Genomic DNA, 45367 nt, shown 5'->3' with positions numbered 1-45367 from the left:
GCGGCATCATCACGGCCCTGAAGGCCGCCGGTCTCTCCACCCTTCCCCCGGTCACCGGCCAGGACGCCGAACTCGCCGGAGTCCAGCGCATCGTCGCGGGCGAGCAGTTCATGAGCGTCTACAAGCCGTACGTCCAGGAAGGCCCGATCGCGGCCGAGATGGCCGTCGCGCTGGCCAAGGGTGAGAAGCTGGACTCGATCGCGAAGTCCAAGGTCGACAGCCCGACCACCAAGGGCGTCCCGTCGGTGATCCTCCCGGTCGTGTCGCTGACCAAGGACAACATCAAGGACACCGTCATCAAGGACGGCATCTACAAGGTCGACGAGATCTGCACCTCGAACTACAAGGCCGCCTGCGACACGCTCGGCCTGAAGTAGTCCCCCGCCGGAACCCCGCGCACACGCTGTGCGCGGGCCCCGGCCCCCGAAGCCCCTCCGGCGCCCCGCCCTCCTTCTCAGCCCCCGCTATCGGGCGGGGCGCCGGACGGAACGCTTCTCCTCCTCGTTCTCTTCTGCTCAAACCTCCGCGCCCCCCTCCTCGGGCGCGGCATCCCCGCCGGTCAGGCGGCGAAGGAGATGGTTCACGTGTCCGCTACGCCCGTGCTGGCGTTGCGCGGGGTCTCCAAGCGGTTCGGTGCCGTTCAGGCGCTCACCGACGTAGAGCTTGAGGTCCACGCCGGTGAGGTGGTCGCCCTGGTGGGCGACAACGGAGCCGGAAAGTCCACGCTGGTCAAGACGATCGCGGGTGTGCACCCCATCGATGACGGCGTCATCGAGTGGGAGGGCCGCGGCGTACAGATCAACAAGCCGCACGACGCCCAGGCGCTCGGCATCGCGACCGTCTACCAGGACCTCGCGCTCTGCGACAACATCGACGTCGTCGGCAACCTCTACCTCGGCCGGGAGCTGCGCAAGCGCGGCATCCTCGACGAGGTCGAGATGGAGCGCCGCTCGCGCGAGCTGCTCACCACGCTCTCGATCCGCATCCCCAGCGTCCGCATCCCGATCGCGTCGCTCTCCGGCGGCCAGCGCCAGACCGTCGCCATCGCCCGCTCGATGCTCGGCGAGCCCAAGCTCGTCATCCTCGACGAGCCGACCGCGGCCCTCGGTGTCGAGCAGACCGCGCAGGTCCTCGACCTGGTCGAGCGGCTGCGCGAGCGTGGTCACGCCGTCATCCTCATCAGCCACAACATGGCCGATGTGAAGGCCGTCGCGGACAAGGTCGCCGTGCTGCGCCTGGGCCGCAACAACGGCGTCTTCGACGTCAAGACCACCTCGCAGGAAGAGATCATCTCCGCCATCACCGGCGCCACGGACAACGCCGTGACCCGCCGTGCGGCGCGCAACGCGGAGGTTCAGAAGTGAGCACCGACAAGACCTCCCCCGTGGACAAGGCCGAGGCGGCGGACCCGACCGCCCCCATCCACCTCGACAAGCCGCACGAGGCCCCCGTGGACGCCCCGCCGGCCGCGGGCGAGGCGGTCACCGCCGTCGACCCGCGCCTGCTCGTGCGCGAGCAGGGCTTCGCGGGCTACGTGTCCGAGTTCAAGCGCAAGATGAAGGCGGGCGACCTCGGGTCGCTGCCGGTCGTCGTCGGCCTGATCGTCATCATGGCGATCTTCCAGAGCCTGAACTCGAACTTCCTGACCGCCGGCAACCTCTCCGACATCTCGGTCGCCATGGTCGGCACCGGCATGATCGCCACCGGCATCGTCTTCGTGCTGCTGCTCGGCGAGATCGACCTCTCGGTCGGCTCGGTCAGCGGTGTCGCGGGCGCCACCTTCGCGGTGCTCAACGTCACCCACGGCATGGCCGAGTGGCTGGCCCTGGTCCTGGCCGTCCTCACCGGCACGGTCGCCGGCGCCATCCACGGCTTCGTGTTCGCCAGGATCGGCGTCCCCGCGTTCGCCGTGACCCTGGCCGGTCTGCTCTTCTGGAACGGCTTCATGCTCCAGATCCTGGGCAGCAACGGCACGATCAACCTGGACTCCGAGGGCCTGGTCGCCAAGCTGACCAGCTACTACTTCACCGATGTGGCGGCCGCCTACGGCCTGGCCGTGGTCGCGGTGGCGGCCTTCTTCCTCACCTCGCTCCTGGACAGCCGGCGCCGCGAGGCCGCCGGGGTGCCCTCGCGCCCGCTCAGCGAGATCGTGCTGCGCACGGTCCTGCTCGCCGTCCCGGCCGTCGGCGCCGCCGCCGTCTACAACCAGTACAAGGGCCTCCCGCTCGCGGTGGTGCTCTTCCTGGCGGTCCTGGTCCTCACCGACTTCGTGCTCCGGCGCACCGCGTACGGCCGCAAGGTCTTCGCGCTCGGCGGTTCCATCGAGGCCTCGCGCCGCGCCGGTATCAACGTCGTGATGATCCGCACCTCGATCTACGCGATCTCCGGCACCTTCGCGGCCATCGGCGGCCTCTTCCTCGCCTCGAAGATCACCGCGGCCAACCAGGGCGCGGGCAGCGGCGAGCTCCTGATGAACGCCATCGCGGCGGCCGTCATCGGCGGCACCAGCCTCTTCGGCGGCCGCGGCCGCACCTGGAACGCGCTGCTCGGTGTGCTGGTGATCACGTCGATCCAGTACGGCCTGGCCCTTCAGGGCATCGCCTCGCCGATCCAGTACATGATCACGGGTGGCGTACTGCTCGCGACCGTCGTGATCGACGCGGTGACCCGCAAGACCCAGAAGTCCGCCGGTCGCGCCTGACGGCGCCCCGCATCCCCTCCCGTCCCCTGCGGGGCAAGGGGGGAGACCACCGACGGACCACGGCTGTGCCCGGCGCCCCTCGCGGCGCCGGGCACAGCCGTGCGCGGGCGCGGATGTCAGCCATTCGAGTGGCGTCGAACGCACCGCCCGATGACCGCCGTCGCGGACGGAACATTAGACTCGGCCAAATCGGCATGCTCGACCAGCACGGATGCAAGGAGGCACGGGTGCCGCTGCTTACCCGTATCAGGGGACCGCGCGATCTCGACCGGCTCAGCCCGGAGCAGCTGGACCAGCTGGCCGCTGAGATCCGGACCTTTCTCGTGGACGCGGTCTCCAAGACCGGCGGGCACCTCGGCCCCAACCTGGGTGTCGTGGAGCTCACCATCGCTCTGCACCGCGTCTTCGAGTCGCCCAAGGACAAGGTCCTGTGGGACACCGGCCACCAGAGCTATGTGCACAAGCTGCTCACCGGCCGCCAGGACTTCTCCAAGCTGAAGATGAAGGGCGGCCTCTCCGGCTACCCCTCGCAGGCCGAGTCCGAGCACGACGTCATCGAGAACAGCCACGCCTCCACCGTGCTGGGCTGGGCCGACGGCCTGGCCAAGGCGAACGAGGTCCTCAAGCGGGACGACCACGTCGTCGCGGTCATCGGCGACGGCGCGCTCACCGGCGGTATGGCCTGGGAGGCGCTGAACAACATCGCCGCCGCCAAGGACCGCCCGCTGGTCATCGTCGTCAACGACAACGAGCGCTCCTACGCGCCGACCATCGGCGGCCTCGCCAACCACCTGGCGACCCTGCGCACCACCGACGGCTACGAGCGGTTCCTGGCCAAGGGCAAGGACCTCCTGGAGCGCACCCCGGTCGTCGGCAGGCCGCTCTACGAGACGCTGCACGGCGCCAAGAAGGGGCTCAAGGACTTCATCGCCCCCCAGGGCATGTTCGAGGACCTCGGCCTGAAGTACGTCGGCCCGATCGACGGCCACGACATCGAGGCGCTGGAGTCCGCGCTGACCCGCGCCAAGCGCTTCGGCGGCCCGGTCATCGTGCACTGCCTCACCGAGAAGGGCCGCGGCTACCAGCCCGCCCTCGCGGACGAGGCCGACCGCTTCCACGCCGTCGGCAAGATCCACCCGGACACCGGTCTGCCGGTCTCCACCTCGGGTCTCGACTGGACCTCGGTCTTCGGCGAGGAGATGGTCAAGCTCGGCAGGGAGCGCGAGGACATCGTCGCGATCACCGCGGCCATGCTCCAGCCGGTCGGCCTCGACAAGTTCGCCAAGGCCTTCCCCGAGCGGGTGTACGACGTGGGCATCGCCGAGCAGCACGCCGCGGTCTCCGCGGCTGGCCTGGCCACCGGCGGCCTGCACCCGGTCTTCGCCGTCTACGCCACCTTCCTCAACCGTGCCTTCGACCAGGTCCTGATGGATGTGGCCCTGCACAAGTGCGGGGTGACGTTCGTCCTGGACCGGGCAGGCGTCACCGGCACCGACGGCGCCTCCCACAACGGGATGTGGGACATGTCGATCCTCCAGGTCGTCCCCGACCTCAGGATCGCGGCCCCGCGCGACGCCGACCAGGTGCGCGCGCAGCTGCGCGAGGCCGTGGAGGTCGAGGACGCCCCGACCGTGGTGCGCTTCTCCAAGGGCGCGGTCGGCCCCGCCGTCCAGGCCGTCGGCCGGGTCGGCGGTATGGACGTGCTGCGCGAGGCGGGGGCGGAGCGCCCCGACGTGCTCCTGGTGTCGGTGGGCGCGCTCGCCCCGATGTGCCTGGAGATCGCCGACCTGCTGGACGCCCAGGGCATCTCGACGACCGTGGTCGACCCGCGCTGGGTCAAGCCCGTCGACGAGGCGATGGCCCCGCTCGCCGAGACCCACCGGGTCGTCGTCACCGTCGAGGACAACAGCCGCGTCGGCGGGGTCGGCTCGGCCGTCGCCCAGGCGCTGCGCGACGCGGGCGTGGACGTGCCGCTGCGCGACTTCGGCATCCCGCCGCGCTTCCTCGACCACGCCTCCCGCAAGGAGGTCATGGCCGAGATCGGGCTGACCGCGCCGGACATCGCGCGCCAGGTCACCGGCCTGGTCGCCAAGCTCGCCGGCCTGGAGAGCGCGAGTGCCGTGGAACCCGCGCGCGACTGACGCCTCCCGCACGCGGCCGCCACCGGCGCCGCGCACCGGTCAACGGGCCGGTTCGATCGCCCTGTACGGGTGGTTGAACCGGCCCAATCGCGTGAATTACGGCCGCCGCCCGGTACCCGTACCGCTCCACGTCCCGATCATGGCGGGGACATGAGCTAGCGGAGGTGCACAAGGTGGCTGGTACCGGTCTGTTTCGGACCAAATCAATTGAGAAGTCCATCGCGGACACGGAGGAACCGGAGCACGCACTCAAGAAGTCGCTGTCGGTACTGGATCTGACGGTCTTCGGTGTCGGTGTCATCATCGGCACCGGCATCTTCGTCCTCACCGGAAAGGTCGCCAAGGAGAACGCGGGACCCGCGGTCGCCCTCGCGTTCGTGGCGGCCGGTGTCGTCTGCGCGCTGGCGGCGCTGTGCTACGCCGAGTTCGCCTCCACCGTCCCGGTGGCCGGGTCCGCGTACACGTTCTCGTACGCCTCGCTCGGCGAGCTGCCCGCCTGGACCATCGGGTGGGACCTGGTCCTGGAGTTCGCCCTCGGCACCGCCGTGGTCGCCGTCGGCTGGTCGGGGTACGTCCGCTCGCTGATGGACAACGCGGGCTGGCACCTGCCGGACGCGCTGGCCGGGCGCGAGGGCGCGCACGGCTTCGGCTTCGACATCCTCGCCGCCGCCCTCGTCCTGGTGCTGACCGCCATCCTGGTCTTCGGCATGAAGCTTTCCGCGCGCGTCACCTCGGTCGTCGTGGCCATCAAGGTCACCGTCGTCCTGATCGTGATCATCGCGGGCGCGTTCTTCATCAAGTCCGACAACTACAAGCCGTTCGTCCCCAAGGCGCAGCCGCAGGAGGCGGGGGGCAACCTCCAGGCGCCGCTGATCGAGCTGATGTCGGGGTACGCGCCCACCAACTTCGGTGTGATGGGCATCTTCACCGCCGCCTCCGTCGTCTTCTTCGCCTTCATCGGCTTCGACATCGTGGCGACGGCCGCCGAGGAGACCAAGAACCCGCAGCGGGACATGCCGCGCGGCATCCTCGGCTCGCTCTTCATCTGCACCGCGCTGTACGTCGCCGTCTCCATCGTCGTCACCGGTATGCAGCACTACAGCCGGCTCTCCATCGACGCCCCGCTCGCGGACGCCTTCAAGGCCACCGGCCACCCGTTCTACGCGGGCGTCATCAGCTTCGGCGCCGCCGTCGGCCTCACCACGGTCTGCATGATCCTGCTGCTCGGCCAGACCCGGGTGTTCTTCGCGATGAGCCGGGACGGGCTGCTGCCCCGCTTCTTCTCCCGCGTCCACCCCCGCTACCGCACCCCGCACCGCCCGACCATCCTGCTCGGCGTGATCATCGCCGTCCTCGCGGGCTTCACCAGCCTCAGCGAGCTGGCCGAACTGGTCAACATCGGCACCCTCTTCGCCTTCGTCGTCGTCGCGATCAGTGTGATCATCCTGCGGCGCACCCGGCCCGATCTGCACCGCGCCTTCCGCACCCCGCTGGTGCCCTGGGTGCCGATCCTGTCGGTGGCGGCCTCGCTGTGGCTGATGCTCAACCTGCCCGCGGAGACCTGGCTGCGGTTCGGGATCTGGATGGTGATCGGCTTCGTCGTCTACTTCCTGTACGGGCGCTCCCACAGCCGTATCAACGCAGAGTGACGGCTGCCGGTTCCCGGAGTTGATCGCCCGGCCCCGTATGTCCCGCTTCGGCCGGAACTGCGGGGCCGGATAGCGTGCATCCCGTGCACCGTACGCCCACCGGCCCCCTCGCCCCGTCACCCTCCGTACGTACGTCACGGGTGCCGCGGCCGCGTGCGGAGCCGGTGCCCGGGCGCCGCGCCGGGTACTGGACGCGGCTGCTGCCCGCCCTCGCCGCCCTGGCCGTCCTGACCCGGCTGCCCTCCTTCCGGCACTCCCTGTGGAACCCCGACGAGGGCTACCTCGCCGTCCAGGCCCGCCAGCTCGCCGCCGGGGGAGCGCTGTACGACACGGTCGTCGACCGCAAGCCGCCGCTGCTGCCCTGGCTGTACGAGGCCGCCTTCGCGCTGTTCGGCGACGCCTCGCTGGGCCCCCTGCGGATCGCGGCGGTCGGCGCACAACTGCTCACCGCCGTCCTGCTCGCCTCCACCGCCCGTCGCCGCTGGGGCGACCGGGCGGGCCGGGTCGCGGGCGTGCTCCATCTGCTCGTCTCCATCGGCCTCAACCCCGAGGACACCCAGGCGGCCACCTTCGAGGTCTTCATGCTGCCGTTCACCGTCGCGGCCGTGCGCTGCGCCGACCGGGGCCAGTGGGCCCGCGCCGGGCTGGCCGTCGCCGGGGCCTTCCTCACCAAGCAGACCGGCGGCGCGGCCCTCGTCCCCGTCCTCTGGCTGCTGTGGCGCACGGCCTCCCCGCGCCGCGCCGCCCTGCTGCGCACCGGCGCGGGACTGTGCGGCCCGGTCCTGCTCGGCGCGCTCCTCACCGGCCCGGCCGGGTTCCTGTTCTGGACCGTCACCGGCTCCGGCGCCTACGCCTCCTTCACCGGCTCCGAACTCCACGTCCTGGCCCGGGGGCTGGCCAACACCGCGCTGCTCGCCCTCGCCTGCGCCGGGCTGGTCCCGCCGGTGGTGCGGGTGCTGCGGATCGCCCGCACCGGCGCCGCCGACGTGTGGCTTTGGCTCGCCTCCTCGGCCGGGGCCGTCCTCACCGGCTTCCACTTCTTCGGCCACTACTACCTCCAGCTCGTCCCGCCGCTGGTGCTGCTGGCCGCCGCCGCCCTCCAGATCCTCCCGCCGCGGCGCCTGACGGCCGCGCTCCTCGCCTCCGCCTGCGCCTGCGCGCTCTTCCTGACCTGGGGGCTGCTCGCCCCGCGCCCCGAACTGGCCCATGCCGAGCGCCTGGCCGCGGCCGTACGGGAGCGCTCGGCGCCGGACGAGCCGGTCCTGGTGTGGGGGATACACCCCGAGACGTACTGGCTCGCGGGCCGCGCCCCCGCCACCCGCTATCTGACCGCCGGGCTGCTCACCAACTACAGCGGCGGCCGCGACGGACCCCAGGTGGGCGAGCGCTACGGCGTGGAGGGCTCCTGGCGCGTCTTCCGCGCCGAGCTGGCCGTCCGGCCGCCGGTGCTGATCGTCGACGACTCCCGGGGCGAGCCGTACGCCCCCGAGCGCCTTCCCAGTCTGCGCCGGCTGCTGGCGGCCCACTACGAGCCGCTCGCCGGGACGGTCGACGGGGCCGTGCTGTACGTCCGCGTTCAGTCCGCGCCGTCCGCCTCCCCGGCGGGCTGACGCACCGCCCGCGGACCCACGCAGCGCGCCCCGTGCGCCTCCACCCGGCGGCGCAGCTCGCGGTCGGCCGTCACCACCAGGCAGGGGCGGTCCGGGGCGCGCCCGGCGGCCAGCTCCACGATCCGGTCGTCACCGCTGCCGGGCGCCGACTCCACCCGTACGCCCGCCACCGGCTCCACCCCGCGGGCCGCGCCCTCGACCACCAGGACCAGGTCGACGGGGCCCGGATGGCCCGGCAGACCGCTCTCGGAGTAGCCCGCCAGACGGTCCCGCAGCCGCTCCGCCGCTCCGCGCCGGTCGCGCCACCAGCCGTCCGGAACCGAGCCCACCACATTGGCCGCGTCCACGATCACCAGCGAGGTCGTACCCATCCCGGAAGGGTGCCACGGAGCGGGGGAAAATCGCACGTCGGACCGGGGAAATCCGGTGAAATCCGGGCTGCGGGGCGAGTGTTATTGTCGCTGGGTCTCATGGTGTGTCGCATCCGGCCGCTCATCGCGGATCTGGTAGGGAAAGGTGGTCGGTGAGCCATGGCGTTCAAGCCTGCGCGTACCTCGAAGGGGCAGGCCGGCCCGGAGCGCGAGACGCCCGCCGCCGCCCCCGTCACCTCGCCCGGCCCCGTCCCGGCCCCCGCCCTGCCCGACGGCTCCCCGGCCGTCACCGGCTGGCTGCTGCGCGGCAAGGACGGCCGGCTGACCGCGTACGCGCCGGCCGCGGGCGGTGTGCTCCGCTGGACCGAGACGCGCCCCGGCGGCCCCGAGTGGAGCGGCCCCGAACTGGTCGCCCCGGCGGCCGGACTCGACCCGCGCCTGACCGTCGCCCAGGGCGCCGACGGCTATGTGCACCTGGTCGCGCTGCGCCGCACCACGACGCCCGCGGGCGAGGCCAGGACGGACGTCGTCCACGCCATCCAGTACCAGTCGGGCCGCCCGGTCAAGGACTGGTATCCGCTCGGCACGCCCTACCGCGACCAGGACAAGGCCGCCGCGGTCGGCCACCCGGCCGCCGTCGTCGACTCCGCCGACAACCTGTGGGTCTTCCTCCGCAACGCCGGGGGCGGGCTCTGCGCCCGCGGCCAGCTGTCCTCCGGCAAGTGGGGCAACTGGAAGGACCTCAAGGGCTCCGGCTCGTACGGGACGGTCTGCGCGAGCACGGCCGACGAGGGCCTCATCGAGGTACTGGCCCCGGCCCGGCGCGGGGTGATGCGCTGGAGGCGCAGCCCCGGCGCCAACGAGTTCGAGCAGGTGCCCGACCTCAAGCTCCAGGTGGCGGACGGGTCGGTGAGCGCCCAGCACACCGGCGAGGGCCGGATCACCTTCTTCTGGCGCGAGTCCGAGGACGGCGAGGTCCGGGCCTTCCGCGAGGACCTCCCGGCGGCCGCGCTGGGCGGCGCCTCCAACGGCCCGGTCGCCGTGCTGCGCACCCCCGTCGACGGCCACGACTGCACGCTGATGGCCCAGCGCGGCCCCGACGGCCGCCCGGCGCTCGCCGCCTACCCCACGGAGGCCGAGTCGGCCGGCGCGGTGTGGGCCTCCACGGGCGAGGTGTGCGCCGGGGTGCCGGCGCTCGCCATCGACGCCGTGGGGCGGGTCGTCCTCGCCGCCTTCGGCACCGACGGACGGCTGCGCGTCACCCGGCAGAAGACCACCGAGCCGGGCCTGGCCCTGGAGCCCTGGACGGCCGTCTGACGCCCCGTCGGCCCGTCGGCCGACCCGGACACGCCAGGAGGCCCCCCGCGTCCGCGGGGGGCCTCCTGTGCGCTGTGCGCGGGGTGTTACGCCGGGACGCTCGCCACGCCCTGCGCGAGGAACGTCTTGCCGTTCACGCGCTCCGAGACGCCCTCACGGTCCAGGTACGGCGTGATGCCGCCCAGGTGGAAGGGCCAGCCGGCGCCGGTGATGAGGCAGAGGTCGATGTCCTGGGCCTCGGCCACGACACCCTCGTCCAGCATCAGACCGATCTCCTGCGCCACCGCGTCCAGGACGCGGTCGCGGGTCTGCTCCTCGGTGAGGACCGAGTCGCCCTGCTTGAGCAGCGCCACGACCTCGGGGTCCAGCTCCGGCTTGCCGGAATCGTAGACGTAGAAGCCGCGCTTGCCCGCCTTGACGACCGCCGCGAGGTTCGGGGAGACCGTGAAGCGGTCCGGGAAGGCGCGGTTGAGCGTCTCCGAGACGTGCAGACCGATGGCCGGTCCCACCAGCTCCAGCAGGACCAGCGGCGACATCGGCAGACCCAGCGGCTCGACCGCCTTCTCGGCGACCTCGACCGGGGTGCCCTCGTCGATGACGTTCTGGATCTCGCCCATGAAGCGGGTCAGGATGCGGTTGACGACGAACGCCGGGGCGTCCTTCACCAGGACCGCGGTCTTCTTCAGCTTCTTGGCGACACCGAACGCCGTGGCCAGTGCCGCGTCGTCGGTCTGCTCGCCGCGCACGATCTCCAGGAGCGGGAGGATCGCGACCGGGTTGAAGAAGTGGAAGCCGACGACCCGCTCGGGGTGCTTCAGCTTCGACGCCATCTCCGAGACCGACAGCGAGGAGGTGTTGGTGGCGAGGATCGCGTGCGCCGGGGCGACCGCCTCGACCTCCGCGAACACCTGCTGCTTGACGCCGATCTCCTCGAAGACCGCCTCGATGATGAAGTCGGCGTCGGAGAAGCCCTCGGCCTTGTCCAGCACACCGGAGACCAGGCCCTTGAGGCGGTTGGCCTTGTCCTGGTTGATACGGGACTTGGCGAGCAGCTTGTCGATCTCGGCGTGGACGTAACCCACACCCTTGTCGACGCGCTCCTGGTCGATGTCGGTCAGGACGACCGGCACCTCGAGGCGGCGCAGGAACAGCAGCGCGAGCTGCGAGGCCATCAGGCCCGCGCCCACCACGCCGACCTTGGTGACCGGACGCGCGAGCGACTTGTCGGGCGCACCCGCCGGACGCTTGGCGCGCTTCTGCACCAGGTTGAAGGCGTAGATGCCGGAGCGGAGCTCGCCGCCCATGATCAGGTCGGCGAGCGCCTTGTCCTCGGCGTCGTAACCGGCCTGGAGGTCGCCGTCCTTGGCCGCCGCGATGATGTCGAGCGCGCGGTAGGCGGCCGGGGCCGCGCCGTGCACCTTGGAGTCGGCGACGAACCGGCCCTTGGCGACGGCCTGGTCCCAGGCCTCGCCGCGGTCGATCTCGGGGCGCTCGACCGTGACGTCGCCCTTGAGGACGTTCGCGGTCCAGATCAGCGACTGCTCCAGGAAGTCCGCGCCCTCGAAGATCGCGTCCGCGATCCCGAGGTCGAAGACCTGCTTGCCCTTGAGCTGGCGGTTCTGGTTGAGCGAGTTCTCGATGATCACCGTGACGGCGTTCTCGGGGCCGATCAGGTTGGGGAGCAGCGTGCAGCCGCCCCAGCCCGGGACCAGACCGAGGAAGACCTCGGGCAGGGAGAAGGCCGGCAGCGCCTTGGAGACGGTGCGGTAGGTGCAGTGCAGACCGACCTCGACACCGCCGCCCATGGCCGCGCCGTTGTAGTACGCGAAGGTCGGCACGGCCAGCGCGGCGAGGCGCTTGAAGACCTCGTGGCCGCCCTTGCCGATGGCCAGCGCGTCCTCGTGCTTCTTCAGCAGCTCGACGCCCTTGAGGTCGGCGCCGACCGCGAAGATGAACGGCTTGCCGGTGACACCGACGCCGACGATGGTGCCCTCGGCCGCCTCCTTCTCCACCTGGTCGATGGCGGCGTTGAGGTTCGCCAGCGAGCCGGGGCCGAAGGTGGTCGGCTTGGTGTGGTCGAAGCCGTTGTCCAGCGTGATCAGCGCGAACCGGCCCGCGCCGAACGGCAGGTCGAGGTGGCGCACGTGCGCCGAGGTGACGACCTCGTCCGGGAACAGCTCGGCCGCACCCTTCAAAAGCTCAGCGGTGGTGCTCACTTGCTGCCTCCGGCGTCCTTGTGGTGCGGGTTCTCCCAGATGACCGTGGCGCCCATGCCGAAGCCGACGCACATGGTGGTGAGGCCGTAGCGGACCTCCGGCTGCTCCTCGAACTGGCGCGCCAGCTGCGTCATCAGGCGTACGCCGGAGGAGGCGAGCGGGTGGCCGAACGCGATGGCGCCGCCGTACTGGTTGACGCGGGCGTCGTCGTCGGCGATGCCGTAGTGGTCCAGGAACGCGAGGACCTGGACGGCGAACGCCTCGTTGATCTCGAAGAGGTTGATGTCCTCGATCGACAGACCGGCCTTGGCCAGCGCCTTCTCGGTCGCCGGGATCGGGCCGTAGCCCATGACCTCCGGCTCGACGCCCGCGAAGGCGTAGGAGACGAGGCGCATCTTGACCGGCAGGCCGTTCTCGCGCGCGAACTCCTCGGACGCGATGATCGACGCGGTGGCGCCGTCGTTGAGGCCGGCCGCGTTGCCCGCGGTGACGTTGCCGTGGACGCGGAACGGCGTCTTCAGGTTCGCCAGGCTCTCCAGCGTGGTGCCCGGGCGCATCGGCTCGTCGGCGGTGACCAGGCCCCAGCCGGTCTCGCCGACCTCGGCGTTGGTGTTGCGCACCGAGATCGGGACGAGGTCCTGCTGGATCTTCCCGTTGGCGTACGCCTTCGCCGCCTTCTCCTGCGAGCGCACGGCGTACTCGTCGGCGCGCTGCTTGGTGATGTGCGGGTAGCGGTCGTGCAGGTTCTCGGCGGTCATGCCCATGAACAGGGCCGACTCGTCGACGAGCTTCTCGCTCACGAACCGCGGGTTGGGGTCGACGCCCTCGCCCATGGGGTGGCGGCCCATGTGCTCGACACCGCCGGCGATGACGGCGTCGTAGGCGCCGAAGGCGATGGAGCCGGCGACCGAGGTCACGGCGGTCAGCGCGCCCGCGCACATGCGGTCGATGGAGTAGCCCGGCACGGACTGCGGCAGGCCCGCGAGGATGCCGGCCGTGCGGCCCAGGGTCAGACCCTGGTCACCGATCTGCGTGGTCGCGGCGATGGCGACCTCGTCGATCTTCGTGGGGTCGAGGGCCGGGTTGCGGCGCAGCAGCTCCCGGATCGCCTTGACGACGAGATCGTCGGCCCGGGTCTCGTGGTAGATGCCCTTCGGGCCCGCCTTGCCGAACGGGGTGCGGACGCCGTCGACGAAGACGACGTCCCTGACGGTACGAGGCACGATGGCTCTCCTCCAGGGTGCGGGATGGCACTGCTGCGCGTGAGGCCCACGCCTGAGCGCGCGCTCACCCCGCCATGCTACTAGCGGGTAACCAAACTGCCCAGTCCCGGCGCCAGGAGCGGCGAACGTCACACTCCACCGGACCCCCACATGGCCGTACCCCCTGATGACCACGGTCATCAGGGGGTACGGAAGCGGTTCGCGCGGCTCAGGCGTTGGCGGCCAGCGCCGCCGCGAGCAGCGGCGTCACCTGCTCCACCTGCCAGCGGCGGGCGCCGTACGCGGTCAGCGCCTCGGCCACCGCCGCCTCGGAGCGGTCGCCCGGCGGCTCCCAGCACACCCGGCGCACCGTGTCCGGGGTGATCAGGTTCTCCTGCGGCATGTTCAGCCGCTCGGCCAGCTCCGACACCGCCGCGCGGGCCGCCGAGAGGCGCGCCGCGGCGGCCGGGTCCTTGTCGGCCCAGGAGCGCGGCGGCGGGGGCCCCGCGACCTGCTGGCCGGGCTGCGGGAGGCCGGACTCCGGCAGGGCCCGGGCCCGGTCGACGGCCGCCTGCCACTGCTCCAGCTGGCGCCGCCCCATCCGGTGGCCGAACCCGGGCAGCGCCATCAGCGCCTGCACGTCGAGCGGCAGCGCCAGCGAGGCCTCGATGATCGCGGAGTCGCTGAGCACCTTGCCGGGCGAGACGTCACGGCGCTGGGCGACCTTGTCGCGGGCGGTCCACAGCTCGCGCACGGCGGCCATCTGACGGCGCCGGCGGACCTTGTGCATCCCCGAGGTGCGCCGCCAGGGCTCCTTGCGCGGCGGCGCGGGCGGGGCCGCGGCGATCGCCTCGAACTCCTGGTGGGCCCAGTCCAGCTTGCCCTGGCGGTCGAGCTCCTTCTCCAGCGCGTCCCGCAGGTCGACGAGCAGCTCCACGTCCAGGGCCGCGTACCGCAGCCAGGGCTCGGGCAGCGGGCGGGTCGACCAGTCCACCGCGGAGTGGCCCTTCTCCAGGGCGTAGCCGAGGACGCTCTCGACCATCGCCCCCAGGCCCACGCGCGGGAAGCCCGCGAGGCGGCCGGCGAGCTCGGTGTCGAAGAGCCGGGAGGGGGTCATGCCTATGTCCCGCAGGCACGGCAGGTCCTGGGTGGCGGCGTGCAGGATCCACTCGGTGTCGGCGAGGGCGTCGCCGAGCGAGGAGAGGTCGGGGCAGCCCACCGGGTCGACGAGCGCGGTGCCCGCGCCCTCGCGGCGGAGCTGCACGAGGTAGGCACGCTGGCCGTAGCGGTAGCCGGAGGCGCGCTCGGCGTCCACGGCCACGGGGCCGGTGCCGGCCGCGAACGCGGCGACGACTTCGGCGAGCGCCTCGTCGGTGGCTACGACGGGCGGAATGCCGTCACGCGGCTCCAGCAGGGGAGTCGGCTGCCCATCGACCGGGACGTCGTCGTCCGGGGGGGCGCCCCCGGTGGTTCGCAGTGCTGTCTCTGCTGCGGTCTTTTGGGCGTCGGTCACCTGTCAAGGGTACTTGTGTATACGCCGCGCCCGTCGACGGAACGTTCCGCCGACGGGCGCGCGAGGGGCGCACGGTGCCGTGTGGGGGGAGCATGCCCCCCGGGACGCCTGGGTCAGTGGATGATTCCGGTCCGCAGCGCGACGGCCACCATGCCGGCTCTGTCGCCCGTGCCGAGCTTGCGCGCGATCCGGGCGAGGTGGCTCTTCACGGTCAGCGCGGAGAGCCCCATGGACACGCCGATCGCCTTGTTGGACTGGCCCTCGGCGACCAGCCGCAGCACCTCGACCTCGCGCCCGGAGAGCTCGCGGTAGCCACCCGGGTGGCTCGGGGAACCCGGGGGGCGGCGGTGCATACGGGCGGCCGCGGCGCCGATGGGGGCGGCGCCGGGGCGGGTGGGGTGGCCGATGTTCGTCCGCGTGCCGGTGACGACATAGCCCTTCACGCCGCCCGCGAGGGCGTTGCGCACGGCGCCGATGTCGTCGGCGGCCGACAGCGCCAGACCGTTGGGCCAGCCCGCCGCGCGGGTCTCGGACAGCAGGGTGAGCCCGGAACCGTCGGGCAGATGGACGTCGGCAACGCAGATGTCGCGCGGGTTGCCGACGCGGGGACGTGCCTCCGCGATGGACGACGCCTCGATGACGTCCCGTACTCCGAGAGCCCACAGGTGGCGCGTGACCGTGGAGCGGACTCGGGGGTCGGCGACGACGACCATGGCCGTCGGCTTGTTCGGGCGGTAGGCGACCAGGCTTGCGGGCTGCTCAAGGAGAACGGACACCAGGCCTCCTGGGGGGGAAGGGTGCGGGACGGAGCCGGCTCGGGGATGAAGCCGGGGCGAACCGTGCAGATAGGGTCACTGACCTCTTCGGCAGCCTGCCCGTCCGCCTTTAGGGAATGATCACGATTTGGTGAGAAACATTTAGGGCAATTAGGACAGGCGATCGATGGGGGAGTGACAGGACGAGCCTCGTGGGACTCCACCGGGCCCCTTTCCGGGGCGCGGGGGTCTCACACCGGGCGGGTGTGCGGGCGCCGGTGGCGGCGCGGGGGCGTGACCGGGCGCGGCCACCAGGAGCGGCGAGCCCCCGACGGGCTCGCCCCCCCGGCAGGCGCGTCGGCCGGCGGGGTCCCAGCGCCCGCGCGGGGGCCTGACAGGGCGCGGCTGCCAGGCGGGGGCCCGGCGCGCTCCCGACGGCTCGCGTCCGCGTTCCTGTCCGGCGCGTAGGTGCCGTGGCCGGAAGGGTTCGCCGGGAAGCCCGGCGCCCGGTGCCCGTGGCGCCCGGAGCCCGTGGCGCCGAAGCCCGCGGCGCCCGGTGCGGTGCGTCGTGAGGTGGGGCATCGGCTGCGTAATGGATGTACCCGGGTGGTGCGACACGCGGCGTGGTGCCTCGCCGGGCGCCGCCGACCGGTGCACTTTTCCGTCGCAGCGCTAGCGGGGGTCCCGGCGCTGCGGCAGCGTGACGACGCCCGCGTCGCCCGACGCGCCCGGCACCGGCGGCAGCCCGGCCACCTGGCACAGCAGATCGCACCAGGCCGCGAGGTGCGCCGCCCCGTCCGGTACGCCCCCGTGCCCCTCGCGCGGGGTCCACGACGCCCGGATCTCGATCTGCGTCGCCGGCAGCCGCTGGGCGAGCCCGCCGAAGTAGTACGAGCCGGCCCGCGTCACGGTCCCGCTCGCCTCCCCGTACGACAGGCCGCGCGCCTCCAGCGCGCCCGTCAGCCACGACCAGCAGACCTCCGGCAGCAGCGGGTCCGCCGCCATCTCCGGCTCCAGCTCCGCCCGGACCAGCGTGACCAGGCGGAACGTCCCCTGCCAGGCGTCGTGCCCGGCCGGGTCGTGCAGCAGCACCAGCCGGCCGTCCGCGAGATCCTGGTCGTTGTCGACGACCGCGGCCTCCAGCGCGTACGCGTGCGGCGCCAGACGCTGCGGCGGACGGGTCGGGTCGACCTCGATCTCGGGGCGCAGCCGTGCGCCCCGCAGCCCGTCGACCGCCTGGCGGAAGACGAGCGGAACGGTCCTGCCGTCCGCGCTGTCCGTGCCGCCGGCGCCATCCGAAGTTCGTCCCTGAGCGGCAGCCATGCGGGGAAGACTAGGCGGAACGGGCGCCCGGCGCCGGTAGGGACACCCGGGCCCGGCCGACGGCTTGTGGCCACGTGCGAAGATTTGGGGCGTGAACGCCAACGCACACCCCCAAGCCCTCGACTCCGCTCGGGCCGGGGAGACCCCGCTCGCGGGCCCGCCGACGCAGACGTACGACTCCGCCTTCCTGAAGGCGTGCCGCCGGGAGGCGGTTCCGCACACGCCCGTCTGGTTCATGCGGCAGGCGGGGCGCTCGCTGCCCGAGTACCTGAAGGTGCGCGAGGGCATCCCCATGCTGGAGTCGTGCATGCGGCCCGAGCTGGTCACCGAGATCACGCTCCAGCCGGTGCGCCGCCACAAGGTGGACGCGGCGATCTACTTCAGCGACATCGTGGTGCCGCTCAAGGCCATCGGCGTCGACCTCGACATCAAGCCCGGCGTCGGCCCGGTCGTCGCGGAGCCGATCCGTACGCGCGCGGACCTCGACCGGCTGCGCGACCTCACCCCCGAGGACGTGCACTACGTCACCGAGGCGATCGGCATGCTGACCGCCGAGCTCGGCGGGACGCCGCTGATCGGCTTCGCGGGCGCGCCCTTCACCCTGGCGAGCTACCTCGTGGAGGGCGGCCCGTCCCGCAACCACGAGCACACCAAGGCGCTCATGTACGGCGACCCGCAGCTGTGGGCCGACCTCCTGGACCGCCTCGCCGACATCACCAGCGCCTTCCTGAAGGTCCAGATCGAGGCGGGCGCCTCCGCGGTGCAGCTCTTCGACTCCTGGGTGGGCGCCCTCGCCCCCGCCGACTACCGCCGCTCGGTGATGCCGGCGTCCGCGAAGGTGTTCCGCGAGGTCGAGAAGTACGGCGTACCGCGCATCCACTTCGGCGTCGGCACCGGCGAACTCCTCGGCCTGCTGGGCGAGGCCGGGGCGGACGTCGTCGGCGTCGACTGGCGCGTCCCGCTCGACGAGGCCGCCCGCCGCGTCGGCCCCGGCAAGGCGCTCCAGGGCAACCTGGACCCCGCGGTCCTCTTCTCCACCCCCGAGGCGGTCGAGGAGAAGACCCGCGAGGTCCTGGAGGCGGCGGCGAGCCTGGAGGGCCACGTCTTCAACCTGGGCCACGGCGTCCTGCCGACGACCGACCCGGACGCGCTGACCCGCCTGGTGGACTACGTCCACACGCGGACCGAGCGCTGAGCTAGGGCGTGTTGCGAAAGTCCCGCCTGCCCCGCGACGCCCGGCACGCGCGCTCGCCGCGTTGTCGGGACCGCCCCCGTACACCCGGTACGAGGGCGGCCCTCCGCCTTGCGATCGCACGCACCGGACGCCGCGGGGCCCGCCCTCCGGGCGGACGGCGCCACTTTCGCCACACGCCCTAGTTCCCCGCCGCCCGCACCGCCGAGACGGCCTTGCGGGCGGCGACCAGGACCGGGTCCCAGACCGGTGAGAACGGCGGCGCGTAGCCGAGGTCGAGGGTCACCACCTGCTCCACGGTCATCCCCGCCGTCAGCGCGACGGCCGCGATGTCGACGCGCTTGGCGGCGCCCTCGCGGCCGACGATCTGCACACCGAGGAGCCGTCCCGTGCGCCGCTCGGCGAGCATCTTCACCGTCATCACGGCGGCCCCGGGGTAGTACCCCGCGCTGTTGGTGGACTCGATGGTCGCGGTCACGAACCGCAGGCCCGCCTCGCGCGCCTCGCGCTCGCGCAGCCCCGTACGGGCGATCTCCAGGTCGCAGACCTTGCTCACCGCCGTACCGACGACGCCCGGGAACGTGGCGTAGCCGCCGCCCACGCCCGAGCCGATGATCTGGCCGTGCTTGTTGGCGTGCGTGCCCAGCGCGATGTGCCGCTCGCGGCCCGAGACCAGGTCCAGGACCTCCACGCAGTCGCCCCCGGCCCAGATGTCCTCGTGGCCGCGGACCCGCATCGCCAGGTCGGTCAGCAGTCCTCCGTGCTCGCCCAGCGGCAGTCCCGCCGCCCGGGCGAGCTCCGTGCGCGGCTCCACGCCGATGCCGAGGACGACGACGTCCGCCGGGTACTCGGCGTCCGCCGTGGCCACCGCCCGCACCCGGCCGTCCGCGCCCGTGAGGATCTTGGTGACCTCGGCGCCGGTGACCGTGGTGATGCCCATCGCGTCCATCGCCTCGTGGACGAGCCGGCCCATGTCCGCGTCGAGCGTGGCCATCGGCTCCTCGCCCCGGGTCACCACCGTGACCTCGTGCTTCCGGCGCAGCAGTGCCTCGGCCATCTCCACGCCGATGTAGCCCGCGCCCACGATCACCGCCCGGCGCCCGCGCGTCGCGGCCAGGGTGTCCAGGAGGGCCTGTCCGTCGTCGAGGGTCTGCACCCCGTGGACGCCCGGCGCGTCGATGCCCGGCAGGTCGGGCCGGACCGGGCGCGCGCCGGTGGCGATCACGAGCTTGTCGTACGCCGTCCAGGACTCCTCGCCCGACTCCAGATCACGGGCGCGCACCCGTCTGCCCGCCGTGTCGATCTCGACGGCCTCCGTGCGCGTGCGCAGGTCGATGCCGCGCTCGCGGTGCTCCTCGGGCGTCCGCGCGATGAGCTTGTCACGCTCCTCCACGTCACCGCCCACCCAGTAGGGGATGCCGCAGGCCGAGTACGACGTGAAGTGGCCGCGCTCGAACACCACGATCTCCAGGTCGTCCGGCCCCCTGAGCCTGCGGACCTGCGACGCGGCGGACATCCCCGCCGCGTCGCCCCCGATGACCACCAGTCGCTCCGTCGCCATTGCGCACCCTCTCGCTCGGTCCTCCCGCACGTGCCCTTCCTGGGGAAGATACGTGCGGGGGCGCCCCGGAATTCCCCGGCGCGGCACTCGGCGCGGGGCTGTCGGTGCCGTCTGAGAGAGTGGACGCATGGACAACTCCGCCGTCAGCGCACCGCACATCGTCGTCGTCGGAGGCGGCATCTCCGGACTCGCCGCCGCGCACCGCCTGCTGGAGTCGGGCGCGCGCGTGACCGTCCTGGAGGCCACCGAACGCCTGGGCGGCAAGCTGTTGGCGGGCGAGATCGCGGGCGCGCGCGTGGACCTCGGCGCCGAGTCGATGCTGGCGCGCCGCCCCGAGGGCGTCGCCCTCGCGCGCGAGGTGGGCCTCGGGGACCGGCTTCGGCCGCCCGCGGCGACCGCGGCGATCTGGACGCGCGGAGCGCTGCGGCCGATGCCCAGGGGCCATCTGATGGGTGTCCCGGCCGATCCCGCCTCGCTCACCGGGATCCTCTCCGCCGAGGGCCTGGCGCGCGTCGCCCAGGACCGCGAACTGCCCCCCGCCGAGGTCGGGGAGGACATCGGCGTCGGGGAGTTCGTGGCGCGCCGCGTCGGCCGCGAGGTCGTCGACCGCCTGGTGGAACCGCTCCTGGGCGGGGTGTACGCGGGCGACGCCTACCGGATCTCGATGCGCGCCGCCGTGCCCCAGCTCTACGCCCTCGCGCGCGAGGGCGGCTCGCTCCTCGACGGCGTCGCCCGCGTCCAGGCGAAGGCCGCCGCCGGGCCGCGCGACGACAGCCCGGTCTTCATGGGCCTCGACGGCGGCATGGGCACCCTGCCGCTCGCGGTCGCGGACGCCGTGCGCGCCAAGGGCGGCCTCATCCGCACCGGGACGCCGGTGCGCGCCCTGACCCGTACGGCCGACGGCTGGCTGGTCCGGACGGATTCCCCCGAGGCGCCCGCGATCGAGGCGGACGGCGTGGTCCTCGCCTCCCCCGCCCGCTCGGCGTCCGCGCTGCTCGCCGCCGAGTCCCCGTCCGCCGCCGCCGAGTTGGCGGGCGTGGAGTACGCCTCGATGGCGCTGGTCACCCTGGCGTTCCGGCGCGCCGACCTGGAGCACCTGGAGCGCGGCTCCGGCTTCCTGGTCCCGTCCGTCGAGGGCCGCGCGATCAAGGCATCCACCTTCTCCTCGTACAAGTGGCAGTGGGTCACCGACCGGGCCCCCGACCTCTTCGTGCTCCGTACCTCGATCGGGCGGTACGGCGAGGAGGAGCACCTGGAGCGCGACGACGCCGACCTGGTGGCCATGTCGCTGAAGGACCTCGGGGAGGCCGTCGGGCTCGCCGCGAGGCCCGTCGCCACCGAGGTGACGCGCTGGACCGGCGGGCTGCCGCAGTATCCGGTCGGCCACCTCGCGCGCGTGGCCCGCGTCCGCGACGCCGTGGCGAAGCTGCCCGGACTGCGGGTCTGCGGGGCCGCGTACGACGGGGTCGGCATCCCCGCGTGCGTCGCCGGCGGCCGGCGCGCCGCCGACGAGATCATCGCCACGTCGACCCTGGCGCAGAACACTCAGCGTGACGCGGGACAATAGCCTCATGAGTGCACCGGAAAAGATCCCGAACGCAGGGAAGAAGGCGAAGGACCTCAACGAGGTCATCCGCTACACGCTGTGGTCCGTCTTCAAGCTGCGCGACGTGCTGCCCGAGGACCGCGCCGGGTTCGCCGACGAGGTCCAGGAGCTGTTCGACCAGCTCGCCGCCAAGGACGTCACCGTCCGGGGCACCTACGACCTGTCCGGGCTGCGGGCCGACGCCGATCTCATGATCTGGTGGCACGCGGAGACCGCCGACGAGCTCCAGAGCGCCTACAACCTCTTCCGCCGCACCAAGCTGGGCCGCGCCCTGGAGCCGGTCTGGTCGAACATGGCGCTGCACCGCCCCGCCGAGTTCAACAAGGCGCACATCCCGGCCTTCCTCGCCGACGAGAACCCGCGCGACTACGTGTCGGTGTACCCCTTCGTGCGCAGCTACGACTGGTACCTGCTGCCCGACGAGGACCGCCGCCGGATGCTCGCCGACCACGGCAAGATGGCCCGCGGCTACCCGGACGTGCGCGCCAACACGGTCGCCTCGTTCTCGCTCGGCGACTACGAGTGGCTGCTCGCCTTCGAGGCCGACGAGCTGCACCGCATCGTCGACCTCATGCGCCATCTGCGGGCCTCCGAGGCCCGGATGCACGTCCGCGAGGAGGTCCCGTTCTACACGGGCCGCCGCAAGTCCGTCGCGGACCTGGTGGCGGGCCTGGCCTGACGGCCGCCCCCACCTTCGTATGCCCGGTGACCGGGCCCGCCGAGACGGGCCCGGACCCACCCCTGACCCGGAAGATCAGAGAGCGGACGGCCGCTGCCCAGCCCTGGGCGCCGACCGCTCGTCCAGCGACACCGGGTTCGGCTCCGGGTGCGGCGCGCACGACGCGCGCCGCACCGGCGTCCGTCCGCTCAGCAGGTAGTCCATCAGGTACCCGTTGACGCAGGCGTTGGGACCGCCGCCGATGCCGTGCGTACCGGCGTCCTTCTCCGTCACCAGGACCGCCCCCGGCAGTCTGCGCTGGAGCTCCAGCGCCCCCTGGTACGGCGTCGCCGCGTCCCGTTCGGCCGCCAGGATCAGCGTCGGCGGCAGCTCCCCGCGGCGCACCCCGACGTCCACCGGCCGCTGCCGGGGCGCCGGCCAGTAGGCGCACGGCAGGTTCATCCAGGCGTTGTCCCACGTCTCGAACGGCGCGATCTCGGCGAGCGCGCTGTTGTCGCGGTCCCACACCGACCACTTCGTCGGCCAGGGCGCGTCGTTGCACTCGACCGCCGTGTACACCGCGTTCCCGTTCTCCTCGTCCCACGCCGCCTCCGGCCGCGGCGCGGCCTGCGCGATCAGCGGCTTGGGGTCGCCCCGGAGGTACGCCGCGAGGGCGGCCGCCCGCAGGGCCCAGTAGTCGTCGTAGTACCCGGCCTTCAGGAAGGCCGACTGGAGCTGGCCGGGGCCGACCGTGCCGCCCGCCGGCTCCTCCGCGAGCCGGGCGCGCACCTTCTCGAAGTTCTCCAGGACCTCCTCGGCCGTGGTGCCCAGGTGGTAGACGCCGTCGTGCCGGGCGACCCAGGCGCGGAAGTCCTGCCAGCGGCTCTCGAACGCCAGCGACTGGTCGAGGTTGTTGCGGTACCAGATCTGCCGCGGGTCGGGGTTGACCGCCGAGTCGAAGACCATCCGGCGCACGTGGGAGGGGAAGAGCGTCGCGTACACGGCGCCGAAGTACGTGCCGTACGACGCTCCCACGAACGTGAGCTTCCGCTCCCCGAGCGCGGCCCGCAGCACATCGAGGTCGCGCGCGTTGTTGAGGCTGGTGTAGTGCCGCAGCGCCGCGCCCGCGTGGCGCGCGCAGCCCTGCGCGTACGCCTTGGCCTGCGCGATCCGCTCCAGCTTGTACGAGGGCGAGGGGTCGGTCGGGGACGGCGTGGGCGCCTTGGTGAAGTCCTTCGGGTCCTGGCAGGACAGCGGCGCGGAGCGGGCCACCCCGCGCGGGGCGTAGCCCACCAGGTCGTAGGCCCCGGCGATCCGCTTCCACTCGGGCAGGCCCGCGACCATCGGGAAGTACATGCTGGAGGCGCCTGGGCCGCCCGGGTTGTACACCAGCGCGCCCTGCCGCTCGGCCTTCTTGCCGGTGGCCCGCACCCGGCTGACGGTGAGTTTGATCTGACGGCCCATCGGCTTGGCGTAGTCGAGCGGGACCCGGACCGTGCCGCACTGGATGCTGTCGGGGAGCATCTCCGCCTTGGCGCAGCGGCCGAAGGCGATCCCGGTCGCCGCGGCCCGCCGGGCGGCGACGGCGGTGCCGTGCGCCTCGGCCGTGCGCGGATCCACGCCGCCGGCCGGGGAGGCGGCCAGCGTGGACAGAACGAGGGAACCGAGGGTTCCGTACAGTGCTGCTGCTCTCATCTGCATCCCTTTGCGGGTCCGTCCGGCACGACAGGTGTCCGGTACAAAAGGGATGATTAGCGGAGTAATTGATGAAGTAAAGCACCGATGGGCGGTGCGCCGGGGTCAAAGTCGCCCGTCAGGCCGCCTGCCGCGCCACCCGTCGGGCCACTGGCCGGACATCCGCCGGGCCGTCCGCCGGACCCTCCATCCGGCCGTCCGCCGGGCCGGCGGTCAGGCCGCCCGGCCGCCGCGCAGGGCCGTCCGCAGCTCCGGGTCCTCGACCGCGCTCACGCCCCGTACCGCGACGGCGGTGAGCGGGTCCCCGGCCGGGTCGATCCGGCCGAGCAGCCGCTGGCCGTCGGGGGAGGCCCAGCGGGTGTGCGGGTGGACCTCGAAGCGGGCGATGAAGAGGCAGCCGAGGGTGAGGACCGTCGGCAGCGAGAACCAGGCGGCGATCTCCGCCTGTGTCGCGCGGTCCTGACCGGGCATCAGGAGGGCGATCGCGCCGAGGGCGAGGGTGAGCGCCGCCGCGCCGCGTACGGCCCGTACGGAGGCCGTGACGCCCGTCCTGGCCGCGTCCGGGACGGCGAGCCCGGCGGCGGCCAGCCGGTCGGCGAGGGCGTGCACCGCGTCGGCGGCGGCCGCGGCCGAGCGGATCGCCGCTATCCGGGCCTGGCCGCCGGGCCCGATGACCCCTATCACCGACCGCTCCAGGTCGTCGCGGCCCTCCGGGTCGACGACCGTGGCCCAGCCGGTGTGCGCGAGCAGCAGCCGACGCGCGCGGTGCATGGTGACCAGGGTCAGATCGGTGACCCGTAAGGGCCCGCCCGCGAGGAAGGCCGCCTCGTACAGCGAGAGGCCGAGCTCCGGGTCCCGGGTGACCGGGCCCTGGTCGGCCGCCGCGGACGCGGCGAGGCAGAGCCGCCCGCACGAGACGGCGGACGCGAGGCACGCGGCGACCAGGAAGAGAACCCAGAACATGGCCGAGTTGTATGTGAAGCGGTGAGGCCGGCGCCATGCCTTTCCCATGATGTGGACATGGAGTTATTGGTTCGTTACGGAGTGTCGGTGGGGTTGACCCGGCTGGCGGCGGGCGGCAGCGCGAACGACGGGGTGACCGGGGCGGGGGAGGGGAGGGTGGCGCCAGGGGTGGGCGGGGGCGGCCCGCTGGGGGACGCGGTGGTGCCCGCGACGCTCTCCCGGGCCAGCGCGTCGAAGTCGACGAGGCCGGTCGCCTCCAGCATCCGGATGTGGTCGAGGACCGTGGTGTTGGCGTCGTCGGCGAGGGCGCGCACCAGCGAGTTGCGGGTGTTGGCCCGGATCTGCGCGACGAGCGAGAACACCTTCCCGTGCGCCGAGCGCAGGATGTTGGCGAAGTCCTTCTCGTACGTGGTCCCGCTCTCCGAGGTCAGCGTCCGCAGCCACCCCCGCTGCTGCTCGTTGGGCTGGTCGGGCAGCTCCATCCCGAGCTGGGCCGCGACCTCGCGCACGCGCGCGTCCAGGAAGGCGTGCCCGTCGATGAGGTGGTGTCCCGCGGCGGTGACGGCGGCGCTGGGCGCCCGCTCTACGGCCTGCTGCCCGGCGGGCAGCTCCCACAGCCCGGCGAGTCTGACCCGGACGACGAAGTCCCGGTCGGCGGCCGACAGCGGCCCCCAGCGGGTGGGCACGGAGCCCGCGTTGAGATTGGCGAGTCCGGTGCCCGAGCGGTCGGCGTAGGACCAGACGGGGTAGAGCAGGGCGGCGATGGTCGCCGTCAGGGCGATGACGACCAAGCCGGTACCGGAAAGGAATATCCGACGCATGAAAGCCTCCAAGTGCGGTGCGCACGGTAATGCGGAGGCGGGTGATCCGGGGAGTCTTTCGAGGAAAACCGTGACGGGACCGTGTGGGAGGCATCACGGGTCGGCCGAGTCCCGGGCGCCGTGACGGGGCGGGTGGTACCGTGCCCGCCCTCGTCCGCGCGGCCGCTACAGGCCCCGCGCCTACGCGGCCCGTACGAGCCCGCGCACGAAGCGGGCGGCCCGCCCCGGCGGCCGGGCCCCGGCCCGCTCCCGCCACCACCGTCCCAGCGGCCGGGCCACGTCGGCGTCGAGGCCGCCCGACCGGAGCAGCGACTCCACGAAGTCCAGGGCGTCGCGGCGGTAGCCGTCGCGCAGGGGGCGTCCGCGCGCGTACGCGAGGTAGGCCGGCCGGTAGGCGTCCTTGAGGATGCGGGGCAGCTCGGGCGCGACCTTGGCGACGACATCGGCCCGCTTGGCGGCGAGCGCGTGCGCCTGGACGCGCAGCCGGACGGCGTCGAAGCCGGGCGGCACCGGGGTGCCCGCGACCAGCGCGGAGAGGAGCGAGGTCTGCGCGAGGGCAAGCGACACGCGCTCCGGCCCGTCCACCTCTCCATCGGCCGTCGCCGGAACGGCAGACGCTCCGCCGGAGGCGCCCCCGGCGGCGCCGGCGGGCGGGGCGAACAGGGGTCGTGGGTCGTGGCCTTCGGCGGTGCGGGGAGCGGCTCGGCCACTCTCGACGTCTGCGGTCTCCTCGGCGCTGGCGGGCGGGGAGGACGACGGCCTTGGGTCACGTCCTTCGGCGGCCGGGGGAGCGGTTCGGGCGCTTTCCACGTCCGTGGTGCCCTCGGCGCCGGCGGGCGGGGCGAACAGGGGCTGTGCGCCGCGTCCTTCGGCGGCGGGGGGAGTGGCTCGGCCGCTCTCGACCTTCGCCGTCTCCTCGGCGCTCGCGGGTCGGGAGAACGATGGCCGTGGGCCGCGTCCTTCGGCGGGGCGGGTCACCACCCGGCCACCCGCCGCCCGCCTGCCGCCCCGCGGGGCCCCCGGCGCGTCCAGGACACCGCGGATCGCCGCCAGTTCCCCGGCCAGCTCCGCCTCCGGCGGAAACGCCTCGTCCCGCTCCAGCAGCACCCCCGGCGGCGCCACCCGCCCCACCAGCTCCGCCAGCACGCCCAGCACCTCCGCCCCCACCGGATGCGCGTGCGTGTCGTGCCACACCCCGTCCCGTTCGACGCCCCCGGCGACGTGGACGTACGCGATCGCCTCCACCGGCAGCTCCGCGAGGGCCTTCACCGGGTCCTCGCCCCGGTTCACCCGGTTCGTGTGGAGGTTCGCCACGTCGATCAGGAGCCGCACCCCCGTACGCTCCACCAGCTCCGCGAGGAACTGGCCCTCCGTCATGTCCTCGTCCGGCCAGTTCACCAGCGCCGCGATGTTCTCCAGGGCGAGCGGCACCGGGAGGCTGTCCTGGGCGATGCGGACGTTCTCGCAGAGCACCTCCAGCGCGTCCCAGGTGCGCGGCACGGGCAGCAGGTGCCCCGCCTCCAGGCGCGGTGACGCGGTGAGCGCGCCCCCGCCCCGGACGAACGCGATGTGCTCGGTGACCAGCGGAGCCGACAGCGCCTCCGCCCGGGCCGCCAGATCGGCGAGCCGGCCCGCGTCGGGGCGGTCGGCGCCGCCGAGGCCCAGCGAGACGCCGTGCGGCACGACCGTGACCCCGCGCCGGCGCAGCCGCAGGAGCGACTCGGGGAGGTGGCCGGGGCAGAGGTTCTCCGCCACCACCTCCACCCAGTCGACGCCCGGCAGCCGCTCGACCGCGTCCGCGATCTCGGGCCGCCAGCCGATGCCGATCCCCAGTTCCAGCTCCCGCTCCAGCTCCAGTTCCAGCTCCATGGCCGGCCTCCCCCTCAGTCCGACGCGGTCCCGGCGCGTGTGGAGTGGTCATGGCCCCGCACGGCCCGCGCCAACCCGCGGGCGCCCACCTTCAGAGCTTGATTTGAGGTTGGCTCACTTCTGCGTGGCCAGGGCGTCGTAATCCACCATCCCCGTCGACTCCAGCATGTTGATGTGGTCGAGGACGGTCTGGTTCGCGTCCTGCGCCAGATCCCGTACCAGGGAGTTGCGGGTCGTGGCGCGGACCTTGGCGACCAGCCCGAACACCTTGCCGTGGGCGCTCCGCAGCAGGTTCGCGAACTTCACCTCGTAGTCGCGGCCCTGCGCCGCCGAGAGCTCCTTGAGCCAGCCCTGCTGCTGCTCGTTGGGCTGGTTGGGCAGCTCCATCCCGAGCTGGGCCGCGACCTCGCGCACATGCTTGTCCAGCGCGGTGTGCCCCATGACCAGGTGGTCCCCGGTCGCCTTGATCGCCGCGCTGGGGGCCCGCTCCTGCGCCTGCTGCCCGGCCGGCAGCTCCCAGAGCCCGGCCAGGCGCACCTTCGTCACCAGTTCGCGGTCGTCGGGCGAGAGCGGCCCCCAGCGGGTCGCCACCGAGGCGCCGTCGAGGTTCGCCTTGTCCGTCCCCAGCCGGTCGGCGTACGACCAGACGGGGAAGGCGAGCGCGCCGATGGTGGCGGCCAGCGCCACGATGATCAGGGCCGTTCCGTTGAAACGGCCGAGTATCCCGATTCGGTCGGTCCGGTCCGTCCGTCCGATACGTCGCATCAACATGCCTCCCGTGCAGGCGATTTGGCGTACCGGGAGGTACGGATGGGACGGGAGTCGTGTTCAGATCATCCGGACGCGGTCACCGGCTCATCCGGACGCGGTCACCGGCTCATCCGGACGCGGTCACCGGCTCACCCGGACGCGGTCACCGGCCGAGCCGCGCCCGCAGCGCGGGATGGTCCGCCACCACCGTGCACGAGCCCGGCGCGATCTCCGTGAAGCCCGCGTCCCGGACCACCGGAAGCCCGCCGGAGGTGAGCGCCGCCCACGCCTCGCGCGGGGCCACCCGCACCGAGAGGGCGAAGTCCGCCTCGCGCCACGCCGTGCGCTCCGCCTCCGTCAGCTCCCACCAGGCGAGCTGGGCGCCGTGCCCGGCCTGGGCCATCGTCTTGCCCGCCGACATGTCGAGCTCCGGGTTGAGCCAGAGGACCGGGGCGAGCGGGTCGGGGGCCGGCGGGCCGGACGGGTCGTCCAGGTCCGTGCCGGAGACCTGGAGCTTGAGCAGCTCCTTCGGCCAGCCGTCCAGCGGCACCGGCGGGAAGACCCGCACCTGCGCCGACTTGCCGGTGACCGTGATGCCCGGCAGCGCCGAGGCCTTGCGCCACTCCGCGCCGCGCGCCCGCCGCACCACCTTGCGGATCCTGGCGTCCTGCCAGTCCCGCACGACCCGCGCCCACTCACCCTCACCCGTGGACCGCTCGTCGGCGAGCATCACCAGGACGGCCCGGGCCGCGGTCTCCAGCGCGTCGGTGCGGGCCGGCGGGTCGGTCTTCTCGATACGGACGACCAGCGGGAGGACGTACTGGGGGGCCTCGTCGCGTACGGTCCGCTCGTCGTGGAACGGGCTCGCTGCGGGCGTCTTCGGCATCTCTTCACTGCTCACCGGGCCAGTCTGCCAGCCGCCCTTTCCCGGCTTCTTGGCGGAATGAACCCTTCCGGGACAGGATGCCCGCATGAAGAGCGATCTTTTCTCCTCGGGGCACATGGCGGAGCCGGCCACCGAGGCCGGCATGAGCCTGCAGAACGCCAAGTCCATCAAGTACGCGGTCAACGGCGAGATGCTCGCCCGCCAGGGATCGATGATCGCCTACCGCGGAAACCTCCAGTTCGAGCGGCGCGGCCAGGGCATAGGCGGCATGCTCAAGCGCGCGGTCACCGGTGAGGGGCTGCCCCTGATGGCGGTCACCGGCCAGGGCGAGGCGTGGTTCGCGCACGAGGCGCAGAACTGCTTCGTCGTCGACATCGAGCAGGGTGACGTCCTGACCGTCAACGGCCGCAACGTCCTCTGCTTCGACGCCTCCCTCTCGTACGAGATCAAGACGGTCAAGGGCTCCGGCATCGCCGGTGGCGGCCTCTTCAACAGCGTCTTCACCGGCTGGGGCCGGCTCGGTCTGGTCTGCGAGGGCAACCCGCTGGTCATCCCGGTCACCGCGCAGCAGCCGGTGTACGTCGACACCGACGCGGTCGTCGGCTGGACCGCGAACCTGAACACCTCGCTGCACCGCTCGCAGTCCATCGGCTCGATGATCCGCGGCGGCTCCGGCGAGGCCGTGCAGCTGATGCTCCAGGGCGAGGGCTACGTCATCGTCCGCCCGAGCGAGGTGACCCCGAAGAAGGCCGAACAGCACTGAGGCCCCCGCACGGCCCCCGCGCGGCCCGCGCCCGGCGGGCCGTCGGCGGGACGGCACCGGCGGCCCCGGGGGGGGACTACGCTGATCCGTATGGACCAGGACCACGACCAGGATCAGGGCTGGGACCAGGTACGCGGGGACGAGGACGACGCGGCGTACTGCGCCCCGGCGGCCCCCGGGCGGCCCGCCCCGGCCGACGGGCCGCCGTACGCGGAGTGCGTGCTGTGCCGCGCGCCCACCGAGTACCCGGAGTCGGTCAAGGGCATCACGCTCTGCCCGGTGTGCGAGTGGCAGGAGGCCCAGCGCACCGCCTGCTCCGGATGACGGCCCGGCGCGCCTAGCGCGTGGTGGACGAGCCGATGAGCTCCGAGACCTTCACGAAGCGGTAGCCGCGCCTGCGCAGCTCCGGCACGATCCGCCGGACCGCCCGGTCGGTGACGGGCGCCGCGCTGCGGGTGCAGTGCATGACCACCAGCGAGCCCGGCTTCACCCCGGCCAGCACCTGCTCGGCCACGGCGTCGGCGTCGCGCGCGAAGGCGTCTCCGCTCACCACGTCCCACTGCACCGCGGTCATCTTCAGCGGGGCCAGCGTCCGCAGCACCTGGTCGTCGAAGCAGCCGCCGGGGAAGCGGAAGTACGGCACCGCGTTGCGCACCCCCGCCTTCTTGAAGGCGGCGGCCGCCTTCTCCACGTCGGCGCGCATCCCGTCCCCGGCGACGACGGGCAGCCCGTAGCAGGGGGACGTGAAGGCGTAGTGGCTGTACGAGTGGTTGGCGACCTCGAAGTTGGGGTCGGCCCCGATGGCGTGTGCCTCGGCCGGGTACTCCTCGGCCCAGCGGCCCGTCATGAACACCGTCGCCGGGACCTTCATCCGGCGCAGGTCGGCGATGAGCGCGGGGTTGTCGAAGCGTTCGCCGCGCGCCGCGCGCGGCCCCTGGTCGGCGGTCATGTCGGCGTCGAAGGTGAGCGCGACGACCTTCTGGCCGCCCTGGGGGGCGCGTCTGAAGACCGGCGTGAGACCGCCGGGGCCCGGCGCGAGCGTGGGCGCCTGCCGGGGGGCCGGCGCCGCGGGGGAGGCGGGCGCCGCGGAGGCGGCGGTGGACGGCCTGCTCGCCCCCGGCGCCGCCTTCGCGCCAGGGGCGACGGAAGCCGGATTGGAGCCGCAGCCCGCGAGTGCCGCTCCGAGAACGGCAATCGACAGCAGCTTTCGTACAGAAATGGTCACGGGCGGAAGCTATCCGATCATTAGCTGATCGGCGGGGTGCGTCGCCGCCGGACCCCATACGTTTCCGGCCAATGAGTGAACCGGAGGGAACCGCTCCGAGATCCCGGTGCCCCGCGGGGTCCTCCGGGGCGCGCGGGCCGTCCCGGTGCGATGTCCGGGCCCGGCCGTGCGCCGTCCGTCCGCCCTTCGCCCGCCCGGCCCCCGTTCGCCGCCGGAAAAGATGAACATGCCGGTCGAGGTGCGCGATCGGGCGTGTTCGGAGCGGGTGTTCACCGCAGCGAAGCGAGCGGCGCGGGCCCGTCCCCCGGCCCCGCTCCCGGTGGACGTGGACATTCCCTTTCTGCCGTAAGGGAGTCGGCGGGCGCCTTGGCCGGCGGTGCGACACCTACCGTGCAATCGGTTTCTTTACCGAGCCCATAGAGAGTTCAATTCCGGCCTCGGCGACCTGACCCTTGTCGCTCCGGCGGGCCCGTGGTTAGGCTCCCGCTCGTTTCGAATCCTGCACACTTTCTTCGCAACCTGACCAACTGTGGGGTGGCTGTGCGCGAACCAGGGTTATCAGCCTTGGCAGCGGTGTCACCGGACGGGCCGACGCGGCCCGAACCGGTCGGCCCGAACCGGCGGCCTGCCGCGCCGGTGGGGTGCTAGTGGGCTCCGCCACGGCCACCGGCCGGGCCGCCGTCCGCGAGCCGCTGTCCCGCGACGTCCGGCTGTTCTGGTGCGCCAACGCCAGCGACGCGCTCGGCACCCAGGCCTCCGGCGTCGTCCTGCCGCTGCTGCTCCTGGGCCTCGGCCACTCCGCCGCGACCGTCGGGCTCGTCGCGGGCGTCTCCACCGCGGCGGGGCTGCTCCTCGCCCCGTTCGCCGCCGTGCCCGCCGACCGGGGCGCGCGCAAACCGGTGATGCTCTGGTCCGCCGTGGTCTCCGCGCTCGCCATGGGCGGGGTCGCCGTCGCCGCCGCCACGGGCCGTCCGCCGCTCGCCCTGCTCCTCGGCGCGGTCCTGGTGGAACGTTTCTCCACGGCGGTGTACGAGGCCGCGGCCGCCGGTACCGTCGCGCTGATCGCCCCGCCCGCCGACAGCGCCCGGGTGGTGGCCGGGCTCTCGGCCGGCGACCAGGGCGCCCTGGTCCTCGGCCCTGCCCTGGGCGGCGCCCTCTACCAGGCCTCCCGCGCCCTGCCCTTCGTCGCGGACGCGGTCTCGTACACGGTCACCGCGGTGTGCGTGGGCGCGCTGAGGTCGGACCTGCGGCCGGGGCACGGGCAGGCGGCGGGGACCGGACCGGCGCCGGGCCGGGGGGAAGCACCCGGGGAACCGGGACACGAGGACGCCACCGGCGCCCGGACCCCGGCCGGCACCCGCCGGGACCGCCCGCGCCGCCCCGCCCTCCGCGCCGAACTCGGCGCCGGGCTCGCCCTCGTCCGTACCTCGCCCTTCCTGCGGCTCGTGCTGATCTGGACGACCACCGTCAACGGCGTGATCGTCGCGCTGTACTACGGCGCCGTCTTCACCCTCCAGAAGGGCGGTCACGGAGGCGCCCCGATGGGACTCGTCCTCGCGCTCTCCGGCGCCGCCGGGCTCACCGGGTCGCTCGCCGCGCCCCGCGTCGTCGGCCGGATCGGCGCGGCCCGGCTGCTGATCGGCGTCTCCTGGCTGCTCGTGCCGCTCGCCGCCGCGCTGGCGACCGCGCGGGGACCCTGGACGTACGGCGGACTGTTCGGCGTGTTCTGCCTGCTGATGCCGCTGGTCACCGTGGTGCTCCAGTCCCGGGCGATCCAGGAGACCCCGCCCGCCCTCCAGGCCCGTACCGCCGCGGTCCTCGCCACCGCCGTCGGCGGCTCGGCCGCCCTCGCGCCCGTCCTCGCGGGGGCGTGCGCCTCCCGCGCGGGCACGGCCGCCCCCGCCGTCGCGAGCGCCGCTGTGCTCACCGTGCTGGCCTGCTGGACGACGTACGTACGGATACCGGCGCGGGGAGGCGCCGTATGACCGGCCGCTACCAGGTCTACCGGGCCGCCCTGCCCGAGGTGTGCGCCGCCGACCCCGCGCGGATGGCCTTCACCGGCGACGCCGACGGCCGCTGCGAGGTGTTCACCTGGGACGCCCGGTCCGGGCGCACCCGGCAGGTCACCGACCGCCCGCACGGCACCTTCCACCACGCCGTCGACCGTGACGGGCGGGTGTGGTGGTTCGACGAGGACGAACACGGCCGCGGGCACTGGCGGTTCCAGCCCTTCGAGGGCGGCCCCGACCGCCCCGGCCTGACCGGACCGCCCCCCGGCGAGCCGCGCGGCCTCGCCGTCGGCGACGACGCGACGGTCGCGATCGGTCTCGGGGACACCCTGACCACCGCCGTCCACATCGGCCCGCGCGGCGGCCCGGCCCGCGAGGTGACGCGCGTCGACGGGCACGCCACCCTGTCCGGCATCACCCCCGACGGCCGCCTCCTCGCCCTCAGCCGCGCCGCGGGCTCGGCCCTGGCCGTGACCGTACTGGCCGGCGACGGCACCACGCGCGCGGTGCTGCCCGGCGACGGCCCGCACGGCAGACTCTGGTGCCTGGGCTTCGCCCCCGCGGGCGACCGTGCCGAACTGCTCCTCGTCCGCGAGCGCGACGACCAGTACGTACTGGCGAGTTGGCGCCCGGACGACGACGGCGGCCCCGGAACGCTCACCACTCACTCCTGGTGCGCCTTCGACACCGAGATCACCGCCCGCTGGCACCCCGACGCGGGCTCGGTCCTCGTCCGCCAGGACCGCCACGGCCGCAGCACCCTGCACCGCGCCGACCTGCGCGCCCGCACGGTCGAACGCGTACCGACCCCGCGCGGCACCCTCCTGGACGCCGCGCCCCGCGCCGGAACCGACGTCCACTACCTCTGGACCGACACCGCGAACCCGCCCCGGCTCGCCTCCACCGCCGGGACCCCGCTGCCGCCCACGCATGGCATCACCGCCCCCGTACCCGGCGAGCACCGCGACCTGTGGACGCCCGGCCCCGACGGCCCGGTCCACAGCCTGCTCAGCCTGCCCGAGGACCGCCCAGGGCCCGTCCCCGCGGTGTTCCTGGTGCACGGCGGGCCCGCCGACCACGACCGGGACGCCTACGACGGCGTGGTCCACTCCCTCGTCGCCTCCGGCTTCGCCGTCGTCCGCGTCAACTACCGCGGCTCCACCGGCTACGGGCCGCGCTGGCGACGGGCCTTCGGCCAGGGCGTCGGGCTCACCCAGGTCGACGACCTCGCCGCGGTCCGCGCCGACCTGGTCGCGCGCGCGGTCGTCCGCGCCGACGCGGTCGGACTCTGGGGCACCTCCTGGGGCGGCTACCTCGTCCTGCTCGCCCTCGGGCTGCGCCCGGACCTGTGGCAGGCGGGCGTCGCGGTGAAGCCGGTGGCCGACTGCGCCGCCGCCCACCGCACCAGCACCCCGGCGCTGCGCGCCTTGGACGAGCGCTTGTTCGGCGGCACTCCCGAGGAGGTGCCCGAACGCTACGAGCGCAGCTCGCCCGTGCGGTACGCGGCCGCCGTGCGGGCCCCGCTGCTGGTCGTCGCCGCGACCCGGGACGCCAAGTGCCCGCCCGGCCAGGTGCGCGACTACCTCGCCGCGCTGCGCCACGCGCGCGTACCGCACGAGTCGATGTGGCTGGAGACCGGCCACGACGGCTACCAGGGCGAGCACCACGTGGCGGTCCTGCGCCGCGCCGTGCTCTTCCTCGACCGCGAGCTGCGCGGCCCCGACCGCGCGGCCGCTCCCCAGACTCCCCGCTCGGACCGGAGCGGGGATTCCGGACGGGTCCGCACCACGGTCCCCGCCGGAACAGGCACCACCCGACACGATGAGAGGAGTTCCCATGCAGAAGGACATCATCCAGAACGACCCGCTCGCGGGTGACGAGGAGAACCGCAAGCCGAGCGTCGGCGTGACCATCAAGGTTCCGTTCCGCAACGCCGAGGACGGCGAAGAGGACTGATCCCCGCCGGCCGGTCCGGCGGTCGAGACCGCCGGACCGGCCGGTGCCGGGCCCCGAGGCTCCGGCCCGGGGCCCGGGCCCCTTTTCCTTACGTCTGGGTACCCGCGAGGAGTCGACATGCGTGTTCTGCTGGTCAATATGCCCTGGTCGCCGATCGATCTGCCGTCGCTGGCCCTGGGAATCCTCAAACGCAGCGTCGACGAACGCGTGCCGGGCGCCCGGGCCGAAGTGCTGCACGCCAATCTCGAATTCACCGACTGGATCACCGAGCGCACCGCGTTCACCGCCGACGACTACGAGTACTACGCGCTCTCCTCCTATTTCATGGGCTGCGGCGACTGGGTCTTCTCCTCCGCCCTTTACGACGACCCCACCTGGCGCGACCAGGAGTTCGCGGACGCGATGAAGGGGAAAGTCCGCAAGTCCCGGCTGCGCATGTCCCAGGAACTGCACCGCGCGGTACCGGAGTTCGTGGAGATGATCGCCGAGCGGATCGTGGCGTACGGCCCCGATGTCGTCGGCTTCACCTCCACCTTCCAGCAGAACACCGCGGCCCTCGCCGCCGCCAAGCACGTCAAGCGGCTCGCCCCGCACATCGTGACCGTGATGGGCGGCGCCAACTGCGACGGCGAGCAGGGCGAGGCCGTCCACCGCAACTTCCCCTTCGTGGACCACGTCATCCGCGGCGAGGGCGAGTCGGCCTTCCCGCAGCTGCTCACCGCCATCGGCGAGGGCGCGGGCCCGGAGGCGTTCGCGGCGGTGCCGGGCCTGTGCCACCGGGGCGCCGACGGCGCGAGCGTGGCGAACCCCATGGCCACCAGCCCGCTCCCGCCCGTCGCGATCCTGCCCCCCGACTACAGCGGCTACTTCGAACGGCTCGGCACCTCGGTGGCCCGCAACTGGGTCGAGCCGAAACTGGTCGTCGAGGGGGCCCGCGGCTGCTGGTGGGGCGAGAAGCACCACTGCACCTTCTGCGGGCTCAACGGCTCCTTCATGCAGTACCGCTCCAAGACCCCCGAGACCTTCTACTCGGAGATCATGGAGCTCGCCCGGCAGCACCGCGTCCTCGACATGTACCTGGTCGACAACATCCTCGACATGGGCTACCTGACCACGGTCCTGCCCCGCATCATCGAGAGCGGCTACGACCTGCGCATGCACATCGAGATCAAGGCCAACATGCGCCGCAGCCAGCTCCGTACGCTCGCCGACGCCGGACTGATCTACGTCCAGCCCGGCATCGAGAGCCTCAACAACCGCGTTTTGGACCTGATGGACAAGGGCGTCAGCGGCTGCCAGAACGTCCGCATGCTGCGCGACGGCGCCGAGACCGGGCTCTCGGTCGCCTGGAACTACCTGCACGGCTTCCCGGGCGAGACCGCCGAGGACTACGACCCGGTCATCGCCCAGATACCGGCGCTCGAACACCTCAACCCGCCGGTCGACCTGTCCGCGCGCATCGCCATCGAACGCTTCAGCCCCTACTTCAACCGCCCCGAGCTCGGCTTCGACGGTCTGCGCCCCGAGGAGCACTACCGTTTCACCTACGACCTGCCCGAGTCCGAGCTCTACGACCTCGCGTACGTCTTCGAGGCCCCGCAGCGCGGTATCGGCGAGCCCACGGTGACCGCCCTCAACGACGCGCTGGACGCCTGGAAGAAGAACCACGCGGACGCCCGCCTCACCCACGCCGACCTCGGGGACCGCATCGTCCTGGTCAGCCGGCGGCGGATGTTCGCGTGGCGCGCGATGGAGCTGACCGACCCGTTCGAGCTGGTCGCCTTCCGCCTCCTCGACCAGCCGCACACGGCCGCGGCCCTCACCCGCAAGGCAGCCGCCCGGGCCAGGGACGCCGCCCGCGACGAGGGCGAGGTGCAGCGCCTCCTCGACTCCTGGGTCGCGCTCGGCCTGGTCTTCACCGACGGCGGCCAGTACGTCCACATCGCGCCCTCGGCCGTGAACGAGGACCTGCTGCGCCTGGACTTCATGCGCCACGCCCACGCGGCCCTCGACGCGGCCGGACAGCCGTCGGGCCCCGACTCCGCGGGCTCCGGGCCGGCCCGCCCCGAGCCCGCCCGCGCCGAGCCCGCTCCCGTATGACCGCGCCGCCCGCCGACCGCGAAGCCCGTCACAGCCGTAAGAGCCGGAAGACCGTACGAGCCGGAGGACCAGCCCGATGAGCACCGCCCTCACCCCGCGCACCGCGGCCCTCACCGTCACCGCCTGGCGCGACTACGACCCCGACGCCTGCGCGCTGCCCGGGATGCACCTGGGCGACCTCGAACTGACCGGCCCCGCGGGGGAGGAGGCCGACCGGCTGTGGGAGGCGGGCGTGCGCCGCGTCCGCCTCGCCGGGACGGTCGACCTCGCGGACCTGAGCACCCCGGACGCCGCCCGGCGAGCCGTACGCGCCCTGAGCCTGGCCCGCGACCTGACGGCCCGGGCGGTCCTGGTCGAGTGGAAGCTCCGGCTCGACCCGGCCGCCGACGCCGACACCTGGAAGCTGCTGAGCCATATCCAGCCACCGCAGCGCCTGGAGGGCCCCGCCGACGCGGCCGAAGCGCTGCGCCAATGGCGCGAGGGTCACTATCTGTGCAAGTGCCTGTGGCGCCAGGGGCCCGGTTTCGTCCAGATCCGCGACCGCCGCTGGGGCGACCTGCGCCGCTTCACCGCCGACGAGCCGGAGTACCACGAGGTGATCAAGAGCCTCGTCCACGGCGCCCCGGCCGACTCGGTCCCGCCCGCCGTCCTCGCCGACTTCCTCTCCGAGAAGCTGGTCCTGGAGGTGGGCGACCTGGCGTGGTGGCTGCCGTACCGGGTGAACCGCTGGATCCAGGAGGCGATGGCCATCTGAGGACCACCGCCTGGTCAGGCCAGCAGCCGCGCCCGGCACTCCTCCACGTCGAAGTCGCCCTTCGGATACCGCGGGTCGAGTGCGCGCAACTGCTCCAGGAGGAGCCGGCCGACCGCCCAGTTGCGGTACCACTTGCGGTCGGCGGGCACCACGTACCAGGGCGCCTCGTCCGTCGAGCACCGCTCCAGGGCGATCTCGTACGCCTTCCGGTACGCGGGCCACAGCGCCCGCTCGTCGAGGTCGCCCGGGTTGAACTTCCAGTGCTTGTCCGGGTTGTCGAGCCGTTCGAGCAGCCGGCGGCGCTGCTGCTCGGGGCTGATGTGCAGGAAGACCTTGACCAGGCTCACGCCGTCCTCCACGAGCGACTGCTCGAACCGGTTGATCTGCCCGTAGCGGCGCCCCAGCCGCCGGTGCGGGACCAGCTCGTGGACCCGGGCGATCAGCACGTCCTCGTAGTGCGAGCGGTCGAAGATGCCGATCTCGCCCGGCTGCGGCAGCGCCCGCATGATCCGCCACAGGAAGGGGTGGTTCAGCTCCTCGGGGGTGGGCACCTTGAACGCCCTGATCCGGCAGCCGGACGGGTTGAGCATGCCGATGACGTGCTTGACCGTGCCGCCCTTGCCGCTGGTGTCCATGCCCTGGAGCACCAGCAGCACCCGGCGCCGGTCGCCCGCCGTGCTAGCCGCGTACAGCCGCTCCTGGAGCCCGGCGAGCTCCTCGGCCATCCCGGCCGTCGCCGCGAGCCCCTCGGCCTTGTTCCCCGGCCCCGCCGGGACGGCGTCGGCCTCGAAGGCGGCGAGGTCGACGGGCTTGCCGCCAGGGACGCGCAGCAGCCGGCGCAGGTCCGGCTCCGCGGGCTGCTTCGCGCCCTTGCCGCTCTTGCCGCGCTTCTTCGCCACCGCGCACCCCTTCCCGTCGGTTCCCTCGATCGTGCGACGGAACGCGACGCGGCGCGAACGCTAACGGGCGAAGGGACCCGTCACCGCGAAGGTCGTTCCCGGCGTGTAGCAGTTGACGTACATCGTGTGCCCGTCCGGGGCGAAGGTGACCCCCGCGAACTCGCCCCATTCGGGGGAGCCGGGCTTGCCGATGTCCTGCCGCCCGCGCGCCATCGGGTACACCTTGCCGCGCCGGGTCAGTCCGAAGACGTGCTGGGCGCCGTTGCCGTCCTCGCACACCATCAGGCCGCCGTCCGGGGCGAGGCAGATGTTGTCCGGTGACTCGCCGGGCAGCTGGACGTCGGTGGCCGGGCCGAAGACGACGATCAGGGTGAGGCGGCGGTGCCTCGGGTCGTACCGCCACACCTGGCCGAAGTGGTCGGCGCCCGACCCCTCCGCCACGCGCGCGTAGCTGGAGACGAAGTAGACGCAGTCGCCGCTCCAGTAGCAGCCCTCCAGCTTCTGCGCGTGGGTGATGCCGCGCGGGCCGAAGTCCTGGAGCCGGATGGGCGTGCTGCGCGCCGACGGGTCGGGCACCGGCACCCATTCGATGCCCTCGAACCGCGTCCCGGGCTCCTGGACCACGGACAGGTCGGGTACGTCCGGGACGCGCATCGCCTCCAGGGCCCCGCCCGCCCGCAGGGAGCCCGTGCCGCCGAGCGGCCGGTGCGGCAGGAAGCGGTAGAAGAGCCCGAAGGGCCGGGTGAAGGCGTCCTCCGTCTCGTAGACGACACCGCGCCGCGGGTCGACGGCGATCGCCTCGTGCTGGAAGCGGCCCATCGCCGTGAGCGGTTCGGCCCCGGTGCGGCGCGGGTCGGCGCCGTCGACCTCGAAGACGAAGCCGTGGTCCTTGGTGTAGCCGTTGGTGCCCGCCCGGTCCTCGGTCTCCTCGCAGGTCAGCCAGGTGTTCCAAGGGGTACGGCCGCCCGCGCAGTTGACGGCGGTGCCGCTGATGGCGACCCGCTCGGACAGCACCCGGTTGTCGCGGTCGAGCTCCAGGGCCGTACAGCCGCCCTTGCCCATCGGGTCGTACACCAGTCCTTCGACGTGCGGGACCGGGATCGCGGCGGTCACCCGGTTCTCGTGGTTGCGCACCAGCCGGACGCCCCCGCGGGGCCCCGCGAACGCGGCCATGCCGTCGTGGTTGCTCGGCACCCGGCCCTCACCGGAGCGCAGCGGGTCCCCCTCGCGGGAGAGCACCCGGTAGCGGAACCCCTCCGGCAGATCGAGCAGACCGGCCGGGTCCGGAACGAGCGGCCCGTAGCCGCGCCGGCCGACGGCGGCCGCGGGGCTCCCGGCGAAGAGCTCGCCGACGGCGCCCGTGAAGGCGATCGCGACGGCCGAGGCGCCGGTGCGGGCCAGGATCTGACGTCGTGTTGCTCGTGCTTCGGACATGAGGCAACTCCCCTGTTGGCGGACAGGAAGACGTGACCCGCATGATCTATCACGCGATCAGGTGATAGGAGAACCATGCGGGCCGTGTCGCCTCAGGTGGCCGGAAAAGGCCGGTGACTCAGGCCAGCTCGGCGGTGAGCGTGATCGTCGTCCCCGTCAGCGCCTGGCTGACCGGGCAGTTCTTCTTGGCGTCCTCGGCCGCGGCGGAGAAACCCGACTCGTCCAGGCCCGGCACCTCGCCGCGCACGGTGAGGTGGATGCCGGTGATGCCCTCGCCCGGCTGGAACGTCACGTCCGCCTTGGTCTCCAGCCGGGTGGGCGGGTTGCCCGCGCCGGTCAGGGCGTGCGAGAGGGCCATGGAGAAGCAGCTGGAGTGGGCCGCCGCGATGAGCTCCTCCGGGCTGGTCTTGCCGTTGGCCTGCTCGGCGCGGGACGCCCAGCTGACCGGCTGCTCACCGATGCCGGACGAGTCGAAGGTGACGGTCCCCGAGCCCTTGAGGAGCTCGCCCTCCCAGACCGTGTGCGCCGTACGCGTGGTGGCCATGATGTTTCCCTTCTCGTGACTGAGGGGGCGCGGGGCCCCCTGTGCGCCAAACCTACTGCGCGACAAGCCCCTTCGCGTCGCGCGCGAGGGCGGTGAGCCGGGAGATCGCCCGGAAGTACTTCTTCCGGTAGCCGCCGTTCAGCATCTCGTCACTGAAGAGCCGGTCGAAGGGGGCCCCGGACGCCAGCACCGGCACCTCGCGGTCGTAGAGCCGGTCGGCCAGGACCACCAGCCGCAGCGCCGTCGACTGGTCGGGGACCGGCCGCACATCGGTGAGGCAGACCGCCTTCACCCCGTCGGTGAGCGCCCCGTACCGGCTGGGATGGACCCGCGAGAGATGGCCGAGCAGCCCGGGGAAGTCGTCGAGCGCCGCGCCCTCGGTCGCGTACGCGGCCTTGGTGACCTGCTCGTCCGAGAACGGCGCCGGGGCCTCGGGCAGCCCCCGGTGGCGGTAGTCCTCGCCGTCGATCCGCAGCGGGCGGAAGTGCGCCGACAGGCCCTGGATCTCCCGCAGGAAGTCGACCGCCGCGAACCGGCCCTCGCCCAGCTTGCCGGGCAGCGTGTTGGAGGTCGCGGCCAGCGCCACGCCCTGCTCCACCAGCTTGCCGAGCAGCGAGGACACCAGCACCGTGTCGCCCGGGTCGTCCAGCTCGAACTCGTCGATGCACAGCAGACGGTGCCCGCTGAGGGTGCGCACGGTCTGCTGGAAGCCCAGCGCGCCGACCAGGTTCGTCAGCTCGACGAAGGTGCCGAACGCCTTCAGGGAGGGCTCGGCCGGGGTGGCGTGCCACAGCGAGGCCAGCAGATGGGTCTTGCCGACCCCGTACCCGCCGTCGAGGTAGACCCCGCGCGGGCCCGCGGGCGCGGCGGGCTTGCGGGCGAACCACTTGCGGCGCCCGCCGCCGCTCGCGTGCGCGCCGCCCAGACCGGCCGCGAAGGAGGCGAGCGCCGTGACGGCCTCGCTCTGGCTGGGCTGGTTGGGGTCCGGTACGTACGTCTCGAAGCGGACCGAGTCGAACCGCGGCGGCGGCACCATCTCGGCGACCAGACGGTCGGCGGGGACATGCGGCTCGCGGGCGCAGAGCGACAGCGGGGCCGCTTGGGTTATGGGGCTGGTCGACACAGTTCCCCACTGTAAGCGCCGTGTAAGACTGCACGGATGCGACGCCTGTTCCCTGTGACCGACCAGACACCCGCCTGCGAAGACGGCGAGTGGTCGTTCGACGCGCTGGCCGAGGCCTACGCGTACCCCGAGACGGACGGCCCCTACCTGCGGGCCAACATGGTCTCCTCGCTGGACGGCGCGGGCCAGCACGAGGGCCGCTCCCACCCCCTGTCGTCCGACACCGACATGCGGATCTTCGGCACCCTGCGGGCGCTGGCCGATGTGGTCGTGGTGGGTGCGGAAACGGTACGCCAGGAGGGTTACCGCCCGGCCAGGGCGCGGGAGGTCTTCGCGGACCGGCGCGCGGCGGCGGGCCAGGGCCCGGCCCCGGCCATCGCGGTGGTCACGGCCAGCCTCGACCTGGACTTCGGCCTGCCCCTGTTCACCTCGCCGCTGGTCCCGACGATCGTGCTGACCGGCGCCGCGGCGCCCCCGGACCGGGTCCGCGAGGCGGAGGTGGCCGGCGCCGAGGTCGTGATCGCCGGTGACGGGCCGGGCGTGGAGCCCGACCGGGCCGTCGAGGCGCTGGCCTCGCGCGGGATGCGGCGGATGCTCACCGAGGGCGGCCCCCGCCTGCTGGGCCAGTTCGTGGCCGCCGGAGTGCTCGACGAGCTCTGTCTGACGGTGTCGCCGCTGCTGACCGCGGGCACGGCCCAGCGGATCGCCGGAGGGCCCGCGGTGAGCGCCCCTGAGCAGTTCCGGCTGGAGTCGCTGCTGGAAGAGGCCGGGTTCCTCTACACCCGTTACCGTCGGATCTGACAATCAGCGGAATTTGCCGTTCCGGTTAGCTCCGGTTGGGCACACTTACTCACGCAGACCCCGTGCGGGCACGGGGAAGGATGGTTTCCGCAGGGGCGGGTAACCACGTCGAGGCCCCGCTGCCTCGCGGGGTACCGCCGGAGTGAAGAGAAGGGCGTTTGTCGTGTTCACAAGCGTATTGATGATCGAGAAACCCCTGACCTCCGTGGACGTGGAATTCGTCACCACCCTGCACGGCGACGAGCCCGTCTCCTTCGTCGTGCTCATGCAGCCCCGCGGCGACCAGGACCGCCTCCTGCGCGCCATCGACGACGTGGCCCTCGGTGAACTCGACGAAGCCGTCCACGAGGCCGACGAACCCGAGGGTCCGGAGGCCCAGGCCCCCGCCGCCCGCGCCCTGGAGCACTCCCTTCAGTCCCTGCGCGCCGGCGGCAGCGCCGCCGTCGGCCAGCTCGTCGAGGACCACCCCCTGGACCTGCTGAAGTCCGTCGTCGACGAGGTCAAGGCCGACGAGGTCATCGTCCTGACGGCGCCCCACTACGTGGAGGAGTTCTTCCACCGCGACTGGGCCTCCCGCGCCCGCCACAAGGTCGGCGTCCCCGTCCTGAAGCTCTTCGCGCACAGCGAGGAGGCGCACAGCGAATAGGGTGATGGCTCACTGGACCGGCCGACCGGTCCAGTGCCGCCGGCCCTACCGGCCGGCACTCACTCCGTACGCCGCGCACCCCCGGGAGACACACGCAAATGGCACCCGCGATCCCCACCGCCATGGAACGGCCGCACTTCATCGGCATCGGTGGTGCCGGAATGTCGGGGATCGCGCAGATCCTGGCCCGACGCGGCGCCAAGGTCGCGGGCAGCGACGCCAAGGAGTCCGAGACGGCCGAGGCGCTGCGGGCACTGGGCGCCACCGTCCACATCGGGCACGCCGCCGAGCACCTCGCCGCCGACGCCACCAGCGTCGTCGTCTCCAGCGCCATCCGCGCCGACAACCCCGAGCTCGTCCGCGCGGCCGAGCTCTCCGTCCCCGTCGTCCACCGCTCCGACGCGCTCGCCGCGCTCATGGGCGGCCTGCGCGCCATCGCCGTCGCCGGCACCCACGGCAAGACGACCACCACCTCGATGCTCGCCGTCGCCCTCACCGAGCTGGGCCTCGACCCCTCGTACGCGATCGGCGGCGACCTCGCGGGACCCGGCACCAACGCCCGCCACGGCGAGGGCGACATCTTCGTGGCCGAGGCGGACGAGAGCGACCGCAGCTTCCAGAAGTACGACCCCGAGGTCGCCATCGTCCTCAACGTCGAGCTCGACCACCACGCCAACTACGCATCGATGGACGAGATTTACGAGTCCTTCGAGACCTTCGTCGGCAAGGTCGTCCCCGGCGGCACCCTCGTCGTCTCCGCCGATCAGTCGGGCGCCGTCGAGCTCACCCGCCGCGTCCGCGACCTCTCCTCGCTCAAGGTCGTGACGTACGGACAGGACGAGCACGCCGACGTACGCGTCCACAGGATCACCCCGCGCGGTCTGACCAGCGAGGTCACCGTCCTGCTCGGCGGCAAGTACCTGACCTTCACGGTCTCCGTCCCCGGCCGCCACTACGCCCTCAACGCCGTGGCCGCGCTCGCCGCCGGCGTCGCCCTCGGCATCCCGGCGCACAACCTGGCCTCCGCCCTCGGCAAGTACACCGGCGTCAAGCGCCGCCTCCAGCTCAAGGGCGAGGCCGCGGGCGTCCAGGTCATCGACTCCTACGCGCACCACCCGACCGAGATGACCGCGGACCTGGAGGCCATGCGCTCCGCCGCGTCCGACTCCCGGCTCCTCGTCGTCTTCCAGCCCCACCTCTTCTCCCGCACCCAGGAGCTGGGCACCGAGATGGGCCGCGCGCTCGCGCTGGCCGACGCCTCGGTGGTCCTCGACATCTACCCCGCGCGCGAGGACCCGATCCCGGGCGTCACCAGCGCACTGATCATCGACGCGGCCCGGGCGGCCGGCGCCGACGTCACGACCGTCCACGACAAGACGACGGTGCCGGACGTGATCGCGGGAATGGCCAGGCCCGGCGACCTCGTTCTCACCATGGGCGCGGGCGACGTGACGGACCTGGGCCCCCAGATCCTGGCCCGCCTGTCGAACTGAGGGAGTCCCTGCCATGGCGTACGAGGTCGAGAAGCCGGACGAGCAGTGGCGCGCGGAGCTGAGCCCCGCGGAGTACGCGGTACTGCGCCAGGCCGGCACCGAACCCGCCTTCGTGGGTGAGTACACGGACACCAAGGCGAAGGGCGTCTACTCCTGCCGGGCCTGCGGCGCGGAGCTCTTCACCTCCGAGACGAAGTTCGAGTCGCACTGCGGCTGGCCGTCGTTCTTCGACCCGAAGGACACGGACGCGGTGGAGCTCATCTCCGACCGCTCGCTCGGGATGGTCCGTACGGAGGTGCGCTGCGCCCGCTGCGGCTCACACCTCGGCCATGTCTTCGAGGGCGAGGGCTACCCGACCCCGACCGACCAGCGGTACTGCATCAACTCCATCTCGCTGCGGCTGACGCCGGACGAGGGCTGAGAGCGAATGACGCGTGACGCGGGGACCGGCGCGGTTTGACGCCGGTCCCGCAGGCGCGTAAGGTTCTTCGAGTTGTCACGGAGCCGGAACGGTTCTGCGACAGCCGTCCGCCGCAGACTTGCGGCAACCCAACTCAGCACGACCTCCTCACCGGAATGAATTTCGGCATGCCGAATTTTATTTCGAATGGGAGTGGACGACGCGAACGGCCCGATTAGGAGCCGCCCGGGGAATCCGCTAGAGTCTGGGACGTCGGAACGGCCCAACAGCCGGAAAGACAAAACGACTTGACCTGGGAGACCGGGAATCGGACACGAAAGAGTCTGATAGAGTCGGAAACGAAGGAAGCGCCCGGAGGGCCCGGAAACGGGAACGAAGGAAGCGTCCGTACCTTGAGAAC

At 72.9% G+C, this 45367-nt stretch carries 37 protein-coding genes and 1 pseudogene; 20 read left to right on the top strand and 18 right to left on the bottom strand.

The window, feature by feature from the left end; genetic code table 11:
- From ABZ404_RS38170 to ABZ404_RS38145, 6 genes are all read left to right on the top strand, one after another.
- A partial coding sequence (locus tag ABZ404_RS38170; protein ID WP_358835252.1) for a substrate-binding domain-containing protein occupies positions 1–377 on the top strand: 377 nt, incomplete at its 5' end.
- A gap of 198 nt (positions 378–575) precedes the next feature.
- Positions 576–1364 carry an ATP-binding cassette domain-containing protein gene (locus ABZ404_RS38165; RefSeq protein ID WP_190091470.1) on the top strand — a complete coding sequence of 263 codons (789 nt, stop codon included), beginning with the start codon at positions 576–578 and terminating at the stop codon, positions 1362–1364.
- 86 nt (positions 1365–1450) lie between these two features.
- On the top strand, positions 1451–2701 hold the full coding sequence (locus ABZ404_RS38160) for a sugar ABC transporter permease (protein WP_358835254.1): 1251 nt from the start codon (positions 1451–1453) through the stop codon (positions 2699–2701).
- 227 nt (positions 2702–2928) lie between these two features.
- Complete coding sequence (gene dxs / locus ABZ404_RS38155) at positions 2929–4842, top strand: 1-deoxy-D-xylulose-5-phosphate synthase (RefSeq protein WP_358835251.1); 1914 nt, start codon at positions 2929–2931, stop codon at positions 4840–4842.
- Positions 4843–5015: 173 nt separating this feature from the next.
- On the top strand, positions 5016–6491 hold the full coding sequence (locus ABZ404_RS38150; protein ID WP_358835250.1) for an amino acid permease: 1476 nt from the start codon (positions 5016–5018) through the stop codon (positions 6489–6491).
- Between the two features lie 140 nt (positions 6492–6631).
- On the top strand, positions 6632–8101 hold the full coding sequence (locus tag ABZ404_RS38145) for a glycosyltransferase family 39 protein (RefSeq protein ID WP_358835253.1): 1470 nt from the start codon (positions 6632–6634) through the stop codon (positions 8099–8101).
- Here the strand turns inward: ABZ404_RS38145 and ABZ404_RS38140 are convergent.
- Positions 8068–8472, bottom strand: coding sequence for an NTP pyrophosphohydrolase (locus tag ABZ404_RS38140; protein ID WP_358835249.1), 405 nt, complete (start codon positions 8470–8472; stop codon positions 8068–8070). The two genes, ABZ404_RS38145 and ABZ404_RS38140, sit on opposite strands and share 34 nt — an antisense overlap.
- Before the next feature lie 159 nt (positions 8473–8631).
- Between ABZ404_RS38140 and ABZ404_RS38135 the strand changes: the two genes are divergently transcribed.
- Positions 8632–9789, top strand: a complete 1158-nt coding sequence (locus ABZ404_RS38135) for a hypothetical protein (protein WP_358835248.1) — start codon at positions 8632–8634, stop codon at positions 9787–9789.
- Positions 9790–9875: 86 nt separating this feature from the next.
- Here ABZ404_RS38135 and ABZ404_RS38130 read toward each other — a convergent pair whose 3' ends face one another.
- The 5 genes from ABZ404_RS38130 to ABZ404_RS38110 form a co-directional block, all read right to left on the bottom strand.
- Positions 9876–12005, bottom strand: coding sequence for a 3-hydroxyacyl-CoA dehydrogenase NAD-binding domain-containing protein (locus ABZ404_RS38130; RefSeq protein ID WP_358835247.1), 2130 nt, complete (start codon positions 12003–12005; stop codon positions 9876–9878).
- Positions 12002–13228 (bottom strand): acetyl-CoA C-acyltransferase, encoded by a 1227-nt coding sequence (locus ABZ404_RS38125; protein ID WP_358835246.1) that lies wholly within the window; start codon positions 13226–13228, stop codon positions 12002–12004. The genes ABZ404_RS38130 and ABZ404_RS38125 overlap by 4 nt, the downstream gene beginning before the upstream one ends.
- Positions 13229–13436: 208 nt before the next feature.
- The gene (locus ABZ404_RS38120) at positions 13437–14720 is read right to left on the bottom strand and encodes a ribonuclease D (RefSeq protein WP_358835245.1); all 1284 of its coding nucleotides are present in this window, start codon (positions 14718–14720) and stop codon (positions 13437–13439) included.
- Positions 14721–14833: 113 nt separating this feature from the next.
- A complete protein-coding gene (locus ABZ404_RS38115; protein ID WP_067165591.1) occupies positions 14834–15496 on the bottom strand; it encodes a response regulator transcription factor in 663 nt (220 codons plus the stop codon).
- Positions 15497–16147: 651 nt separating this feature from the next.
- On the bottom strand, positions 16148–16798 hold the full coding sequence (locus ABZ404_RS38110; RefSeq protein WP_358835504.1) for a DUF3000 domain-containing protein: 651 nt from the start codon (positions 16796–16798) through the stop codon (positions 16148–16150).
- A 187-nt stretch (positions 16799–16985) separates the two neighbouring features.
- Between ABZ404_RS38110 and hemE the strand changes: the two genes are divergently transcribed.
- Positions 16986–17993 (top strand): uroporphyrinogen decarboxylase, encoded by a 1008-nt coding sequence (gene hemE, locus ABZ404_RS38105; protein ID WP_358835515.1) that lies wholly within the window; start codon positions 16986–16988, stop codon positions 17991–17993.
- A 178-nt stretch (positions 17994–18171) separates the two neighbouring features.
- Here the strand turns inward: hemE and ABZ404_RS38100 are convergent, their stop codons facing one another.
- The gene (locus ABZ404_RS38100) at positions 18172–19551 is read right to left on the bottom strand and encodes an FAD-dependent oxidoreductase (RefSeq protein ID WP_358835505.1); all 1380 of its coding nucleotides are present in this window, start codon (positions 19549–19551) and stop codon (positions 18172–18174) included.
- A gap of 127 nt (positions 19552–19678) precedes the next feature.
- Here ABZ404_RS38100 and hemG point away from each other — a divergent pair, with 127 nt between their 5' ends.
- Both hemG and hemQ read left to right on the top strand, forming a co-directional pair.
- Entirely contained in the window at positions 19679–21118 is a 1440-nt protein-coding gene (gene hemG, locus ABZ404_RS38095) for a protoporphyrinogen oxidase (protein ID WP_358835506.1), read from the top strand.
- A 4-nt stretch (positions 21119–21122) separates the two neighbouring features.
- A complete protein-coding gene (gene hemQ / locus ABZ404_RS38090; RefSeq protein WP_358835507.1) occupies positions 21123–21836 on the top strand; it encodes a hydrogen peroxide-dependent heme synthase in 714 nt (237 codons plus the stop codon).
- 75 nt (positions 21837–21911) lie between these two features.
- On the opposite strand, the gene ABZ404_RS38085 is transcribed toward hemQ, so the two are convergent.
- The 6 genes and pseudogenes from ABZ404_RS38085 to ABZ404_RS38060 all read right to left on the bottom strand — a co-directional run bounded on the left by ABZ404_RS38085 (position 21912) and on the right by ABZ404_RS38060 (position 28799).
- The gene (locus ABZ404_RS38085) at positions 21912–23510 is read right to left on the bottom strand and encodes an alpha/beta hydrolase (RefSeq protein ID WP_358835508.1); all 1599 of its coding nucleotides are present in this window, start codon (positions 23508–23510) and stop codon (positions 21912–21914) included.
- Positions 23511–23723: 213 nt separating this feature from the next.
- A complete protein-coding gene (locus ABZ404_RS38080; RefSeq protein ID WP_358835509.1) occupies positions 23724–24473 on the bottom strand; it encodes a TIGR04222 domain-containing membrane protein in 750 nt (249 codons plus the stop codon).
- 74 nt (positions 24474–24547) lie between these two features.
- Complete coding sequence (locus ABZ404_RS38075) at positions 24548–25294, bottom strand: DUF4142 domain-containing protein (RefSeq protein WP_358835510.1); 747 nt, start codon at positions 25292–25294, stop codon at positions 24548–24550.
- A 180-nt stretch (positions 25295–25474) separates the two neighbouring features.
- Entirely contained in the window at positions 25475–27163 is a 1689-nt protein-coding gene (locus ABZ404_RS38070; RefSeq protein WP_358835511.1) for a DUF692 domain-containing protein, read from the bottom strand.
- 120 nt (positions 27164–27283) lie between these two features.
- A pseudogene (locus ABZ404_RS38065) lies at positions 27284–27928 on the bottom strand (DUF4142 domain-containing protein); the annotation flags it as partial.
- Between the two features lie 148 nt (positions 27929–28076).
- Complete coding sequence (locus tag ABZ404_RS38060; RefSeq protein ID WP_358835516.1) at positions 28077–28799, bottom strand: peptidyl-tRNA hydrolase; 723 nt, start codon at positions 28797–28799, stop codon at positions 28077–28079.
- 85 nt (positions 28800–28884) lie between these two features.
- Between ABZ404_RS38060 and ABZ404_RS38055 the strand changes: the two genes are divergently transcribed.
- Positions 28885–29562, top strand: a complete 678-nt coding sequence (locus tag ABZ404_RS38055; RefSeq protein WP_358835512.1) for an AIM24 family protein — start codon at positions 28885–28887, stop codon at positions 29560–29562.
- A 90-nt stretch (positions 29563–29652) separates the two neighbouring features.
- Complete coding sequence (locus ABZ404_RS38050) at positions 29653–29886, top strand: hypothetical protein (RefSeq protein WP_358835513.1); 234 nt, start codon at positions 29653–29655, stop codon at positions 29884–29886.
- A 13-nt stretch (positions 29887–29899) separates the two neighbouring features.
- On the opposite strand, the gene ABZ404_RS38045 is transcribed toward ABZ404_RS38050, so the two are convergent.
- Positions 29900–30787, bottom strand: a complete 888-nt coding sequence (locus ABZ404_RS38045; protein WP_358991622.1) for a polysaccharide deacetylase family protein — start codon at positions 30785–30787, stop codon at positions 29900–29902.
- 647 nt (positions 30788–31434) lie between these two features.
- Between ABZ404_RS38045 and ABZ404_RS38040 the strand changes: the two genes are divergently transcribed.
- The 4 genes from ABZ404_RS38040 to ABZ404_RS38025 all read left to right on the top strand — a co-directional run bounded on the left by ABZ404_RS38040 (position 31435) and on the right by ABZ404_RS38025 (position 37606).
- Positions 31435–32772 (top strand): MFS transporter, encoded by a 1338-nt coding sequence (locus tag ABZ404_RS38040; RefSeq protein WP_358836306.1) that lies wholly within the window; start codon positions 31435–31437, stop codon positions 32770–32772.
- Positions 32769–34673 (top strand): alpha/beta fold hydrolase, encoded by a 1905-nt coding sequence (locus tag ABZ404_RS38035; protein WP_358836305.1) that lies wholly within the window; start codon positions 32769–32771, stop codon positions 34671–34673. The genes ABZ404_RS38040 and ABZ404_RS38035 overlap by 4 nt, the downstream gene beginning before the upstream one ends.
- Positions 34674–34869: 196 nt before the next feature.
- The gene (locus ABZ404_RS38030) at positions 34870–36852 is read left to right on the top strand and encodes a RiPP maturation radical SAM C-methyltransferase (protein ID WP_358836304.1); all 1983 of its coding nucleotides are present in this window, start codon (positions 34870–34872) and stop codon (positions 36850–36852) included.
- 76 nt (positions 36853–36928) lie between these two features.
- The gene (locus tag ABZ404_RS38025) at positions 36929–37606 is read left to right on the top strand and encodes a DUF5825 family protein (protein WP_358836303.1); all 678 of its coding nucleotides are present in this window, start codon (positions 36929–36931) and stop codon (positions 37604–37606) included.
- 14 nt (positions 37607–37620) lie between these two features.
- On the opposite strand, the gene ABZ404_RS38020 is transcribed toward ABZ404_RS38025, so the two are convergent.
- The 4 genes from ABZ404_RS38020 to zapE all read right to left on the bottom strand — a co-directional run bounded on the left by ABZ404_RS38020 (position 37621) and on the right by zapE (position 41606).
- Positions 37621–38505, bottom strand: a complete 885-nt coding sequence (locus tag ABZ404_RS38020; protein ID WP_358836302.1) for a PPK2 family polyphosphate kinase — start codon at positions 38503–38505, stop codon at positions 37621–37623.
- Positions 38506–38565: 60 nt separating this feature from the next.
- Positions 38566–39939: an alkaline phosphatase PhoX gene (locus tag ABZ404_RS38015; protein ID WP_358836301.1), complete on the bottom strand. Its 1374-nt coding sequence runs from the start codon at positions 39937–39939 to the stop codon at positions 38566–38568.
- 118 nt (positions 39940–40057) lie between these two features.
- On the bottom strand, positions 40058–40483 hold the full coding sequence (locus tag ABZ404_RS38010) for an OsmC family protein (RefSeq protein WP_358836300.1): 426 nt from the start codon (positions 40481–40483) through the stop codon (positions 40058–40060).
- 52 nt (positions 40484–40535) lie between these two features.
- A complete protein-coding gene (gene zapE / locus ABZ404_RS38005) occupies positions 40536–41606 on the bottom strand; it encodes a cell division protein ZapE (protein ID WP_358991619.1) in 1071 nt (356 codons plus the stop codon).
- Positions 41607–41642: 36 nt separating this feature from the next.
- Here zapE and ABZ404_RS38000 point away from each other — a divergent pair, with 36 nt between their 5' ends.
- The 4 genes from ABZ404_RS38000 (at position 41643) to msrB (ending at position 44967) form a co-directional block, all read left to right on the top strand.
- Positions 41643–42407 carry a pyrimidine reductase family protein gene (locus ABZ404_RS38000; protein WP_358837558.1) on the top strand — a complete coding sequence of 255 codons (765 nt, stop codon included), beginning with the start codon at positions 41643–41645 and terminating at the stop codon, positions 42405–42407.
- A gap of 181 nt (positions 42408–42588) precedes the next feature.
- Complete coding sequence (locus ABZ404_RS37995) at positions 42589–43053, top strand: indole-3-glycerol phosphate synthase (protein WP_358837557.1); 465 nt, start codon at positions 42589–42591, stop codon at positions 43051–43053.
- Between the two features lie 98 nt (positions 43054–43151).
- Positions 43152–44546 (top strand): UDP-N-acetylmuramate--L-alanine ligase, encoded by a 1395-nt coding sequence (gene murC, locus ABZ404_RS37990; RefSeq protein ID WP_358837556.1) that lies wholly within the window; start codon positions 43152–43154, stop codon positions 44544–44546.
- A 13-nt stretch (positions 44547–44559) separates the two neighbouring features.
- Positions 44560–44967: a peptide-methionine (R)-S-oxide reductase MsrB gene (gene msrB / locus ABZ404_RS37985; protein ID WP_358837555.1), complete on the top strand. Its 408-nt coding sequence runs from the start codon at positions 44560–44562 to the stop codon at positions 44965–44967.
- The last annotated feature ends 400 nt before the right edge of the window (positions 44968–45367 follow it).

Origin of the sequence: Streptomyces sp. NPDC005878 (assembly GCF_040629815.1) — a bacterium.
Classification (GTDB): Bacteria; Actinomycetota; Actinomycetes; order Streptomycetales; family Streptomycetaceae; genus Streptomyces.
This window is presented reverse-complemented; position numbering and strand designations above follow the sequence as displayed.

Bases quoted from the DNA above. Each gene is read 5' to 3' on its own strand.
- ABZ404_RS38055 (WP_358835512.1), top strand. From the start codon at position 28,885: ATGAAGAGCGATCTTTTCTCCTCGGGGCACATGGCGGAGCCGGCCACC.
- ABZ404_RS38050 (WP_358835513.1), top strand. From the start codon at position 29,653: ATGGACCAGGACCACGACCAGGATCAGGGCTGGGACCAGGTACGCGGG.
- ABZ404_RS38035 (WP_358836305.1), top strand. From the start codon at position 32,769: ATGACCGGCCGCTACCAGGTCTACCGGGCCGCCCTGCCCGAGGTGTGC.
- ABZ404_RS38085 (WP_358835508.1), bottom strand. From the start codon at position 23,510: ATGAGAGCAGCAGCACTGTACGGAACCCTCGGTTCCCTCGTTCTGTCC.
- ABZ404_RS38080 (WP_358835509.1), bottom strand. From the start codon at position 24,473: ATGTTCTGGGTTCTCTTCCTGGTCGCCGCGTGCCTCGCGTCCGCCGTC.
- ABZ404_RS37995 (WP_358837557.1), top strand. From the start codon at position 42,589: ATGATCGAGAAACCCCTGACCTCCGTGGACGTGGAATTCGTCACCACC.
- ABZ404_RS38070 (WP_358835511.1), bottom strand. From the start codon at position 27,163: ATGGAGCTGGAACTGGAGCTGGAGCGGGAGCTGGAACTGGGGATCGGC.
- murC (WP_358837556.1), top strand. From the start codon at position 43,152: ATGGCACCCGCGATCCCCACCGCCATGGAACGGCCGCACTTCATCGGC.
- hemG (WP_358835506.1), top strand. From the start codon at position 19,679: ATGGACAACTCCGCCGTCAGCGCACCGCACATCGTCGTCGTCGGAGGC.
- ABZ404_RS38140 (WP_358835249.1), bottom strand. From the start codon at position 8,472: ATGGGTACGACCTCGCTGGTGATCGTGGACGCGGCCAATGTGGTGGGC.
- ABZ404_RS38025 (WP_358836303.1), top strand. From the start codon at position 36,929: ATGAGCACCGCCCTCACCCCGCGCACCGCGGCCCTCACCGTCACCGCC.
- ABZ404_RS38030 (WP_358836304.1), top strand. From the start codon at position 34,870: ATGCGTGTTCTGCTGGTCAATATGCCCTGGTCGCCGATCGATCTGCCG.
- msrB (WP_358837555.1), top strand. From the start codon at position 44,560: ATGGCGTACGAGGTCGAGAAGCCGGACGAGCAGTGGCGCGCGGAGCTG.
- ABZ404_RS38100 (WP_358835505.1), bottom strand. From the start codon at position 19,551: ATGGCGACGGAGCGACTGGTGGTCATCGGGGGCGACGCGGCGGGGATG.
- ABZ404_RS38110 (WP_358835504.1), bottom strand. From the start codon at position 16,798: ATGGCTGCCGCTCAGGGACGAACTTCGGATGGCGCCGGCGGCACGGAC.
- ABZ404_RS38015 (WP_358836301.1), bottom strand. From the start codon at position 39,939: ATGTCCGAAGCACGAGCAACACGACGTCAGATCCTGGCCCGCACCGGC.
- ABZ404_RS38165 (WP_190091470.1), top strand. From the start codon at position 576: ATGGTTCACGTGTCCGCTACGCCCGTGCTGGCGTTGCGCGGGGTCTCC.
- ABZ404_RS38075 (WP_358835510.1), bottom strand. From the start codon at position 25,294: ATGCGTCGGATATTCCTTTCCGGTACCGGCTTGGTCGTCATCGCCCTG.
- ABZ404_RS38010 (WP_358836300.1), bottom strand. From the start codon at position 40,483: ATGGCCACCACGCGTACGGCGCACACGGTCTGGGAGGGCGAGCTCCTC.
- hemQ (WP_358835507.1), top strand. From the start codon at position 21,123: ATGAGTGCACCGGAAAAGATCCCGAACGCAGGGAAGAAGGCGAAGGAC.
- ABZ404_RS38060 (WP_358835516.1), bottom strand. From the start codon at position 28,799: ATGCCGAAGACGCCCGCAGCGAGCCCGTTCCACGACGAGCGGACCGTA.
- ABZ404_RS38135 (WP_358835248.1), top strand. From the start codon at position 8,632: ATGGCGTTCAAGCCTGCGCGTACCTCGAAGGGGCAGGCCGGCCCGGAG.
- ABZ404_RS38000 (WP_358837558.1), top strand. From the start codon at position 41,643: ATGCGACGCCTGTTCCCTGTGACCGACCAGACACCCGCCTGCGAAGAC.